Source organism: Desulfogranum aggregans, assembly GCF_055398265.1.
In genome coordinates, this window is record NZ_AP042447.1 from 702,060 (window position 1) to 759,136 (window position 57,077).

Annotated in this window: 52 protein-coding genes and 1 tRNA gene (1 of these 53 only partly in view); 20 read left to right on the forward strand and 33 right to left on the reverse strand. The window is 49.5% G+C overall.

The window, feature by feature from the left end; all coding sequences use genetic code 11:
• Window positions 1-35: 35 nt before the first annotated feature.
• Window positions 36-836: a hypothetical protein gene (locus tag ACZ52Z_RS03325; RefSeq protein WP_464269341.1), complete on the forward strand. Its 801-nt coding sequence runs from the start codon at window positions 36-38 to the stop codon at window positions 834-836.
• Window positions 837-1,039: 203 nt separating this feature from the next.
• Here ACZ52Z_RS03325 and ACZ52Z_RS03330 read toward each other — a convergent pair whose 3' ends face one another.
• From ACZ52Z_RS03330 to ACZ52Z_RS03350, 5 genes are all read right to left on the reverse strand, one after another.
• Entirely contained in the window at window positions 1,040-1,639 is a 600-nt protein-coding gene (locus ACZ52Z_RS03330) for a hypothetical protein (RefSeq protein WP_464269342.1), read from the reverse strand.
• Window positions 1,640-1,926: 287 nt separating this feature from the next.
• Window positions 1,927-3,618, reverse strand: coding sequence for a sulfite exporter TauE/SafE family protein (locus ACZ52Z_RS03335; protein ID WP_464269343.1), 1,692 nt, complete (start codon window positions 3,616-3,618; stop codon window positions 1,927-1,929).
• 817 nt (window positions 3,619-4,435) lie between these two features.
• Window positions 4,436-4,846 (reverse strand): hypothetical protein, encoded by a 411-nt coding sequence (locus ACZ52Z_RS03340; protein ID WP_464269344.1) that lies wholly within the window; start codon window positions 4,844-4,846, stop codon window positions 4,436-4,438.
• 132 nt (window positions 4,847-4,978) lie between these two features.
• Complete coding sequence (locus ACZ52Z_RS03345) at window positions 4,979-5,662, reverse strand: hypothetical protein (protein ID WP_464269345.1); 684 nt, start codon at window positions 5,660-5,662, stop codon at window positions 4,979-4,981.
• A 189-nt stretch (window positions 5,663-5,851) separates the two neighbouring features.
• Window positions 5,852-6,640, reverse strand: coding sequence for a TIGR00266 family protein (locus tag ACZ52Z_RS03350; protein ID WP_464269346.1), 789 nt, complete (start codon window positions 6,638-6,640; stop codon window positions 5,852-5,854).
• 431 nt (window positions 6,641-7,071) lie between these two features.
• Between ACZ52Z_RS03350 and ACZ52Z_RS03355 the strand changes: the two genes are divergently transcribed.
• Window positions 7,072-7,815, forward strand: a complete 744-nt coding sequence (locus ACZ52Z_RS03355; RefSeq protein WP_464269347.1) for a Rossmann-like domain-containing protein — start codon at window positions 7,072-7,074, stop codon at window positions 7,813-7,815.
• Window positions 7,816-7,951: 136 nt separating this feature from the next.
• Here the strand turns inward: ACZ52Z_RS03355 and sbmA are convergent, their stop codons facing one another.
• A complete protein-coding gene (gene sbmA, locus ACZ52Z_RS03360) occupies window positions 7,952-9,196 on the reverse strand; it encodes a peptide antibiotic transporter SbmA (RefSeq protein ID WP_464269348.1) in 1,245 nt (414 codons plus the stop codon).
• 219 nt (window positions 9,197-9,415) lie between these two features.
• Window positions 9,416-10,027, reverse strand: coding sequence for a MarC family protein (locus tag ACZ52Z_RS03365; protein ID WP_464270749.1), 612 nt, complete (start codon window positions 10,025-10,027; stop codon window positions 9,416-9,418).
• Window positions 10,028-11,809: 1,782 nt separating this feature from the next.
• On the opposite strand from ACZ52Z_RS03365, the gene ACZ52Z_RS03370 reads away from it, so the two are divergent.
• The 5 genes from ACZ52Z_RS03370 (at window position 11,810) to ACZ52Z_RS03390 (ending at window position 16,881) form a co-directional block, all read left to right on the forward strand.
• Window positions 11,810-12,958 carry an ABC transporter ATP-binding protein gene (locus ACZ52Z_RS03370; RefSeq protein WP_464269349.1) on the forward strand — a complete coding sequence of 383 codons (1,149 nt, stop codon included), beginning with the start codon at window positions 11,810-11,812 and terminating at the stop codon, window positions 12,956-12,958.
• Entirely contained in the window at window positions 12,955-13,623 is a 669-nt protein-coding gene (locus ACZ52Z_RS03375) for an ABC transporter permease (RefSeq protein ID WP_464269350.1), read from the forward strand. Before ACZ52Z_RS03370 ends, ACZ52Z_RS03375 begins: the two co-directional genes overlap by 4 nt.
• Entirely contained in the window at window positions 13,620-14,351 is a 732-nt protein-coding gene (locus ACZ52Z_RS03380; RefSeq protein ID WP_464269351.1) for an ABC transporter permease, read from the forward strand. Before ACZ52Z_RS03375 ends, ACZ52Z_RS03380 begins: the two co-directional genes overlap by 4 nt.
• A gap of 146 nt (window positions 14,352-14,497) precedes the next feature.
• The gene (locus ACZ52Z_RS03385; protein ID WP_464269352.1) at window positions 14,498-15,415 is read left to right on the forward strand and encodes an ABC transporter substrate-binding protein; all 918 of its coding nucleotides are present in this window, start codon (window positions 14,498-14,500) and stop codon (window positions 15,413-15,415) included.
• Between the two features lie 353 nt (window positions 15,416-15,768).
• Window positions 15,769-16,881 carry an alcohol dehydrogenase family protein gene (locus ACZ52Z_RS03390; protein ID WP_464270750.1) on the forward strand — a complete coding sequence of 371 codons (1,113 nt, stop codon included), beginning with the start codon at window positions 15,769-15,771 and terminating at the stop codon, window positions 16,879-16,881.
• A gap of 720 nt (window positions 16,882-17,601) precedes the next feature.
• Here ACZ52Z_RS03390 and ACZ52Z_RS03395 read toward each other — a convergent pair.
• Together ACZ52Z_RS03395 and ACZ52Z_RS03400 are read right to left on the reverse strand one after the other, a co-directional pair.
• Entirely contained in the window at window positions 17,602-18,417 is an 816-nt protein-coding gene (locus ACZ52Z_RS03395; protein ID WP_464269353.1) for a thermonuclease family protein, read from the reverse strand.
• A gap of 444 nt (window positions 18,418-18,861) precedes the next feature.
• The gene (locus tag ACZ52Z_RS03400) at window positions 18,862-19,146 is read right to left on the reverse strand and encodes a hypothetical protein (RefSeq protein ID WP_464269354.1); all 285 of its coding nucleotides are present in this window, start codon (window positions 19,144-19,146) and stop codon (window positions 18,862-18,864) included.
• A 459-nt stretch (window positions 19,147-19,605) separates the two neighbouring features.
• On the opposite strand from ACZ52Z_RS03400, the gene ACZ52Z_RS03405 reads away from it, so the two are divergent.
• Entirely contained in the window at window positions 19,606-20,610 is a 1,005-nt protein-coding gene (locus ACZ52Z_RS03405) for a PEP-CTERM sorting domain-containing protein (protein ID WP_464269355.1), read from the forward strand.
• A 243-nt stretch (window positions 20,611-20,853) separates the two neighbouring features.
• On the opposite strand, the gene ACZ52Z_RS03410 is transcribed toward ACZ52Z_RS03405, so the two are convergent.
• From ACZ52Z_RS03410 to ACZ52Z_RS03450, 9 genes are all read right to left on the reverse strand, one after another.
• Complete coding sequence (locus ACZ52Z_RS03410; RefSeq protein WP_464269356.1) at window positions 20,854-21,483, reverse strand: hypothetical protein; 630 nt, start codon at window positions 21,481-21,483, stop codon at window positions 20,854-20,856.
• A gap of 284 nt (window positions 21,484-21,767) precedes the next feature.
• The gene (locus ACZ52Z_RS03415) at window positions 21,768-23,837 is read right to left on the reverse strand and encodes a toprim domain-containing protein (protein WP_464269357.1); all 2,070 of its coding nucleotides are present in this window, start codon (window positions 23,835-23,837) and stop codon (window positions 21,768-21,770) included.
• Window position 23,838: 1 nt separating this feature from the next.
• A complete protein-coding gene (locus tag ACZ52Z_RS03420) occupies window positions 23,839-24,249 on the reverse strand; it encodes a helix-turn-helix domain-containing protein (protein WP_464269358.1) in 411 nt (136 codons plus the stop codon).
• A 3-nt stretch (window positions 24,250-24,252) separates the two neighbouring features.
• The gene (locus tag ACZ52Z_RS03425) at window positions 24,253-24,459 is read right to left on the reverse strand and encodes a helix-turn-helix transcriptional regulator (RefSeq protein WP_464269359.1); all 207 of its coding nucleotides are present in this window, start codon (window positions 24,457-24,459) and stop codon (window positions 24,253-24,255) included.
• Between the two features lie 290 nt (window positions 24,460-24,749).
• The gene (locus ACZ52Z_RS03430; RefSeq protein WP_464269360.1) at window positions 24,750-25,958 is read right to left on the reverse strand and encodes a tyrosine-type recombinase/integrase; all 1,209 of its coding nucleotides are present in this window, start codon (window positions 25,956-25,958) and stop codon (window positions 24,750-24,752) included.
• A 182-nt stretch (window positions 25,959-26,140) separates the two neighbouring features.
• Window positions 26,141-26,217: transfer RNA gene (locus tag ACZ52Z_RS03435), tRNA-Arg, on the reverse strand.
• A gap of 113 nt (window positions 26,218-26,330) precedes the next feature.
• Window positions 26,331-26,630: an HNH endonuclease gene (locus ACZ52Z_RS03440; protein ID WP_464269361.1), complete on the reverse strand. Its 300-nt coding sequence runs from the start codon at window positions 26,628-26,630 to the stop codon at window positions 26,331-26,333.
• Entirely contained in the window at window positions 26,617-27,933 is a 1,317-nt protein-coding gene (locus ACZ52Z_RS03445) for a bifunctional folylpolyglutamate synthase/dihydrofolate synthase (RefSeq protein ID WP_464269362.1), read from the reverse strand. The genes ACZ52Z_RS03440 and ACZ52Z_RS03445 overlap by 14 nt, the downstream gene beginning before the upstream one ends.
• A gap of 63 nt (window positions 27,934-27,996) precedes the next feature.
• Entirely contained in the window at window positions 27,997-30,186 is a 2,190-nt protein-coding gene (locus tag ACZ52Z_RS03450; protein ID WP_464269363.1) for an ATP-dependent helicase, read from the reverse strand.
• 163 nt (window positions 30,187-30,349) lie between these two features.
• Between ACZ52Z_RS03450 and ACZ52Z_RS03455 the strand changes: the two genes are divergently transcribed.
• Window positions 30,350-30,751: a pancreas/duodenum homeobox protein 1 gene (locus tag ACZ52Z_RS03455; protein ID WP_464269364.1), complete on the forward strand. Its 402-nt coding sequence runs from the start codon at window positions 30,350-30,352 to the stop codon at window positions 30,749-30,751.
• A gap of 98 nt (window positions 30,752-30,849) precedes the next feature.
• Here the strand turns inward: ACZ52Z_RS03455 and ACZ52Z_RS03460 are convergent, their stop codons facing one another.
• A complete protein-coding gene (locus ACZ52Z_RS03460) occupies window positions 30,850-31,851 on the reverse strand; it encodes a GGDEF domain-containing protein (RefSeq protein WP_464269365.1) in 1,002 nt (333 codons plus the stop codon).
• Between the two features lie 241 nt (window positions 31,852-32,092).
• Between ACZ52Z_RS03460 and ACZ52Z_RS03465 the strand changes: the two genes are divergently transcribed.
• Together ACZ52Z_RS03465 and ACZ52Z_RS03470 are read left to right on the forward strand one after the other, a co-directional pair.
• A complete protein-coding gene (locus tag ACZ52Z_RS03465; RefSeq protein ID WP_464269366.1) occupies window positions 32,093-33,154 on the forward strand; it encodes a glycoside hydrolase family 3 protein in 1,062 nt (353 codons plus the stop codon).
• Complete coding sequence (locus ACZ52Z_RS03470; RefSeq protein ID WP_464269367.1) at window positions 33,124-33,549, forward strand: NINE protein; 426 nt, start codon at window positions 33,124-33,126, stop codon at window positions 33,547-33,549. The genes ACZ52Z_RS03465 and ACZ52Z_RS03470 overlap by 31 nt, the downstream gene beginning before the upstream one ends.
• A 9-nt stretch (window positions 33,550-33,558) precedes the next feature.
• Here ACZ52Z_RS03470 and yaaA read toward each other — a convergent pair whose 3' ends face one another.
• A complete protein-coding gene (yaaA, locus tag ACZ52Z_RS03475; protein ID WP_464269368.1) occupies window positions 33,559-34,329 on the reverse strand; it encodes a peroxide stress protein YaaA in 771 nt (256 codons plus the stop codon).
• 144 nt (window positions 34,330-34,473) lie between these two features.
• Here yaaA and ACZ52Z_RS03480 point away from each other — a divergent pair, with 144 nt between their 5' ends.
• On the forward strand, window positions 34,474-34,755 hold the full coding sequence (locus tag ACZ52Z_RS03480) for an HP0495 family protein (RefSeq protein WP_464269369.1): 282 nt from the start codon (window positions 34,474-34,476) through the stop codon (window positions 34,753-34,755).
• The gene (locus tag ACZ52Z_RS03485) at window positions 34,752-35,270 is read left to right on the forward strand and encodes a hypothetical protein (protein WP_464269370.1); all 519 of its coding nucleotides are present in this window, start codon (window positions 34,752-34,754) and stop codon (window positions 35,268-35,270) included. The genes ACZ52Z_RS03480 and ACZ52Z_RS03485 overlap by 4 nt, the downstream gene beginning before the upstream one ends.
• On the opposite strand, the gene ACZ52Z_RS03490 is transcribed toward ACZ52Z_RS03485, so the two are convergent.
• The 8 genes from ACZ52Z_RS03490 to ACZ52Z_RS03525 form a co-directional block, all read right to left on the reverse strand.
• Window positions 35,230-35,562 carry a Smr/MutS family protein gene (locus ACZ52Z_RS03490; protein WP_464269371.1) on the reverse strand — a complete coding sequence of 111 codons (333 nt, stop codon included), beginning with the start codon at window positions 35,560-35,562 and terminating at the stop codon, window positions 35,230-35,232. The genes ACZ52Z_RS03485 and ACZ52Z_RS03490 overlap by 41 nt on opposite strands.
• Window positions 35,549-36,727 (reverse strand): lipid-A-disaccharide synthase, encoded by a 1,179-nt coding sequence (gene lpxB / locus ACZ52Z_RS03495; RefSeq protein WP_464269372.1) that lies wholly within the window; start codon window positions 36,725-36,727, stop codon window positions 35,549-35,551. The genes ACZ52Z_RS03490 and lpxB overlap by 14 nt, the downstream gene beginning before the upstream one ends.
• A 47-nt stretch (window positions 36,728-36,774) precedes the next feature.
• Complete coding sequence (locus ACZ52Z_RS03500; protein ID WP_464269373.1) at window positions 36,775-37,758, reverse strand: Gfo/Idh/MocA family oxidoreductase; 984 nt, start codon at window positions 37,756-37,758, stop codon at window positions 36,775-36,777.
• Window positions 37,759-37,849: 91 nt separating this feature from the next.
• The gene (locus ACZ52Z_RS03505; RefSeq protein ID WP_464269374.1) at window positions 37,850-38,557 is read right to left on the reverse strand and encodes an ABC transporter ATP-binding protein; all 708 of its coding nucleotides are present in this window, start codon (window positions 38,555-38,557) and stop codon (window positions 37,850-37,852) included.
• Window positions 38,550-39,338: an ABC transporter ATP-binding protein gene (locus ACZ52Z_RS03510; RefSeq protein WP_464269375.1), complete on the reverse strand. Its 789-nt coding sequence runs from the start codon at window positions 39,336-39,338 to the stop codon at window positions 38,550-38,552. The genes ACZ52Z_RS03505 and ACZ52Z_RS03510 overlap by 8 nt, the downstream gene beginning before the upstream one ends.
• A gap of 17 nt (window positions 39,339-39,355) precedes the next feature.
• Window positions 39,356-40,564: an ABC transporter permease subunit gene (locus ACZ52Z_RS03515; protein WP_464269376.1), complete on the reverse strand. Its 1,209-nt coding sequence runs from the start codon at window positions 40,562-40,564 to the stop codon at window positions 39,356-39,358.
• A gap of 41 nt (window positions 40,565-40,605) precedes the next feature.
• Complete coding sequence (locus tag ACZ52Z_RS03520; protein WP_464269377.1) at window positions 40,606-41,508, reverse strand: branched-chain amino acid ABC transporter permease; 903 nt, start codon at window positions 41,506-41,508, stop codon at window positions 40,606-40,608.
• 128 nt (window positions 41,509-41,636) lie between these two features.
• Window positions 41,637-42,740 carry a branched-chain amino acid ABC transporter substrate-binding protein gene (locus tag ACZ52Z_RS03525; RefSeq protein ID WP_464270751.1) on the reverse strand — a complete coding sequence of 368 codons (1,104 nt, stop codon included), beginning with the start codon at window positions 42,738-42,740 and terminating at the stop codon, window positions 41,637-41,639.
• A gap of 332 nt (window positions 42,741-43,072) precedes the next feature.
• Here ACZ52Z_RS03525 and lpxK point away from each other — a divergent pair, with 332 nt between their 5' ends.
• From lpxK to ACZ52Z_RS03545, 4 genes are all read left to right on the forward strand, one after another.
• Entirely contained in the window at window positions 43,073-44,125 is a 1,053-nt protein-coding gene (gene lpxK, locus ACZ52Z_RS03530) for a tetraacyldisaccharide 4'-kinase (protein ID WP_464269378.1), read from the forward strand.
• 269 nt (window positions 44,126-44,394) lie between these two features.
• Window positions 44,395-45,393, forward strand: a complete 999-nt coding sequence (lpxC, locus tag ACZ52Z_RS03535; protein WP_464269379.1) for a UDP-3-O-acyl-N-acetylglucosamine deacetylase — start codon at window positions 44,395-44,397, stop codon at window positions 45,391-45,393.
• Window positions 45,394-45,558: 165 nt separating this feature from the next.
• Complete coding sequence (gene proC, locus ACZ52Z_RS03540) at window positions 45,559-46,374, forward strand: pyrroline-5-carboxylate reductase (protein ID WP_464269380.1); 816 nt, start codon at window positions 45,559-45,561, stop codon at window positions 46,372-46,374.
• Window positions 46,371-47,234: an NAD(+)/NADH kinase gene (locus tag ACZ52Z_RS03545; RefSeq protein WP_464269381.1), complete on the forward strand. Its 864-nt coding sequence runs from the start codon at window positions 46,371-46,373 to the stop codon at window positions 47,232-47,234. Before proC ends, ACZ52Z_RS03545 begins: the two co-directional genes overlap by 4 nt.
• A gap of 65 nt (window positions 47,235-47,299) precedes the next feature.
• Here the strand turns inward: ACZ52Z_RS03545 and ACZ52Z_RS03550 are convergent, their stop codons facing one another.
• On the reverse strand, window positions 47,300-48,688 hold the full coding sequence (locus ACZ52Z_RS03550) for a sigma-54-dependent transcriptional regulator (RefSeq protein WP_464269382.1): 1,389 nt from the start codon (window positions 48,686-48,688) through the stop codon (window positions 47,300-47,302).
• 17 nt (window positions 48,689-48,705) lie between these two features.
• Window positions 48,706-49,563: a PHP domain-containing protein gene (locus tag ACZ52Z_RS03555; protein ID WP_464269383.1), complete on the reverse strand. Its 858-nt coding sequence runs from the start codon at window positions 49,561-49,563 to the stop codon at window positions 48,706-48,708.
• A gap of 170 nt (window positions 49,564-49,733) precedes the next feature.
• Between ACZ52Z_RS03555 and ACZ52Z_RS03560 the strand changes: the two genes are divergently transcribed.
• Genes ACZ52Z_RS03560 through ACZ52Z_RS03570 form a run of 3 tightly spaced genes read left to right on the forward strand, consistent with a single transcriptional unit; the run spans window position 49,734 to window position 53,683 of the window.
• Complete coding sequence (locus tag ACZ52Z_RS03560) at window positions 49,734-50,546, forward strand: AAA family ATPase (protein WP_464269384.1); 813 nt, start codon at window positions 49,734-49,736, stop codon at window positions 50,544-50,546.
• Window positions 50,547-50,549: 3 nt separating this feature from the next.
• A complete protein-coding gene (locus ACZ52Z_RS03565) occupies window positions 50,550-52,835 on the forward strand; it encodes a nitric oxide reductase activation protein NorD (RefSeq protein WP_464269385.1) in 2,286 nt (761 codons plus the stop codon).
• Window positions 52,832-53,683 (forward strand): tetratricopeptide repeat protein, encoded by an 852-nt coding sequence (locus ACZ52Z_RS03570; protein WP_464269386.1) that lies wholly within the window; start codon window positions 52,832-52,834, stop codon window positions 53,681-53,683. Before ACZ52Z_RS03565 ends, ACZ52Z_RS03570 begins: the two co-directional genes overlap by 4 nt.
• Window positions 53,684-53,744: 61 nt before the next feature.
• Here ACZ52Z_RS03570 and dusB read toward each other — a convergent pair whose 3' ends face one another.
• The 3 genes from dusB to leuS form a co-directional block, all read right to left on the reverse strand.
• A complete protein-coding gene (dusB, locus tag ACZ52Z_RS03575) occupies window positions 53,745-54,692 on the reverse strand; it encodes a tRNA dihydrouridine synthase DusB (protein ID WP_464269387.1) in 948 nt (315 codons plus the stop codon).
• A 78-nt stretch (window positions 54,693-54,770) separates the two neighbouring features.
• Window positions 54,771-55,316 carry an LPS assembly lipoprotein LptE gene (gene lptE / locus ACZ52Z_RS03580; RefSeq protein ID WP_464269388.1) on the reverse strand — a complete coding sequence of 182 codons (546 nt, stop codon included), beginning with the start codon at window positions 55,314-55,316 and terminating at the stop codon, window positions 54,771-54,773.
• Window positions 55,317-55,457: 141 nt separating this feature from the next.
• A protein-coding gene (gene leuS / locus ACZ52Z_RS03585) for a leucine--tRNA ligase (RefSeq protein WP_464269389.1) crosses the window boundary here: on the reverse strand, window positions 55,458-57,077 show its 3' portion. It continues 852 nt past the right edge of the window; the window shows 1,620 of its 2,472 coding nt (coding positions 853-2,472); its start codon lies beyond the right edge, outside the window; it ends in the stop codon at window positions 55,458-55,460.

Consider the following 57,077-nt stretch of genomic DNA (forward strand, 5'->3'; position numbering starts at 1 on the left):
CTTTGAGTATAAATGATAAGCAAAAGGAGGGAGAAATGAAGATGAAGGTAGGAGTGTTAAGAAATGCGATTATGTGCCTGATAGCTGTATTGCCAGGTAGTGCCTTTGCCAGTGCAGCGACAACACCAGAGATATTACACGACGGTGCAGACGCAAAACACATGGTTGTTAAGAACATGCACCAGACCCGTTATATTGAAATGTTCCTTGCATTTAAAGATCCGGCCACGCAAAAATTGGTCGCAGCCTGTTACAACCCGATGTTCACGTCTGAAGGAATTCCCGCAACCAGAGATACCGCTCCGCAGGCCCTGGTGGAGGGACTGGATTTTGAAAAGATCAAAAAAGAGTACGGTGTCCTCAATGCTTCATTGAATGGCCCTAAATTATGGTTGCCTGACTGGACAGAAATAGAGGCTGGAGTAGTCAGGGAGTTCAATGGGATAGCAGCCCCATGGGTAGGTCAACTGGACATGGGAGGCAATACCGGCGGCGTAGCAGAAAGTAAACCGTATAAGCCTAAAAAAATTGCTCGAAAAAGCGGCATTGGCTGGAACAAGGGAACAACGGTCTTGCTTCTTGATGATCAAGAAGGCAATACCTGGGTCATGAAAGGGTTTCAATTGGGGCTGACTCCACCATACACCTACCAAGAGTTTGTTGCTGCGGGAATGGACCAGTTTAAAAATTTACCTGACGGCTGGACGTTCAGGGTCAAAACCCTTGAGAAGGACCTCATCGAAAGACCTGAGAATGGTATAGCGACCATCATGCCGGATGAGTTTTTCAACGTATATGATTTGACCGGACCGGGCATGACCAACTACACGCCATAATTCATAGATACAGCCAGGAAAGTTAAAAAATAGTCTTTCCCCATTTTGTAAAACAGCGACGCACGCTGTAACCACCTGGCACTGACTAAAACAACCACCAACCATAAGCGCCTTCTATCCCTTTGTGGGGCGCCTGTGCAGCATCCTGTTCTGCCCTGACTTGGTCAGAACAGGATGTTTTCTTTTCAATCCCGTTTTCGTGCTCAGTCTTTTCTTTCTGGTGCGTGATCCAGCGTTTCTTTCCGGGGGAAGTATCTGGCGAGAACCGTGGAAAAAAGGAGCAGCCCCATGAGATAGACCGTAAGGAACAGCAGTTGGATGGAAATGCCGTCTAATCCAAAGGGCCTGGAGGGCAGCGGTATCACAAAAGGGGAACCCGGGAGAATGACGTGAGTCCAGTGGAGCATGAGAAAGACCGGCAGCAGGTAAATGGCCACATAGGCCACATACCTGCCGGCAAGATAGGTGTTGAAGTCCTCATCGATTTCCTTATCTGTCACTCTGTACAGCGCTTCTCTGCTTTTCCAGTCTGAAAGGAGTTCAAGCTGACGCTGCTGTTCTTTTTTTTCTGTAAACACCTGTTTGAAGTGCCTTTCCTTGTCTGTCACCCTGAAACGTCTGCGAAGATTGATGGAGATCAGGCTCGTCAGCACTGCAGCCGCCGCAACTTTGCATGCCGGTGGAGCGTGAATGCTGTCCAGCGGCACCACAATGAAAAGCTCAAGACATTTTCCAAGCAAGCGGAAAAAAGGATCAACCACAGAAAAATACAGTATATCAAGCCAATGGGAAATAATGTCCATAGAGGCCCCCATCATGTGATCCCTTTATGCATCTGCCTTTGCGCCTCTCCCCCTGATGTCTGCTGAGCATTTGATCATTTTTCGGAGAAATGCGTGAGTTCATGATGAGTGCCATCAAGCCAACCGGGTCGTAAATACAAGGCATGCTCATCAATGCTCAGTCCATGCGGTGCGATTGTACTCTGTATTCTGGCTGTCTACGATACGCGCAGACCCCGCGTTAGTCCACGAGGTTGAATGCCAGAACCGTTGAGCCAGGAATCGTCTGAACCGATGCTAAATCCCGGCTAGCGCATGAACCAGAGCAGGTCGGTATATTTAGCAAAAATAATGATCAGGGCAAGGGCTAGCATACGCTTGAGAAAAATTTCCGGTAAGCGTTTTTGGATTTTGGGGCCCACCACACCGCCACACATGGCGCCGGCAGCAATCAGGGCCGCCATGATCCAGTCCGGTTGATAACCCATGGTGACGAACTTGGCAATGCCGCCGATGGAGGTGCCAAAACCGCCCGTCAGGGCAATAGGGACAGCCAGGTACATGGGATACCCCACCAGGGTAGTCATAAAGGGCATGAACATGAATCCGCCTCCAACACCAAAGGCAGAGGCGATAACTCCCATCACGATGCCGCCGAACAACATCAGCAGGGGGCGGGCCACAAAGTTCTCTCCCCAGAATTTCATGTCGAATTGAATAAAGTTGAATTTTTCAAATTCGACCTTGCCTAGCTCCATGGCTTTGCCGGATTCCTTGGCCTCCTTGACCGCTCGGTTGAATTTATCAACAATCGCCTTCATGCTTTTTTTCTTTTCAATGGAACTGGGCAGGGATTCCATAAAGAGTTTAATACCGATGACCAGACAGATAATGCCCAGGTAAAATTTGAAGGCAGCCAGGTTGAGGTATTTTGCTGACAATGGAGGGCCAATAAAAAAGGCGCCGGTGATAATGCCGGTGGCAAAACAGAGGGCAACCGGCCAGGCAAACCGTTTTTCCCTGAAATAACTGATCAGGCCGGTGATAGGAGAGCAGAGTGTCAGAAACAGGTTGGTCGGCTTGATCGTGTTGCCGGCATTGATGCCGATGGGTCCCTTTGTTCCGATAACCGTAATCTGGTAGGCGGCCGTGAAAAGCCCGCCAGCAGCTCCCATGATCACAAAAAGCACGCCAATGACAAAGGCCCCGCCGAAAACAACCAAGGGATTCATGTACACATTGGCGGTCTTGAAATAGAATCCAGATGATTCTACCTGGAAGGCACCGATTTTCTGGCCATTGACATAAACAGCCATCATCGTTTCCGGTGCGATGTGCTTGTAGGGGCGCATGCTTGCGGAGAATTTACCCGTTGTTTTGTCCAATGTCAGGCTCACCCCTTCATTCCATGCTTCCTGCTGCCGGTCGAAATCGGTCAGTACCATTCTTGCGTTGCCGCCGCCAATGGCGGCTTCTTTAGCAATGGTGTTGATACCAAACTTATTTTCGTGGGTGAAAATAATATAGTCCCACTGGGTTTCGGTGGTAATAGGGCCAAGCATGGCGCGGCTTTCAGGGGCAAGGGTCTCCCATGTATTAATTTTGTTGACCTTTACTTTGTATTTGAAGGGCGGGAAGGCAAAAGGTCCGCTGGTCTGCCCTTTATTCACGGTTTCGATGGACGCATAGGTGTCGGGATTGCTGGCCACCACATAATAGGTGGCCGGGATCTGGGTATCGCCAAAAGCGTTTGTACCGTTTTTCCCCTCGCTCAACCGCGTCCGTTCTTTTGCACCGGTGGAATCCGATGCCTTGAAGAGCTTTTCGGAACAGATAACGACGGTCAGGTCGCTGTCAGGGGCAATCTGTCCTTCAATGGTGATCGGATCGCCTGCCTTAACTGCGCTGGCAGATATCTTTGCCTCAATGGCAAAAGCATCTGAAAACGAAAATACAATGACCACGCTTAAAAAGAGGGTGATCAGCCTGGTGTGATGCATTGTTCTCTCCTGAAATAGTTTGGGTTGAATGAGGTCGTCAATATTTCACGCACGTCAAGAGAAAGCGGAATCTCATGGCTGCCTGCGTTTTCATCAAAGTATACAAGGAGGTATTGTTCGAGCTCGGCTCATTTTCCAAGTGGTTGTGCAGAACCATCAGGCAACTGCCGAGGCAATTAGGCGTAGCAGGGCGGCATTGTTTATTTGCCTTCAGGACCTTTTTCAGAGATGGGGGCATGCTGGGCCAATCCGGCGTCCTTTATAGGATATACCTGTTTGACATTCGGTTGATTTCTTGTCGTCGAGTTTTTGTTTGCCTGTAAAACAGCCACGGTACATTTTTCGTGACTGACCCTCCCATAAAACATGCAGAATCGGTTTGCCAGTATACGTCAATCTCTGGAAATAAAAAGAGCAAACTCTCTAATTTTACATACATAATTTGCCTCCACGCTGTGCATTTCCTACGGTGTGGTTGCTGCTTTTTTCCTGAGGTGTAAAAAGCAATGTGTTTTCAGGTGTCCTGGCTTTCCGGGTGAACAATGGTGATGAACTTTTCGGTTATTACCTGTACTGAGCCTTTTTTCGTGATACCCCTACAGCGGAGCAGTATTTTGGTAAACGATCTATCGTTGTGAGTGGTGGAAATTAGTTGGTGAACAAAGGTGTTGCGCCTCGGGGAGTATGGGAGGAGCTGGCGAATTGGAGGCGGGAGGTGGTCAAGCAGGAAAGGAGGGAGCCAGGCTATGACAATCTCTTTATTTTCAGGGCAAACTGTGGCGCTGGGGTGGCCGGCACGCCTGGCGTTTCCAGGAAGCTAGGACCCCCTGGCATGCGATGGCTTGTTCCTGGCAACGACAAGAATAAAATAGGCAACTATGAGGTCCGCTATGATGTGTGGACCGATATGCAGCCACCAATCACCAGTTGAGAGCCTTTGCAGTGCGGCATTGAATACTGCTGGGGTAAGTGCGCCTTGTATCACGTACCCCTCCGCCTGCATGGAGGCAACGATGTCGAATAAACTGCTTGTGGTGCGAAAAAGGCCGGAAATATTGAAAATGTTAAAGACAAGCACTGCTAAGCCTACGCCGAGTCTTTTCTGCCTTGACCATGCCGCTTCTCTGGAGAACACCCATCCAACAACACCAGCATTCCATCCGACATAGAACTGCCAGAATGAAATCACTTGATCGTTAAGTTTAAATGCTATGGAGAGATCATCCATTTTTTTCTGGTAACATCTATGCCTAGCTCCGTCTGGAAAGGGTAAAGATTCTGGCAAATAAAGGGTGACAGTACCAGACGACAGCCGCAGCCTATTGTTGGGTCTCGAAAGCCGGCCGACAGTTTGGCCGTGCTACAATACTTGATCTGCAGCACCACCAAAATCCGACGGCTCTGGCAACCCTTTTCCCTTGGCCTTCTCTCGAGCTTTTTGATGGTTCATATCAGCGGGAAGAAAAATGACGTCTTTTCCCAGACGATCGGCAGCTAGGAGTTCATCTCGAGCAACTTCACCGCCGCCGATTCCAACTACAACAGTACTGTTTTCCACCATCGCTGTCGAGGTTGAAGACAGCCTGTCGCTTTCGTCAATGAATCCACCCCACGTAGCATCTTCCACATAGAATACGTAATCAACACAGGTAGACAGTTTCGCATCATATTTTTTGGCCTGGGTCGATACAATGCCGGTAGTCATGAACCCTTTCTCTTTGGCCAATTCATAGATCGCGCCTATACCTTCCGGGGTTGCGCCTATATTGACTATGGTTTGAGATGCGTCATATTCATCAAGGATACGTCCCGCTTTTTCAAGCATCGCCTGTTTATCTTCATATTCCGCACCGGAATAGCCGACAAAGGTAATGACCACTTTATTTTTATTCACAAAGAACGTTTTGATTTCATCAAGCGTAACATCCTTTACCGTCGTGGCCACCTCACAGGCAATAGCTTTGCTTTGCGGAAAAATACTGAAGAGGCAGATTTCAAGCGCCACAATCCAGACTTGAAGAAATTGATCTGATTGAGCCTTCATTTCTTTCTCCTGGGTTGACTTGAATACAGTTTCGACGGACAAGGGCTTCGCAAAATTTCTGTGATAAGGTGAAGGTAACTGCACAGGAAAGGGACAGACAGCACTCATCCCAAAGTGCAGCAGGCTAACCATGCCCCATTTTCTTCCTGCAGCCGGGAAAAAACAGGGCAATGGCGGATAGGCACCGCATTATTTCTCAAACAGTGTCCCCAGGTTGCCCAGCATTGACCCTTCCCCCTTGTTGTCACCGCCAGCTGATGGGGCGTTGGCAAGAATACGGTCCGCCAATCTGGAAAAGGGCAGGCCTTGCAGCCACACGGTTCCATGACCCTGCAGAGTGGCAAGGAATAACCCTTCACCGCCAAAGAACATGGATTTCAGGTTGCCGGAGCGCTCTATACTGTACTCAATACCAGTTGAAAAACCGACCAGGCAACCGGTATCCACGAGTAATTTTTCGCCTTGGAGTTCTTTTTTCACCACGGTGCCACCGGCATGAACAAAGGCCATACCGTCGCCTACCAGCTTTTGCAGTATAAAGCCTTCACCACCAAAGAACCCGGCCCCCAGCTTCTGGTTGAAAGCAATGCTGATTTCGGTGCCGAGGGCTGCGCATAAAAAGGCGTCTTTTTGGCATAAGAGTTCCCCTCCCGCAATGCTGCCCAGGTCAATGGGAATAATTTTTCCTGGGTAGGGCGCTGCAAAGGCTACCCGTTTCTTACCGCCACCATTATTGGTAAAATGGGTCATGAAAATGGATTCACCGGTGAGGACGCGCTTGCCGACCCCTTTCAGCAGACCCATAATTCCGTTTTCCGATTCCGACCCATCGCCCATTTTTGCCGCAAAACCGATACCCTCTTCCATGTAGTTCATGGCACCGGCTTCTGCGATGACTGTTTCCCCTGGATCGAGTTCCACCTCAATTATCTGGATATCATTGCCAATGATTTCATAGTCTATTTCATGACTCCGCATGGTATTTCCCTTTGCTTGAGTTTACAGTAATTGTTCGTGCTTTCATAGATATACAAGTGTGTACCCCTTGTCAATCGCTCAGCTGGCAGGGGAGGGCCATTGGAACCTACACCGTTCAGGTCATTTAGCCTGTTGAACGGATGGTTACTGCTATCAACGGAAGGAGAGATGTTCAGGCATTTCCATGAAATGCGTTGTGCTTTATCACATCACTTCAGATTCTGCAGAAGGTAGAATGTTAAAGTATTGATTTAAAATTAATGGTATGCGCTGCAAAGTGAATGTGTTGTGGAGGTCAAGGGCGGCTATGGCGTTGTATTTGGTTGGCTGGAGATGTATAAGAATGGGTGCAGGGGGGAGAGTGGGGGTGATTCTCGAAAAAAGAAGCGGCAGGGCGCGTAAGCTGTAAATACATTTGTTGAGGCGTTGAAATGTTGGTTAGTGAAAGGTTGAAGATCTCTGGAGAGCAGCAGTGCCAAGACGCATTCCTTGCCGATGTCCGTATCGGCTTAGGGTATACCTACGTGGAGCTGCACGATGGAAAAGCCGGAATCGCCTGGACACCCGGCAGGGACGGGTCGACAAGCTGTACCCATCTACCCAAAGCAGGGCAGTTGCACGAGTGCTCTGAGGCTGAAGCGCTCCAGCTGTTGACAGGGGAAGGGCATCTCGAACGGGCGATAGGGCTTGCCACCTTCAATGCGCTCAATTCGCGGGTCAAGCGGGAAGTTGATCAGATGGAAGCCATTGCCCGGCTGGAGCTTTCGGCGGATGACCGGGTGGTGATGGTTGGTCATTTTGCACCGCTCATTCCGCGAATAAAAAAGAGCGGTTGTCAGCTCGATGTCCTGGAGCTGAACACCAGCAGGCCTGCTCAGGTCGATCTGCGCACTGATCACGAGATACTGACCGCATGCGATGTAGCGATAATCACTTCAACGAGCATCATCAATAATACCATCGACAGGCTGCTTGGTCTTCTGCGCCAGAGCCGGGCAGCTGTTATGCTCGGGCCTTCCACTCCGGTCTGTCCGGAAGCATTTGCAGGCACTGGCATTACCCAGCTCAGCGGCTCCATGGTCAGTGAAGCTGCCCAGGTGAAGCAGGTGATCTCACAGGGCGGAGGTACCATGCTCATGAAAAAACACCTGCAGTTTGTCAATATTGGGGTCTGACAGGGGCTGGTGAGGTTCTCTTCCGGCTTTTTTGCTGGCACGACTTGGGCATATCGCACCTGAAAGCCCGTTTTTGCTGACATCCTGTAGCCTCCGATACAGGTATCTATTCAGGACTTTTCCGAGCAGTGCACCCTCAGGCATCGCTTGTGCCCTCCTCGTATTCTGCATCAATATGTGGAAGCGGTTTGCCGCTGATAGCGGCTTCAAAGGACGCCAGTCGTTTATATACGGAAAGCATCTCGACAATGGTTGTCCAGGAGTTGACCAGATATTGAAAAGAGTTACTCACCTGATTAAAGGCGGTTAATATCTGCTGAAGGATACCAAAGGTAATTGTCCCCGCGGCAATGGTTGGAACGAGAATCAGGTAGACAAATATATTGTCTGCCTGGAGATACATGCTGCGGGCGATATTGAAATACATATAATGAAAGTACAGGCGAAAATAGTTTCGCCGGACATTGGCAAACAATTCCTTCAGGCTCAGCGGCTGGGCTCTGTCAAGATCATCCTCACCATATACCAGCTCTTTTCTGTATGCCGCCTCAACGCGCTGGTTCTTGAACTCCAGGCCGGGTAATTTGATACCCACCGCCGCCAGTAATCCTGTTCCCAATATGGACCATGCAATCGACGCAATAAAAAGTGGGTGTGGGACAGCGCCGACAACGGGTAATTCATCGACATAGGTTGAAAGCGACCATAACACAGGCAGAAACGCAAAGAGGGTCATTACCGCATCAACCATTGCAACACCCAGCCCTTCCATTATCGAGGCAAATCGCATGGTATCTTCCTGTATACGTTGCGAGGCACCTTCTATAAGTCGCAGTTCATGCCAGTGACTCGTATAGTATTCGTTCATTGCCGTACGCCAGCGGAAGATATAATGACTGATAAAAAACCTGGTAAGGACAAATACCGCGATTGCGAGAAAGGCGATTTCTGCAAACAGGCGCATCAGGTCATACAGTTCCAGCGCCGTGACTGAGGATTCCGGTGAGAGGGCCTTCTGCACCGCATCGAAAAAGGGGCGTCGCCAGTTATTTATCGCTACTGAAACCTGCACCGAGAAGTAGGTGGAAAAAAGGATGCCTGCTGAACCGAAAATAGACCATGACTGCCATGGGTGTGGTGAGAAGAGCGCCCAGATCCCGCCAAATAACAACACGCATACGGTATAGTAAACATAGAGCAGCAGAAAAGAGTCAGTAAAAAAATGGCCGAGACCGATCACCGGCGAATCCTCCTCCAGCGTCAGGCCAAGAGCCTGGGCGATATCTGCGCTGTACAGGTACCAGATTGCGATGGCAAAACTGGTCCATAGGAAGACGGTCAGAAAGAACACTCGGGGTTTGGGAAAAAAGGATCTAAACATGGTGAATGGGCAGATGGATAGGGCTAAGACGTAGGTTGAAGTCGAAGATCAATAAATAGCCTGGGGAAAAGGATAGCTCAACGGCAAGCTGAATTAATACCATGAAGTGACAGGCGTATGGCTTCAGAGACATGGAATTTTTCAAGCTGAAAATAATGCCCCTTCATGAACCATAGTACGCTTTAGTTGGATGAACCAATTTTTCTCGTAGAGGATCACTTATAAAAGCGAAAAATAATCTTTCAATCCATCGAGTATATTTTTCACAGCTACGGCTGAAAGTATTAATCCCATGACCCTGCTGATAATGCTTGCGCCACTGTTACCTATGAAGCGGTGAATAGATCCGGCGAGTAGTAAAAAAATCAGAACAATTGCAAGTACCACGAGAATGGCAACGCCTGTTTGAACCTGCTCCAGTATTGTATGAGTGTCGTTTTGGGTCAATAAAACAGCTGCAAGCATTGGACCCGGACCGGCTATGGAAGGAACAGCCAAAGGGAAAACAGCTGTTTCATGAGCCTTGTCAACCATTTTTATTTCTTCATCTGGCTTTGATTCGCCAAAAATCATAGTTAAAGCAAAAAGAAAAAGAACTATTCCGCCTGCTATTTGAAATGCTGAAAGTGGAATGTCTATTGCCTCTAAGATGATTTCTCCTACACAAACGAAAAATAATAAAAGCAGTGCAGAGATAAAGGTAGCCTTGAAGGCTATTTGTCTTTTTAAGGCCACGTCAAAGGCGCTGGTCACCGCTATAAACACAGGTATTGTTCCAATAGGATCAATAACGGCGAAAAAAAAGATAAAATCTGCGACAAAGGAATCAATGCTTATCATCGTTTCCTCCCTATTTTTTTCGGAATTTCTGAGGGGAAAAGTTGGTCCATTTATAGCCAATTCTTTAATAGGGTGGAGGGGCGGGAGGGAATAAATAAGCACTTAGCATTGATTGCCTAAGTGCTTGATATTCATAGTGGGCGAGGCGGCTGCAATGTTAATCATGTAACTGCAAGGAATAACAGGTTAAAAATAATGAGAGTTTTATTTGTACCGTCAGAATATGACCTTTGAGTTTTTCTAATCCTTTTGCTTGCCTCGACAGGTAATTATTCTTTTTTCTTTTGCAAAGCAACTGGTATTTGGCAATGAAGTAGGGTGCTAGCTGGGGCTGCCAATTATCTGACAAGGATTAATGACCAGGTAGGCTTTTGGGTAACTAATTATTTTTACCAGGTTTTCGCGAATCACTGAGGGAATAATTTTCCTTATCACCTTGCCCTGTATTTAATGCAGGGTATTTCCCTCATCTGTTCCCGTGAGGAGAAGCCTCCCAACCAATTGCCCTGACTTAGGGTAATATCGTTGTTATAGGGAATACCTTGATATCAAAAGGAGATTATGCCTTTTTTTACTCGGTTCCCCAGGTTGGAGCGGGAACCAATACGGTAAAATCCCGTATTATTCTCAAAGGGAAGATTCTGCCCTTGCCTCACCGCTTCATTTTAAGCCACCAACCGTTATGGAATACCCAACCACCGTTTCATTCACCATCGGTGTAAGAACCATCATTCGATTTAATTTTACATGTAAAAGGTAAGCTGCCGTTCCCGGGTTGGGTAGTGAGCAAAACAGACCAACCCTGGGGTGTTAATTCAACGAGCACCGATTTGCGTTCATTAGGTGGGCCCAAATCTGGACCCAGTGAACGGTGCCATCATTCCTGGGAGCATTTTAAGGCTACCAGTTGAACAAAACCAGATCTGACCAAGATAGGGTGAACGTTCACAATTTCGCCTTGCAGCCCATTACAGAAACTACTGGCTCAGGGATGTACAGGAAGTATACGTAAACTTGAATCGTTGTTAAAATTATCAAAGCTTTGGGAGGACAATACTAAAAATTCTTATCTAGGGAAAATGTTGTTTGCAGAATCGAGATCAGTTTCTACTATTCTGTGGTACAGCTCGGATAACACTCGCTTGTACGAATACCTCTGTAAGAATGGAGTTGAGTACGGCATTTATCTTCTCTATACACCATGGCCAAAAGAAAAGTGAGTATAAGATATTATTCTATAGTCTCTTTCAGTCTAGCCGCTACCTTGTAATAAATTATAATGTGTGGTAATGCTTTATGGTGAAATCCAATAATAATGGTATCCCATCTAATCTAAATTCTTAATATTTTTTTGCAGTGCATTTTTGTAAAGATTGACACGGAACCAAAGGCATACTTAACAATTATGTGGGAATAACGGACTGACTATTTAAAAAATTGCCCTGTTGTCGGTTTGGTCGATGCTGAAGTATCAGCTTCCGGGATTGAGGGCTACGGTGAGTGACGGAAAGATGATTAGGGGTAACATTCCTTAAGGTAATCTATAAAGAACCCCATCAGGAACCAACATGCATAACCAACCGGCTTACCTAACTTTATTTAACCAACAGTTAGAGCTCGACCATTCAGGTCGTGCCGACTCTTACGTTTTTTGCCTGAAAACGTCTGGAAAGCCCATTCCCTGAGCAATGATGCGAAAAGGCAGGATAGTGATAGCAGGTCCATCAATACTCTGAATAAAGCTAAGCAGTTAAAATTACAAAGAGACCTCTAATGATAACGTATGAATCCGTAACTAAAATATACGGTAAGGGAATTGATGCCGTTACTGCACTTGACAATGTCAGCTTCACCCTTCCAAAAGGGGAAGTGGTGGTGTTTCTCGGCCCCTCAGGATGCGGTAAAACCACAACGCTGAGGCTTACGAACAGACTAGAGACATTGACACGGGGCAGCATCACCATCGAAGGTGAAAATATTAAAGATATAGATGTCGTCAAGCTCAGACAACGCTTGGGGTATGTCATTCAGGCCATTGGGCTTTTCCCTAATAAAACCATTGCTGAAAACATTGCCGTTGTACCCAGACTTCTGCGATGGGATGAAGAGCGTATCAGCAAACGCATAGATGAGCTGCTTGAAATGACGAATCTGGATCCCGAGCTCTACAGAGACCGCTACCCTGCAGAACTCTCAGGGGGCCAGCAGCAGCGAGTAGGGGTTGCCCGAGGACTGGCCGCAGACCCCAATATACTTCTTATGGATGAACCCTTCGGCGCGATAGACCCCATCAACAGGGAAGAAATTCAAGATGAATTCCTCAAGCTTCAAGCAAAGCTACAAAAAACTGTAGCATTTGTCTCTCACGACATACACGAAGCAATTAAGATGGGTGATCGTATTGCAATTTTCAACCAGGGACACCTGATACAGTTCGATACCCCTGAGATGATTCTGACCCAGCCGAAAAACAAATTTGTCTCCGATTTCGTCGGTGCGGATAGGGCATTAAAAGTGCTTGGACTTTTGCGGGTAAGCGATGTCATAAATCGAAAGCCGAAAAATGTTATCCAGGCATCGGATCGTTCCCAGGATGTATTACAGAGACTGAAAGAAAAAGGCTCCCGCTACGGCATAGTGATTGAAAATAATAAACCCATAGGCTCGGTCACCCAAAAAATTCTCCACTACGAAGATGGGGCGGTTGGAGAGGCAGTAGAGCCGTTTCCCATTTTCCTGAGAGAAAGAATCCCGGTGAGAGACGCCCTCTCCTCCATGCTTATGTACAACACTGCAACATTATGCGTTGTTGACGGAGATAAAAACTTTGTTGGAACTGTAACCTACAACGACATACAGAAAGCGGTAAAAGCAAGTTACGCCGATGATACAGAAATTGATGAGACCGAGGTACCATTATGAGCACATTGCAATTCATAATGAATAACTTAAACGAGGTTACGTATCTCTGCTGGGAGCACGTGTGGATTGTGGGACTGGCGCTCCTTATAGCTACCCCAATCGGTGTAACTTTGGGGGTCGTCATTACCAAGCATGAGGAAGTTGCTTCCAAGGTGCTGAACGGTGCAAATATACTTATGACTATACCATCCCTCGCCTTGTTTGGGATCATGCTCCCGATCCTTTCGATATTCAATATGGGACTGGGAAAAGTTCCAGCCGTCATAGCCTTGGTTCTGTACAGCCAGCTCCCCATCATCAGAAATACCTACACAGCTATAAAAAATGTTCCACCTGCTCTGGTAGACGCGGGAAGAGGAATGGGGATGAGCAAATGGAAACTTTTGCGAGAACTGGAAATCCCCTTAGCCACACCGGTTATTATTGCCGGTTTGAGGACGGCTGCCGTTATGAATATAGGAATCGCTGCCATTGCCACATATATAGGCGCAGGCGGGTTAGGGGTATATATTCAGCAGGGTATTGCCCGGGTATATCCGGAGATGATACTGAGCGGTGCCATACTTGTCTCTCTTCTGGCTATAATCGTAGACGGCGCGATGGCGTTTTTGGAAAGGATTGCGACGCCTGAAGGTATCAAGGTGCAGAGGAAACTTGCAAGATGAGAAGATTATTAACAAAATTGTATAGGCTTCTCGTGGCGATTATAATATTGATTGCGGGTATTTCCTTTGAACGAACCGGCCTTATAGCATTACTCTCCGATCCATTTGAATATCCAGAGATAATGGCATTGTTCTTTCAGCACCTTTACATAGTGGCCTTGAGCATGAGCTTTGCCACGTTAACAGGAGTAACAGCTGGAATTGTACTTACCAGGAAGAGGTTTCGCAAATTTAGCGGGGTCTGTATGTATGTTATCGGGCTGGGCCAAACCATTCCCTCTCTGGCAGTTTTAGCTCTGGCCATGAGTTTCCTGGGTATCGGGGTAAAGCCGGCGGTATTCGCACTCACCATCTATTCCATACTTCCCATTGCCAGAAATACTCTTGCAGGAATAACCGCGGTGCCTCCGGAACTCATAGATGCCGGCAAGGGCATGGGGATGCCCCCGATGCGGATTCTTATGGAAGTGGAGATACCAAATGCCATGGAGGTGATTCTCACCGGCTTCAGAGTGGCCCTGATCATAAACATCGGCACTGCTGCGCTTGCCTATGTTATCGGTGCCGGCGGATTAGGAGATCTTATTTTTACAGGTATAAGCCTTATGCAGACGGATAAATTGCTGGCCGGAGCTATTCCGGTGACACTTCTGGCGCTTTTTGCTGATTTTATGACTGAGCTGCTGGGATTGGTCCTGATTTCTAAGGGGCTGCGTCTTTCCAAATAAGCAAGGTATGAACACACGAAAGCAGTGACCACAAAATATACTTAATCGGGGTGTAGAGCTGGAACAGGCAAACTTTTTTTGCTTGGGCCCTGAAACCGGGAAAAACTAAGGCATTCAGCACACGATGCCTAACCAGGAGGTGTGAGATGAAAACGCTTTGTAAGTTTGTTCTTCCGTCAATCTTAATGTTAATGTTGGGCGTACTTTTACCAGGCAGTGCCCTTGCCAAAGACAAAAGCTTGGTCGTGGGAGGTAAAAATTATACCGAACAGCTCCTGCTTCCGGAACTTGCCGGTATCCTCCTCAAGCAGGCGGGATTTGATGTAACCCTGAAAACAGGAGTAGGGTCGGTGATAGCAAGAAAATCACTGGAGAATGCCCAGTTCGATCTTTACTATGAGTACACAGGCACAGCATACACGCTGTATTACAAGCAGAATGATACCGCAATAATGACGGTTCCAGAGAAGGTTTATAACTGGGTCAAAGATAAAGACACTGAAAAAGACCTTGTCTGGCTCGAACCCGTCAAGTTCAACAACACCTATACCCTGATGATGAACAAGGCGGAAGCAGAGAAACTCGGAATTAAAAGCATATCCGATCTAGCAGTCTACGTCGGCAAAAACCCGGACAAACTGATATTCGCTTTGGATTCTGAATTTTGGGAACGCCCTGACGGTTTTAAAGGAATCATGAAATTGTATGATTTCCGACTTTCAGTCAAACAGGTAAAAAAAATGAGTATAGGACTAACCTATCAAGCGTTGAAAGAAGGGCATGTTAATTCTGCAATGGGTTTTTCGACGGATGGTCGAATCGCTGCCTTTGGTTTTGTTAACCTTGAAGACGACAAGTCTTTCTTCCCCGTTTATAATCCCGCACCGGTTGTCAGGAAGGAAATCCTGGATAAGTATCCGGAGATCAGCACCATTTTGAAGCCGCTTTCGGAGAACCTGACCACAGAAGAGATGCAGCAACTCAATATGGCCGTAGACGTAGACCACAAACCAGTTCATGATGTGGCTATGGATTGGCTCAAAAGTAAAAATCTGATTAAATAGTACTCCCTCGTAGACCCCTGATGGTAAAGGCCTGCCTTTCTCCGGTATGGGATCTTGGAGACAGTGTATAGTTCTCACATTTGCAGCCACTTATTTGGTAGTAGTGGCAGTGCCATATTGTTTGTGATTACTTGCTAAATCGGCTCATTGCTTTCTCCTTCTCCAACGTTGTGGGGCAACTCTGTTGGAGATTGAGCAATGAGTCGTATAGGGTAAAAGTCCATCAACTCTGACCTGGGTCTGAGGCCAAGGGTTTCTATATTCGACTAATCCAATAAAGGTACGGCGTGACCAAACAACAGAAAACGACAGCACAAAAGGATCGATTCGATATAACCGGTATCAAAAATACCATGAAAGCGGTTGTTACAAACGGTAACGGAGGATATGAAAAACTTGAATATAGGGATGTACCGGTTCCTGAACTTGCTCCAGGTGAAGTGCTACTCCATGTTCTTGCCGCAGGAGTGAACAATACCGAAATAAACACCCGACTTGGTTGGTATTCAAGCAAAGTTACTACAGGTACTGAAAACCTCACGGATACCGAAAAAGAAAATGCAAAAGAAAAGGCGGACGGAGGCTGGAACGAGGCGACCCCGTTCCCGTTTATCCAAGGTACTGATTGTTGCGGCCGCATCGTTGCCGTCGGTCCAGGGGGAGATGAGAGCGCAATCGGGTCTCGAGTACTTGTCCGCGCCTGCATGCGCACCTCCGGGTGGGACTCGCTTGAAAACGTCTGGATGGCCTCTGATTTTGATGGGGCGTTTGCCCAATTCGTAAAAGTGAAGGCTGAGGAGGTGTTTCCCGTAGACTGTAATTGGACAGATTCAGAGCTTGGCACGATCCCGTGTGCTTATGGTACTGCAGAAAACATGATTCACAGGGCGAAAATAGCTGCCGGTAGCTATGTACTTATCTCTGGTGCGTCGGGCGGGGTCGGATCGGCGGCCGTTCAGTTGGCGAAGCGACGCGGGGCTACAGTCACGGCAATAGCTGGAAAGAAAAAGATGGAACAGGTTCTGAAAATCGGGGCAGATCGCGTCATCCCTCGCGGCGACGATATCGTTGCCTCTCTTGGCGAAAAATCTGTTGATGTCGTCGTCGACAATGTTGGCGGACCGTCATTTGGCCAAATGATGGATGTATTGAAAAGAGGCGGCAGATATGTTTCTTCCGGCGCTATCGGCGGGCCGATGGTCACACTGGATATGCGTACCTTTTACCTAAAAGATATAACCCTGATAGGATGTACCGCCTGGGATGAACCAGTATTCCCGAATCTTGTCTCTTATATAGAAAAAGGCGAAATACAACCACTTCTTGCCAAAACTTTCCCGCTCGAAAATATCGTTGATGCACAACGTGAATTCACAGAGAAAGAACACGTTGGCAAATTCGTTTTAATTCCACCACCGCTGGAAGAGGAGCAGCGACTCAGGTATTATCCGGGAATTTCCCGCTGACGACGACATGAGACTATAAAATACTATTTTTGAAAAAAGTTGCCGCCTGGAGACGATACGCTTTAACCTTCCGGAAGTGACACCGAAAAACTGGTGTGAGCAACAACTAATATGTGAGAATAACTCTGTTTTCGCTTGATATCAAAGTGAATCATCCTTTATTAAAGTTTTATGTTCGTCTGTTTTCACAGACTGTGCGGGGCATAAAAGCCTAGTTGTTTTAGATCGTTATTTTTAGTGCGATTAATGAAAGATAGCACGGCACTGTCATGATATATCGGTTTGAGGATTATCACAGGCAATGACATTTTTCTCACCGATTTGGTAAATATATTTCCTATTATTTTTTAATGCCTTGTCAAATAGAATCGAAGTCTGGTTTGCTGATGTTCAGGATGAGGAGAGAAGCGGCTATTGCTGCCGGTTATAACCCCTGTGGAGGGTGAAAACCTTGAGGCCCCATTGAAATTAATTCCCGAGAAGGGTGGGAGATGTGTTGGGGGAAATAAAAAAACACCTAGCATTGATTACGCTAAGTGCTTGATATTACTGGTGGGCGAGGCGGCTGTATAAAATGTAGCATAAATATATGTTATCAATAGTTTTATTTTTTCGATTTTTGTTTTATACCGTCAAAAATACCGACATTTTTTTTCCTTGTCTTGATCGGGTAGGGTTATATTTTTTAGTTCACTTTTATTTGAATCTCCAATTTAATTTTCACGGCTTACACCCTCCACAGGGGTGATACCCTGCCGCAATCGCCGCATCCCTGCTATCAAATCCCGCCGTACAGTTTTTGCAGTTGAAGTGCTTGCATGATTCCCGGTGAAACGATTTGCTTTTCACGTTTCCATGGTATGGGCCGGGTACATTGCTTGCGTTTGACCTGTTGCCGCTGCGTTTCTGCTTCCTCCATTCCCACGGGGGAATAATGTGCGGATCGTTCCACATTCCTCTATCTTGCAACCGCGCAAAGGTTTCAATACCCTTCCAGGTGGTGCAGAAGCTCTTTTTGCAATACTTCGTGTACACCCAAGCATAACCTTCCTGAACAAGATGTTTGTTCAAGCTCTGGCCGTTTACATAGACAAGCGCAACGGTACGCCCATATCTATCTGTGGTTACAGGCTTAACTTCAACCTGTCGGCCGCGTACAAGCGCGTTGGTGGCCTTTTTTGCCTTGTTCCCGTACGCTTGCCCTTTCTCTTCCGGTCTATTATGGGAATTTCCCATAATAGATTTACCCTCATCCGGTTTTTCTGGTTCTTGTTCTGGTTCTGGTTTTTCGGCTGTGTTAAAAGGAGAATTTCTCCTTTTAATTTTTCCTTCATCCGGTTTTTCTGGTTTTGGTTCTGGTTTTTCGGTCGGGTTAAGATTGGAATTTCCAATCTTAACTTTTCCCTCATTGTTAAGTTCGGAATTTCCGAACTTATCTTTCCCTTCATTATACCGAACACGGCTCTGGTGTATCAATGCCATAGAGGCGAATTTTAACCTTCTCGGTTCCCCTTGAAACAGAGATGGTATCACCATCTGCAACGCCGGTTACCTTTCCGGTCCAGGCAAATACGATGGAGTACTGAAAAAAGGCAAATAGTACGGCAAGGATAAGGAGTGTTATTCTGATGTTTGGCATCCCGCTTTTTCCCATACCGCTACGGAGGCAGCGAGGTATGGTAGTGTAATGTGATTATGCATTGTTTCTCAAGTACTCAGTATGGTTATTCACATGTTCTCCAGCATGAAGGCTCTGTCGAATATGTCTGTTATTAAATATCCTTGTATATTCGTGTAGTACCGCTTAACTGTATATGCCTGAATTTTATTATTCTTCCAGTAAACCTCATGAATGTCAGGGTGTTCATGTCCTGGTTTTTTGGGATCGTATTGAGGGTGAACTTTTGCAAAAAATCTCATGTCCATTAATTCCCATATTTTATCATAACTGACTTTTAACTTCTTCTTGTTACCTGTCGATTATATGCCACTGACAACTTCAAGAGTCAAGTTACCTTCAGCCTTAACACCACTGGACGGGTATCTTGGATGTTGATCAGAGAATATAAAATTAGTTGAATTTAATAGTTTGTTAATTTCTTCTGTTTCATTGTTTTTATTTTCAGCATTCTGTGGAGCGGCAATAGGTATAACTGCACTGATGTTTAGTGTTAACGTTAAAAATAGAATTAATGAAAACGTTTTTTTCTTTTTTGTATGCTTCGTGCAATCACCGTTGTGGTTTGAAAAATTTACTTGATTCATTTCGATTATTATCCTCTCTAATTCTGGCTGATATATATTATGTCAATCCTGTTCTAATGGTTCACTTTTGATGATAAGAAAAATTATCTATATGTGGTGGGGTATATTGTGCGGGAAGTTTTTTTATGTACACAATGCCGCGCTGGCTCTGCCTATGAATCCTCATGCTTGCCCACACTGCGAGGAACAGCATCCGACACTCACGACGAATTGTATTTCAACAAGAATAGACCGTTTTACAGTGCGGTCTATTTCACCGTTACTATTTTGATAGGATGCACGTTACCTTGACAACGGGGCCGCGTCAAGAATGGTAGCAGTACCATTGTGTGGTCTGTCACATTGTAGTTCAGCGAATTTACCTACATATTTATGGGTATTTGTGACAATTGCGGACACTGGGTTGTGGTGGTAACACTCTTTGTGAGTGTTATTAAATCAACCACTAGGGAGGAAAGGATGAAAAATGTGAGCAAAGTAAGTCTGTTTTCAGCGGTCTTCTGTTTATTTGCAAATGTATCGTTCGCTTCCACGCTGCTTTTAGGCAGCACGTATGAAGAGATTTTCACAGTGGATGTTACCACTGGTGATGTTGACGTTATTGCCGCATTTGACTCAAGCTACTGGGATAAAAAAGGCTGGGATGGGGGTGGGAAAATAACCGGAGTCGCTCAACTCCCTAATGGAAAATTATATGTCAACGGACATGCAACTAAAAGTGGCCATGTAGCAGATGATTTAAATTATACAGTTGTGAATTTTTTGGCCAGGGTTAATGGGGGGGGAAACTTGGTCATGCTTGAAGATTATAGGCCAGAAGATGATGATCCTGTAAGCAATATTCTCGATAGAGGGATTGGCTTGGAAGCAGTGAGTAATGAGCTGCTCTATACAACCACCAATGAAGGTGGCACTATATATGAGATTAGACTAGGGAAAAATGGCCGTTTTCAAGACTCAGCACGTACCGGTAGGGTTTCTTACACAGGGGATGGTGGAGAGCACGGTAATGTCGAAAGAGACCCAAAAACAGGTGATTGGTATGCCATCACTCGTACGGCGGATTATTCAAACCCTGGTCCTAATATGGCTGAGCGACCGTACTTGATTAAAAATCAAGGAGTATCTCCCTCTTTCTCTTTAGGAGAATACGATATAGTATCAAACGTATCTTCTTGGTCACTTCGCGGTGAATCCAATATTACATTTGCTCAAGATGGCACCCTTTGGGGTGTAAACCGGGAATGCTATGAGGAACAAGGAACATGCCACAATTTATACGGCATTGATCTGAATACAGGAGAAGCCTGGATAACGTGGGATCTCAGCTCCCAGCTTCAAGGTTCTTTTATAACTGACCTGCATAGCTATAGCATAGATCCCGTGCCCGAACCAACAACCATGCTCCTCTTTGGAGTTGGCCTAGCTGGACTTGCTGCTACAGGCAGAAAAAGACGCAACTGAAACATTGTCAAATGTATTAAATCACTCAAGGCAGGGCTCCGGCTCTGCCTTTTTTATTGGCTCTGTAAATTCTCTTTCCTGATTCCCTGCCGAGGGTGGGGCACGTGATTCTTTACGATCTGAGCCTATAGACCGGAGCGCGCCCAAATTTCTCTCGCTCCGCAATTTTTAGATTTTTTTATGGTAATCGAAGGAAAAGTAAAGAAACACTGATAAAAGGGGCATGTTTCAGCCCCTTTTGTGCTACTGGTCGAGCTGCGAAAGAACTACTCCAGCACCCTTTGCACGCTCGTAGAGGCCAGAAATGAGGCCTTCCAGCTTTTCCTCGTCCAGCACTGGGTCAAATTGCATTGACCGAAGTTCTTCAATACCGCGCTGAGAAAAAAGAACGCCCTCCGCCAGCCTGTCGTAATTGGTGTCAATCTTGAAGTCGTAACTTAAAGTCGTAAAATTTAGCTGCTTGTTATAGGCGACTGCGTAGATCTCCTTACCCCGGAATGCAGTTATACCTTTCCGAAATAGGCTGATCGCATCATCAATTCGACTGTGGGCGGTTTCCCTCAAGAACCGTTCAACTCTTGCCTTCTCGCGGCGCACAAGTGCTTCAGGGACGTTGTAAAAATCATGCTCGAGTGCGTTGAACTCACGCTGAAGTTCGCGTTTGCGCTGTTCTGCTGCTCGGAGTTCCTTACGTTTCACTTCCACCCTTTTTTCAAGTTCGCGGTGAGCCTTGGCAGAAGCCTTTTCCGCAGTCTTGAGCGACGCAACTGCCTCCTTGCGCTCCTGTGTAATACGATCAACTTCCTCTTTCTCGAGTGACTTGAAGAAGTCGGTTTTAGCAATTTTTTCAATAATTTGTTCTCGTGTTAGCATTCGATTTTCCTCTCTGTTTTATTAGTCTTTCGTGGTTCAATAAATTTCCAACGTGATGATTTTGCTCTCTGCCTGTTCAGTTTCTCGGTTGCAGGGGGGGGTGTGGCTGGGAAACTGAGAAACTGGATTGACCCATGAAAAAATGTAACTGTAAGTAATCACATAGCTTCTCAGTTTCTCAGTATCTCAGTTATATTAATAACTCAGCTAACCCCCCCGCCCTTTATTGAGAAACTGAAGTTGGGTAGTGCGGCCCGAGAAGCTCATTTTTTTCATGGACAACATTAGACAGCCTCCCCGAATACTGGTTGCTGCTTTGGCGGTTCGGGTGGTAGTTCGAAAAGTCGCTTGTTCCGTTCCCCCGCCGTAAAGACAAACCTCGCGCCAAGAGGCACTTCTTCTTTCGATGTGAATTTGTCCTTTAGCATTGCTCGCTTGACAATTAGTTTCCGCACCCGCTCTTTACCGGCTGTGCCCTCGACAGCATCACAGGCATAATCGACAAGCTCGCTCTGTATAATAGGCTCTCCCCGGTCCTTGAGGTACTGCTCAGCAACGGTCAATATTTCCTCATCGGTTGCCTTTGGTGTACCAGTTTGGCTGAAGTCTATAAGTTGAAGTGGAGTATCATAAAAAGTGATTTCTCTTTCAGGGGAGATATTGAAAGAGAATGGTTTGAAGAGGCCGCGAACCTTTGCGCCTTTATTGGGATCGCATATTGTGGTTACGTCGATGGAGTCGTCATGCTTTTTTTCCTTTTCAAAGATGATCATATCGTCACAATCTGACCGGACATCACCAACACCTTCAAACACTAGGTTTCCGTTGCTGTCCCTGTGCTTGTTTGCGTGTCCGGGTAAAACAATGGTTGCACCCAACTTGGTAAGCTTGCGCATCAAAACAAAGAAATCCTTTGCTGATTGCTTACTCATCAGGTCGATAAACTTTTTCAAGGTGTCGAAAATCAGCACATACCCACTGAGGTCTGCTTGATCACCGGCCATTGCCTCAAGGTCTGCAACAAGACCGGCAACACTGGTGCCCTGGTTAAGGTCAGGTATCAGGTGTTGGAATCCATGTTCATCAGCATGTTTTTTCATTCGCGGGTGGTCAGAAGGGGGAGAGTCTGCATCGAAGTACAGGACGGTATAGCCCTGTTCGGCAATGCGTGGCGCAACGTAAAAAAACAGGAATGTCGTTTTGCCCCCGCCTGACTCGGCGATGATCACCAGAATATGGTTTTTGATAATCAGGTTTAGGTAGAGGAACACCTCTTTGCCTATACCGTCGATATAGTCATCAGAGACAGCATACTTGCTGAATATATCCTGCGGTGACTTGGGCTTACTGTTCTGTTTGACCTGGATTTCCTGTTTGTTGGTCGGTTGCCATTCAAGGTCCTGGAAGGCTGTCGCAACTCTCACCCTCTCTCGGATGGTGTCGCCTTGAGGGTCAGCTTTTAGCAGGTCGTTAAAATCAAGCTTTACCGGCTTTGCCGTGAAGCATGTATCGTCAGGGGTAACTAGGTATGCAGTCCTGTTCTCCCTGCTGCCATCAAACTTTTTGGCCAACTCATACGCAGCATGTTGACCGGCCATGCCTTTTTGCGCGGGATCGCTATCTACCAGCACAAAGAGATTTTCAGTCTCATCAGGAACAACTATCAACGGCATGTTGGTTGCGCTAAGAGCAGCCACCCCATTTATAAACGTTGTCTGTACCGCTGAGAGGGTTGTTTCCACCCCTTCACCAACGAGGAGTGAACGCATATCTCCTTTATGGTCAAACCAGACACCTCGGCTACTACAAGGACCTAGCATTTTTTGCCCCTTCTTGGTCCATTGCTCGGTATGAATGAACAGCCTTTGAACGGCAGGGGGGGAGGGGTCACCCGGCTTACTGACAGCACAAACAATCTGGTTTATTTGTTCGCCGGTCTTTTTATCGGTGTAGCTGCCCCACTTTAAGCATTTGGGGACCTGATCGAGGGTTATTGACCGGTTGGAGAAATACCGCTTTATGTTGGTGTCATCAGGTTTAGCCATCTTCCAGACAAATGATTCCTGTTCATTTTCATGGGGCTTTGCTTCGGTATATTGGCCATAGTCCTTCCCGCTGCCCTGATTTGGTTGCCACTCTGGTAACAACCCTCTTGCCCGTAACGCATCTTTAATAGCAAGGGCATCACAACCGGCATGACAATGGAGTATTACGCCCCCGCTGTTGTCATCCTTGATGGATAAAGAAGGGTTGGTGTCCTCATGGCAACAGCAAATGGTGGACCACCCGTCGCCGTTTTGCCGCTCTTTGCCTTGGCCTAAGGCATGGGCAATGTGCTCTGCAAGGGTAGACATTTTACACCCCCCCAGGGCAGCACGTATTAATGCTGCCCTTATCTTCTAAATCGAAGCCTGGAAGGGGAAGTTGCTTGCTCGGGAGAAGAATGTATTGGCCAACACGGTGAAGGTTTCCTTCTGGGGTTATATCCTCGGTCCACACTGTTTCAATTGGATGTCCAATTTGACGGAGTTCAAATACCCTCATGCCCGGATGCATTATGTCGAGAATGTGTCGTGCTTGGAGTGTTGTGAGCGGTCCTGTATTTTTCAAATAATGAAGTATTTTGGCCCGTTGTGAAGTGCTGGAATTGTCGCTAACATGTTGATTAAATGAATTTTTACTGCTATAATCATAGTGTTTGGTTGAGGTGGTTTCTCCCGAGGTGGCAGCCTTTACAGGGGAAACCGCTTTTCTTTTGTTGGTCATTCTTCACACCTCCCCCTGGATTACAACACGTTCCCGATTAGCCATCCAAGAGTAGACCTCACTAGCAAGGTGGCCAACAGACCGTTTACCCAGTTTAATACGCTGGGGAAAGTCGCCCGCCTTCTCGTATCGACGAATTGTCGACCAAGACAGACCCGTTACCCTTACGGTTTGTTCTTTTCTCCAGATTTCATTGTTTGCAGGATTCATAGGAATATCACCTCTTTGCCGGTGTCCGGCATTGTACGAGGCAACAAAAAAAGGGAGCCTCGCAATTCTGTATGAATCACGGGGGCTCCCTTTAGGAGGCGCGGTGATGTGCGTTCCGGTTTAGTGTAAAACGCGAGCGCGACCTGATATTAGGCGGGGCTCATTGGTTTCCCGGAAAATGATATTTGCTACGACAATTCATAAATTGTCATAATGTTTCATTATACACTACCAGGTGTATAGTTGCAATCGTAAGTAGCACTATTTGTAAAAAACATCTCAGTTGGAAGTTATCTTGGCATATTTTTCAAACTGTCCAGATAGTCTGCCCAGTGCTGCATCATTTCTATGCGTTCAGGTAGATGCTCGGCGTGGTTATAAGCAGCACGTACGGAATTTTTATCATTATGTGCAAGTTGTTTTTCTTTAACCTCAGAACGCCATCCTTTTTCGTGTAAATTGGTTGAAGCCATTGCGCGAAAACCATGCCCTACGATTTCATCACTGGTGTACCCTAGCCGACGCAATGCAGCGTTAATCGTGTTGTCAGACATTGGCCTGTCATTGGAGCGGATCGAGGGGAATACGTATTTTTTTGAGCCGGGAAGGAATTTTGTTACAGGTTCAATCTCATGTAGTATAGCGATAGCCTGTTTTGGTAAAGGTACGACATGGTCCACTCGCATTTTCATTTTGTGACCGGGTATTTTCCATACAGCATTGTCGAGGTCTAATTCATTCCACTGCATGTGCCTTAACTCACCGGGGCGAACGAAAAGTATTGGTGCAAGTCTTAAAGCACACAATGTTGTAAAATTTCCTGAATATCCATCAATTGCACGTAAAAGTTCACCTATTTTATAAGGTTCTTTGATGGTCGGCATGTGGCTAGGTTTTACGGTAGTCAGTAGCCCTTTGATGTCTTCTGCCGGGTTGCGGTCGACGCACTCTGCCGCAATGCCATATTGAAATATTTTAGAGCAAATCTGCCGTACACGTCGTGTAGTGTCGTGTACCCCTCTCGCTTCCATTCGTTGCAATACATTAAGCAGGATAGCTGGTGAAATGTCATTGGGTGCCATTGTCCCAATATAGGGGAAAACGTTCAACTCCAGCCTTTGCATTATTGTCCTGGAATAGCGGTCTACCCACTTGGCCTTTTTTTTGTCAAACCATTCCCTAGCTAGAGCTTCAAACGTTTCAACACTGGATGTTTTTTTTGCTAGTTTTGTTTGTTTTTTATGTAGGCAAGGGTCGACACCGCTGGATAGCAACTTCCGTGCTTCTTTGTGAAGTTCTCGGGCTTTAGCGAGTGGAGTTTTAGAATAGGGTCCTATGGCAAGGGTTTTCCGCTTTTCATTGAATCGGTAATCATACCGAAAATATTTTCCTGATTTATTTACAAGTAGGTATAGTCCGCCACCATCTGATAGTTTGTAAGGCCGTCCTTCATACTTAGCATTTTTTACCTGGATCGCTGTTAATTTTTCGCTAGCCATATTCTTATCGCTCCATCGTTGACGGTATAAAACCATGCGCTAGGTTTAAAGTACCGTCAAAAATACCGACAAAAAAATGGTATGTCAATACCGCTTATGAACCGTTATGAATGATGGGTGCCCCTTAAGACTCTGTATTCTGGCGCTAAAGGGATGTTTTGGAACTGCTTGGAGTATAATTGTGGTGGGCGAGGCGGGATTCGAACCCGCGGCCTTCGGCTTCGGAGGCCGACACTCTATCCAGCTGAGCTACCCGCCCATGATGATTTGTTATTGTGCAGCGGGAGGGAACCCGCTTTCAGCGCAACAAGAAAGTGTCTGCTATATACACCGGTTGCGGCAGCATGTAAACGAAAGAATAGGGCGGCGGGATCACTTCTTTTGCAGTTGATCCATATACTCCTCCCATTCCACCGGCAGGGAGGATTGTTTTTTTGTGTTGCAATCCTTGCAGCAGGGCACAAGGTTGTCCTTGGTGGATCTTCCGCCTCGTGCAAGCGGGATGACATGGTCCATGGTCAGGTTGGCGTAGCCAACTTTTTGCCCGCAATAGTAACAGGTTCCGGATGCGGTCTTTTGCTGCCACCACCTGGTGCGACGCAGCTTCCTGGCCTTGTTTTTCTCTGCTTTGATAATTGATTCATCAATGCTGTCCAGGCTAAAGTACTCCATCTTCAGCTCCTTGTGCAGTGTGGTCAACCAGAAGACAATGCCTGGCTGCGCCTACCAGGTAGAGTGAACCGGCGATGAGGATAAGGTTTTCGGGCTGAGTGGTTTCTCTGGCCAGTTGCAGTGCCTGGGAGACATCCCCTGTACAGGTGACCTTGTGGCGGAGGCGAGGCGGTACCAGGGGGAGCAGGCGGTTTGCGGTGGACGATCTGCGTTGTTCGGCCTGGGTCAGGATAATTCGTTTTGCTAGGATGAGGAGTGCATGCCAGTTGGGGCCAAACTGTTTGTCGGCCATGCTGCCCCAGATGAGGCAGAGACCGGTATGTTGCTTCTGCAGTTCAAGAGCGGCCAAAAGGGCTTCGATTCCGGCTTCGTTATGGGCGCCGTCCAGCAGGTAGGTCCGTTTGTTTGCACCGTGGCCATGGTGAATGGTTTCCAAGCGGCCGGGCCAGCGGGCCTGCTTTATCGCTTGGGGGATCACCGCATTGTCCAGCGGTAGCCCAGCATCATGCACCACTTCGGCAGCAGCGAGAGCCAGGCAGGTGTTGTCTTGTTGATGGCTGCCCGCGAGAGAAGGGTGCAGGTTGCTGATGCTTTTTCCGTGGATGCCGGTGTAGGTGAAACAGGCTTTGTTTTGGGCTGTACAGGTGAAATCCTGCTGCAGGGTGTAACACCTGGAGTGGAGGCGATCGCATGTTTGCTGAATGATGCCTTGGGCCGGCTGTTCCTTTGCTCCACAGATCACGGGAGTATCTGACTTGATGATCCCTGCTTTTTCCGCGGCAATTTGCTCGAGGCTCTCGCCGAGATGTTCCTGGTGATCAAGGCTGATGGTGGTAATGACTGAAACCAGGGGGTGGAGAACGTTGGTGGCATCCAGTCGACCGCCAAGACCGGTTTCGATGACGGCAAGATCAACCTGTTGCTGCTGAAACCAGAGGAAGGCCAAGGCCGTGGTGAATTCGAAATAGGTTACCTGTTGAGGTTCCAGCTCTTGACGAATAACAGCAGTTAAGGCGGCGAATTCCTTGCGGGAGATGCAGGCGGTGTTGATGGTGAACCGTTCGCGAACACTCTGCAGGTGGGGTGAGGAATAAAAGCCAACCTTGTACCCGCTGTGGGAGAACAGGCTGACAAGCGTCGCGCCAACCGAACCCTTGCCGTTGGTACCAGCCAGATGGATGGTAGGGTAGGCTTCCTGCGGGCGACCAAATCGGTCGAGCAGGGCATTGACCGATTCCAGTCCGAGTTTGATCTTGAACAGTTGCAGGTCGTCGAGGTAGGCAATAGCTTGCTGGTAATTCATGGACAACGGCGCGGAAAGTGTACGGGAGAAATGATGTGTTGCGGAGGGGGAGCAGTGATGCTTTCAGGAGCAAATGTCAAGTTTGGCATAGTCAAGGTGGAGAATCTTGGTTCCGTGGCGATCAAAGGCGACTTCCACCCTTCGCGGTCCGGGAATGGCAACGACTTTTCCCAGCCCGAAGTAATTGTGGCGCACCCGCATACCGGGAGTGAACGTCTGTCGCGCTGATTGTTTCTTGGGACTGCCCCCGGGAAGAGAGGACGACGAAGAGGACACCCCCGCTCCGGAAAGGGCATCCGTTTGTTCTTTCCCATAAAGTCCCTGCGGTATTTCTCTAAGATAGGGAGACATCCCGGTCCTGCGGAATTGACGGTCAGGCATGGTCATTTCGCACGGATAGGTGAGAAATAGCCGCTTTCTTGCCCTGGTTGCCGCTACGTACAGTAGGCGTCGCTCTTCCTCCCATTGTCCTCCCGGGATGGCATTCTGATGAGGAAAGCGTCCTTCAGCAAGGCCTATAACAAAGACCACGTCCCACTCGAGTCCTTTTGCTGAGTGTATGGTGGATAAAATCAATTTGCCCTCTTCCCCCTGCTGTTCTCCTGCCGAGATATTTTCCGGTGGATCAAGGGCCGTGTCGTCCACAAAGGACTGCAGGTCGCCATAGCCGCTGATGAGTGCGCTGATCTGGTCAAGTTCCTTGCGGCGTTTGGGATAGTCGTCGTAGTAGATTTTTTCGAATATCGGCAGGTAGTATTCGATCACCCGGTCATAGATGACAGAGGGCGTAAGTCCTGGCTGGTCGATGGCCTGCAGGGTGGTCAGCAGCTCGTCAAACCCACTTTTCCAGGTTTTCCCCGGTTTGTACCCCGCAAGCGCGGCAGTGGGGGAATCGTGGGTTTTAATGAAGTTGATGATCTTATGCGCAGTCTTAGGGCCAACCTTGTCCAACTGCAGCAGGATTCTGTTCCAGGACAGGGTGTCCCATGGGTTGACCAGTATCCGGAAGAAGGAGAGTATATCCTTGATGTGGGCAGACTCGGTTAACTTCATGCCGCCCCGTTTTTCAAAATGGTGATAATTACTTGTCAGCTCCATTTCCAGTTTATAGGAATGGAATCCCGAACGAAAAAGGACCGCGATCTCCCTGACCGGTACCCCCTCGTCCTTGAGCATCTGGATCTGTTTGACGATATACCGTGCCTCTTCGGCTTCGTTTCTGGCAGCATACACCGTTGGCCGGGCGCCACCGGTGATGGAAGTAAACAGCGATTTGGTAAATTTTTCTTCCGCGTTGCGGATAACCGCATTGGTCAGTTCCAGGATGGGCTGGGTTGAGCGGTAGTTTTCCTCGAGCTTGATGATTTCGGTACCGGGGAACTGTTCGGAAAACCGCATAATGTTGTAAAAATCCGCCCCCCGAAAGCTGTAAATCGACTGGGCATCGTCCCCGACCACCATAACGTTGTCGTGATGCGAGGCCAATGACCGGACGATTCGCGCCTGGATAAGGTTGGTGTCCTGGTATTCGTCGACAAGGATATGTTGAAAGCGCGAGCTGACAGCAGCCTTGGCATCTTCGGATTCAGTGAGCAGACGCTGCCAGTTGACCAGCAGGTCATCGTAGTCCATGAGGCCGTGATCTGCCTTGAACTGGTTGTAATGCTGGTTGATAGTATGAAAATCCTCTATGAATTCAGAAAGATGCACATGCCCGTCATGGACAAGGTCGTCAATGGTACTGGACTTGTTGATCGCACCGGAGATCAGATTCATGATGATCCGTTTACTGGGAAATCGTTTTCCGGCGCCAGCCAATCCGAGTGACGATTTTATCAGGTTGATAATTCCTTCGGCATCACCGCGGTCAATAATGGTAAAGCGTGGATGAATATCCAGGTAGTGGCCGTAGCGGCGAAGAAGGATGTTGGCAGTAGCGTGGAAGGTGCCGCCGATTATTCGCTGAGAGGCCTGGTCGGTGAGTTGTCCGGCCCGCCACAGCATTTCCTGCGCTGCTTTTCGGGTAAAGGTCAGCAGCAGGATGGATTCCGGGTCCACCCCCTGCTCGATCAGGTAGGCCATACGGTACACCAGGGTTCTGGTTTTACCGCTGCCTGCTCCTGCGATTACCAGTACCGGTCCGTCAGGGGAGGTGACAGCCGCACGTTGGGCAGGGTTGAGGTCCTCGGTCAGTGACAGGGGGGAAGGGGACACTGCGGATATGGCTCGTTCATCAAAGAGGTTTTTTTGCATGGTCCATTACCTACCACAGCAGACAAAGAGAAGCAATGGCTGTTGACACTCCTGCAAGGACAGATTAGAAGTAACTTTTTTTATCAGTTCCTCCACCATAATAAGTGACCGCCAGGTTGTGCATGGCTGGTTGCCGAGTACGCGAACAGAGGTTAGAGAAAATATGGATCGATTTGCCGAACTTTTCACCACAGACAAGCTCGACGAACTGTTTCCGGTCGTGCGCAGTAACGATTTTTTTGATGCTCTTTTTGGAGATGCCCAGGAGGGCTCCTTTGATATTCGGCTGGCATATGACCGATATGACAGCGCAGACCAAACCTTGCATCTGAGCTTGAACCTTCATGAGCGTCCGGGGAAATGTCTGGCGTGCAATCTGACCTATGGCTTGCCCGATGTCTTTACTCGTCACCCGATTATCAATCTGACGGGGTTGGTCAAGGAAATCGATGGACTGCTGGGGGATGAGTATTCATGCGAGGAGTGGAAACTGGGAACCACTCAACAACGGCAGAGTGATCTCCACTCGATTCCTCTGGTCATAGCGGTCGCCCAGGCAACGTAAAGATACAGGGCGTTGACCGGTTGGAGGGAAGCTGCGTCCCCCAGGGGGAAATCATACGGTTTTTTTCCCTTTTTAGGGGGAGGCTTTTACAACCCCGATCAGTTGATAACCACTTGCGCCTTTCCCCGGGCTTTCGCTCGATAAAGGGTATCGTCGGCTGTTTCGAGCCACTGTTCCTTGCTCATATCCTGGCGCCACTGACACAAGCCGATACTTATACCGAGCTTGCCGGTGGCAGTGGATACATGCATTCGGTCGATAGCCCTACACAACCGTTCAGCGAGGCATTGCGCCATCTGCAGGTTGGTATCGGGAAGGACCAGTAAAAACTCATCTCCGCCCATTCGAACCAGCAGGTCGGGCACCCGTATCTGCTGCTGCAGCTCGCTGGCAACGCGTTGCAGGATGCGGTCTCCCTCAAAGTGTCCCAGGGTGTCATTGATCGACTTGAAATGGTCGAGATCGAGGGCAGCCAGGGTGAGGGGACGGTTGTACCGTTTTGCCTGTTCCATCATGCCAGTAATCCGTTCTTCCAAGACAAAACGGTTGGGCAGATCGGTGAGGGGATCTTTTCTGGCCTGGCTGAAAATCTCTTCAAACGCCAGCGCCCTTTTCAGCGGCGCATCGATGACTGCCAGTGACTGTTCCAGAAAAGCTACCTCTTCTTCGGTAAATTTATCGACTCTTCGCACAATCACAAAGTTGCTGGTGCTTTCTGAGGACGTCGAATGCCATCGGTAACACCACATGTCGCCCTGGGGTTCGAGTCCGTTAAACGAGCTGTCTTCCCGCAGAAGTCCTTCGACCACTGTGATCGCATAGCGTCGTTGCGGCCCATGACTGGAACAGTACATGTGCATCTTGTCGTGCGTTGAGTTGAAATAGCCGACCAGGTCGTGCCCGATATGTTCCGCCATCCATATGGAGTAGGTTTCCAGCATGGTCGGCAAGTCGAGGATGCCGGCCAGACGGTGGTGGAGTGTGTTCACCTTTTGCAGGAGTTCGGATTGCCTGCGATAGTGCTCAAGCTCTGAAAGAAGCGAGGTCACTGAGCGCTTTACCTCTGTGTCGAAATGACTGGCGGCAACAGTTGCATGCATGGCGGTTTCCTTATTGTGTTCGTAAAAAATAATAACCTGAAAGACTTAATGTGAGTTTTGCGAAATCAATGCCACCGGTTTAATAAATTTATATAATGAATTTCGGCTGCTTATACGATATACATTCCTGCTGAAGATAAGGGTTTGTTGGTTGAGTCAGATTTCTGACACCAATGGTACAGCTCTATGACACCTTGCTTCCAGGCCTTGCGTTCTCAATCATAAAAGGTATGCATTAACAATGAGTAACCATATTCAGATAGGACAGCTCTTTCTGGTCGGCTTTCAGGGAACGAGTCTGCAGCCAGGCTGTTGGGTTGATCGGGCCATCCATCGTCATGGCCTGGGAGGGGTTATTCTATTTGACCGGAATGTCTCCGGTGCAACCCAGAATTTTAACTCCCCGGAGGGCCTCAGGAAGATAGTAGGCTCCCTCAAGGACTTTGCTGAAAACCTGCTTATCGGTGTTGACCAGGAAGGGGGCAAGGTATGCCGACTTCGAGAGCAGGATGGCTTTGCCCCCTGCCTGGGGGCGGCTTCCTTGGCAGACCTGGGGAGGGATCGGGCCCGCCGACAGGCTGCGGAGATGGCGGAAATGCTTGCCCACTATGGCATAAACCTCAACTTTGCGCCGGTAATTGATCTCAACCTCTATCCCGAGAACCCGGCTATCGGCAGTTTTGGCCGCAGCTATGGTAGCTCAGCTCAAGAGGTGGCGGCCTTTGCAGAGCTCTTTGTCCGCGAGCATCACCGGTTTCATGTGGGGTGCTGCATCAAGCATTTTCCCGGGCATGGAAGTTCCAGGAAAGATTCCCACCTGGGCTTTGTCGATATTACCGACTACTGGAACCAGGCCGAACTCGAACCGTACCGCCTCCTGATTGCAAACGGCTACTGTGACGGAGTGATGAGTGGACACCTGGTGCACCGGGGACTGGATCCAACAGGTTTACCGGCCACGCTTTCCACGGCCATGATGGATGATCTGTTGCGCCGCCAACTGCATTTTTCCGGCGTCGTATTCAGCGATGATCTCCAGATGGCCGCCATAACACGGGGGTGGTCATATCGGGAAGCGGTGCAAAGGGCATTCGTTGCAGGTGTTGACATGCTGGTTGTTGGGAATAATCTTGATAACCAGGAAGATGCGGTCGAGGAAGGGGTAAAGGCGATAACAGCCTTGCTGCATAGCGGGAAGATAACTGAAGAGCGCCTGCACCAATCAATCGATCGGGTGCAGCTCTTTAAGAAAAAAATTGCAGGAGAGGTTTCATGGCAGAACAGCGGTCATCACACAACCTGATCATCGGCTACATTATCTGGATATTCGGATTTCTTGGAGCCCATCGTTTCTATTATGGTAAGCCGATATCAGGCACCATCTATTTTTTTACTTTAGGCTTACTGTTTATAGGCTGGATCGTGGACCTGTTTCTTATTCCCAAGATGGAGAGGGAAGCTGATATCCGATTTGAAGTCGGTCCCATCGACTACACTCTTGCCTGGCTGCTCCTTGTTTTTCTCGGTCTGTTTGGTGTTCACCGCATGTACATGGGCAAGTGGATAACCGGTATAGTGTACCTCCTGACCGCCGGTCTGTTCGGACTGGGCTATATCTTCGATATGTGGACCCTGAACGACCAGATCACCCTCATTAACGGAGAGGAGAAACGCACTTCCTCCATGCCGGTGGCATAAAAGTATAGCTCAGGGCTGCGGGCGGGTGAAGACAAAGCGCTGTTCAGTGGAAAGCTGCGGAGCAAATGAGTAGCCCTCCCTGTTGAATGCTTTGACCTCTTCCGGCTGCGTTGCCCGGTTGCGGATCATGTGATCGGCCATTAGGCCGCGCGCACGTTTGGCGAAAACGGCAATGGTACGCAGTTGGTCGTCTTTTTGTTCCTGGAAAAGGATATCAATGACCGGCACCTCAAGTACCTTCCGATCAACTGCCTTGGCATATTCGGTAGAGGCCAGATTAAAGAGGAAGGGTGAGTCGGCATGTGCTGCACTCTTGTTGATTGCTTGGGCAAGGGTCGTCCCCCAGAAGGCGTAGAGGTTTGTTCCTTGGGGGGTGGCTAACCTGGTTTTCATTTCCAGGCGGTAAGGCTGAATCAGGTCAAGCGGCCGCAGGCAGCCATACAGGCCGGAAAGGATGCGTAGGTGCTCCTGGGCAAAGTCCAGCTCTTCCTGCGAATACCGGTCAAAGGCGATGCCCCTGTACACATCTCCGGTAAAGGCAAAGAGCGCTGGTTTGGCATTGACGGTGGTAAAGGGCTGAGAAAATGAGCGGTAACGGTCAACGTTGAGCCTGGCAATTTTTTCACTTACCTGCATCAGGTCCTGTAGCTCTTGGACCGTGTACTTCTTCAACAGATCTATAAGCTGCTGCGATTGATCGAGAAATTGAGGGATCGTTACACCTTTCTCGGAAAAGGGTGAGTCAAAATCCTGTCCTTTGGAGGGGGAAAGTATAAACATGGCAGTTGTTGATAGAAGATAATTCGTAGGCTGATGGGCATCCGCCGTTTTTCTCCTGCTCTGTGCGGAGCGCTCGGCGCGGTTGACGTTCTTTTCTTGTTTTTTGATATTGTCTTGCGCTGTGGGCTACAGTATAAGGCAGGGATGAAGAAAAAGATACCCCCAGTTGTCACCAAGGGCTGTACACCTGAAATCGCCTATCCCTGTCCATGGCAGTATAAACTTATTGCCACCAGTCGCGAAGAGGTGGTCACAGCGGTTGCTGCCATTATCAAGGAAAGCGCCTATATCCTGACGGATTCACACACCAGTTCCGGTGGACGCTACGTGAGCATGAACCTGGAACTGATTGTACACTCAGAACAGGAGCGGCTGTCGCTCTATCAGCAACTTGTTGACATTTCAGCTGTAAAGATTGTTTTATGACCACACCGACCCATTCCTCCCCAATAGATCAATCCATTGACAACAAAGTGATCCCGGTAATGCGGGAGGCTATTGTTATGGTTCAGATGGTGCTTTTTAAACACCTGCATCAGGATATTGTCTCCCGTCAGGCTGAACTGGCTGATGCGGATCAGCGGAAGCTCGCCGGAGCAGTGGTCAATAACCTTTTCGGCACCGAACCGGAAGACCCTGCTGTAAGCGCCTTTGCCCGGGAAAACCGGGAAGAGGTCGAGGCCCAGCTACGCTCACTCGACCAACGTTTTCCAACCTTGTGTCCCTTTCTTACCGATGCTTTGCGGATGAAAACCATCTGCGACAATCAGGAAGGAATCCATTCCATACCCTCGTTGCTCATGGCCAAAGCCCTTGGCATTCTTCAGGAGGAGCGGCCCCTGCCCATGCCATCCACCTTTATGCTCTCGGTTCGCAACCTGGCTTCTGCCAATGGGCTGGTCAATCCCCTGCAGGCGACTCCACCTGCCGACGAAGCGTAACGATCGTCGCTCCCCAGGAACCACCGGTTTCATCGGCAAGTTGGAATCGGCTCACAGAGGGAAGCCGTTCGAGGATAGCGTGTACGCTGCGGCGTAAGTTGCCTTTTCCTTTTCCGTGAATGATTCGCACTGAAAGTATTTCGCGGGCCAGGCATTCCTCAAGATAATCGGGGATGAGGTGACCGAGTTCCCGTGGGCTGAAAGTGTGCAGATCCAGGGTGCCGTCGATGGGAAGTTCTACCGGGGCGGTCTCGTCCTCGTCGTATTCCGGATGGTCCTCATTGGCTGTCATGCATTATTTCCAAGGCTATGGCGGCCGCCTTCCCAGAAGCCCCGGCTCCTCCGAGAACTTGCTTTAAATGGCGCAGATTGTCTATGACCGGCTGCCTGTCCGCGAGCAGGTCCCGCAGCTCCCGGGCAAGACGTTCGGGGGTTACCTGTTCCTGGAGCAGTTCGGGAAAGATCAGGCTATCACCGATAAGGTTAACCAGGCAGAAGTAGTCGACATGTCGAACCAGCAGCTTGCCGATAAGGTAGGTTTTTGGGGAGAGACGGTAGGCAACCACTGTGGGAACTTCCAGGATGGCAAGTTCAAGAGTGACTGTTCCAGAAGCGGCTATTGCGCCCTCGCAGGCGGCCATAACGTCGTAACGTTGCTCGTCAATAACCCTGATATCGAGATGAGGGGGTGCCTCCTCCATGCCGTACGCCTTGAGCTGCGCATGGGAAATTGTTGGTGCGCGAGGCAGAAGGAAGGTGCAGGAGCCTGCATGCTGCTGCTGAAAATGAGCGGCCGCCTGCAGAAAATCGGGAAGTAAGGTGCGGATTTCCTTGGAGCGGCTGCCCGGAAGGATGCAGATGCAGGTGGTCTCCGGAGGTATATTGTGTTTGCGGAGAAAATCCTCTTTGGGCTGGGACCGATGGACGGTATCAAGCAGCGGATGCCCGACATAATCGACCGTGTACCCGTGTTGCTGGTAGAATTTTTGTTCAAAGGGCAGAATGGTGGCGACCCGCTGCGATAACCTCCCAATCTTGTGCACCCGCGATGAGCGCCAGGCCCATACCTGGGGACTGATATAGTAGAAGACCGGTATGCCAAGTTTCTTGGCCTGTGCAGCAAGCAGCAGGTTGAAGTCAGGGAAATCGATCAGGATGAGCAGTGATGGCTTACGGGTGCGCATCTCCTCGAGCAGGATTCTGCGGGCCTGAAAAATATCCTGCAGGTGACTGAGTACCTCAACGATACCGACCACCGCAATTCGAGAGGCATCAAAAAGGACCTTTACCCCGGCAGCAGCTAATTCATCACCACCCATGCCACTGAAGGTGATCTCAGGACAGGCAGCGTGCATGGCCCTAACCAGGTTGGCACCGTGCATGTCACCGGACGCTTCGCCGGCAACTATCAAAATATGCGGGGGAGTCGCCTCAGATGATGGGGAAAGCTTGTCCATGGGTTTGCTCGTTTACTACAGTTACCGCCCAGGGGGCAGACAGGTGATCAGGCCAAACCATGTGGCGCCTTACCAAGCAGTTGCTCGATTTCAGCACGGTTGGTAGTGATTTGATCCACCACCTGTAACGCAACATCAAGCGCTCTGCGCCCCTCCAGGCCCGAGACAGCCGGTCGACGGCGTTGGCGGATATTCTCGACAAAGTCAGTCAGCTCCAGTTCAAGCGCATCCTGTTCGCGAAAGCCATATTTTTTTATATCCGGCATGGGGGGTGAGGTTGTTCCAGTTTTCTTCAGCTGGATGGACATCACTTCCTTTTTCCCGAAATCGACTGACAGGTAGCGGCCGGGCTGAAAGATGCGCATGCGGCGCATGTTGTCCATGGAGATACGGCTCACCGTTACATTGGCTGTACAGCCATTTTCAAAAATAAGGCGGGCGTTGGCAATATCAGTGAATTCGGTAACCACCGGAGTGCCTACCGTGTGGATGGTTTTGATCGGCGCATTGACGATGGAGAGAATAATGTCAATGTCGTGGATCATCAGGTCCAGGACGACGTCCACATCTGTCCCTCTGTCCTTGAATACGGCAATACGGTGGGCTTCGATGAACAACGGATAATCAAGGAGCGGTTGCATGGCTATCACCGCGGGGTTGAATCGTTCCAGGTGTCCGACCTGGAGCACGGCCTTGTGCTGCTCAGCCAAGGCAATCAGTTCATCCGCTTCTTCAAGGGTGGTGGTAAAGGGTTTTTCCACCATGACATCCACTCCCTGCCGTAGACAGGTACTGGTTACCTCGTGATGGAGACTGGTCGGGACTACCACGGAAACGGCATCCACTTGGTCCAACAACTGGTTATAGTCTGCAAAGGCTCGGCATGCGCACTCACGGGCCACGCTTTCGGCCTGGGAATGATTGATATCAGCCACTCCGACGAGCTCCACATCGTTCATGGCAGCGTATTTCTGGGCGTGAAAGCGTCCCAGGTATCCAACACCAATGACACCTACTTTTTTATTGCTCACGGCTAGTTACTCTTTAATCGGCAAAAGAAAACAGCAACACCAGGACGTTGCTGCGGAAAAATGGTTTGTAGTGGAAACAGACAGAGCCGTTTTATATCCCAAGATAGGCTTTCTGCACGTCTTTGTTCACCAGCAATTTATCTGCCTGGTCATGAAGCGTTATCTTCCCGTTTTCAACTACATACCCACGGTCAGCAATTTTCAGTGCAAGATTGGCGTTTTGCTCAACCAGGAAAATGGTCGTATTTTGTTCTTGGTTTATTTTTTCGATGATCTCGAAGATCTGCTTGGTCACCAGGGGCGCAAGGCCCATGGATGGTTCGTCCAGCAGCAGCAACTGGGGATGAGCCATCAATGCACGGGAGATGGCGAGCATCTGTTGTTCACCTCCGGAAAGGTTCCCGCCGGGTTGGTTGCGGCGCTCCTTAAGGATGGGGAACAGGCTGTAGAGGTAGTCGCGGTCATTTTCGATGCCCTTTTTATCTTTACGCAGAAAAGCACCCATATCAAGGTTTTCCGCAACCGTGAGCTCGGGGAAGATGTGACGCCCTTCAGGTACCTGGCAGATGCCAAGGGTGACGATTTTGTCGGCTGGCAGTTCGTGGATGGGTTTTCCCTTGAAAAGGATTTCACCTCGACGGGGAGGGACGATACCACTGATGGACATCAATGTCGTCGATTTTCCAGCGCCGTTGGCGCCGATCAAGGTGATGATTTCTCCCTCTTCAACGGAAAGCTCGATCTGATGCAGGGCCTGTATTTTTCCGTAATAGGTATCAATCTTGCGGAGTTCAAGCATTTTCCAGATCCTCCCCGAGATAGGCTTTGATCACATCGGCATTCTGTGCCACCTGTTCAGGTGTGCCTTCGGCAATTTTCTTTCCATAGTCGACCACAAAGATATGATCGGAGATGTTCATGACGAGTTTCATATCATGTTCAATTAATAATATGGCCAGCCCATCGTCTCTGATCTGCGTGATCAGTTCATCGAGTTCCAATGTTTCCTGGGGATTCATTCCTGCTGCAGGCTCATCGAGTAACAGGACCAGCGGTTCAGTCGCCAGGGCCCTGGCTATTTCCAGCCGTCGTTGTGCACCATAAGGCAGGTTTTTGGCATATTCGTTGGCAAAACCATCAAGATTAACTTTTCGCAGGATGGAAAGGCTCTGATCAACGATCCCTTTTTCTTCCTTTCGAGTTCGCGGACCTCGGAAAATTGCACCGAATATCTTGGAGGTGGTTCGGCAGTGACGGCCGATCATTACATTTTCGAGTACCGTCATATTGGGAAATAAACGAATGTTCTGAAAGGTGCGAGCCAGTCCCTGCTGGGTCACCTTGTTCGGTTTCATCCCGTTGAGGTTTTTGGTCTTTTTTCCCGGAGGGGTCAATAAAAGCTCACCCTTTGTTGGTTTGTAAATACCGGTAATGCAGTTGAAAAATGTCGTCTTGCCGGCACCGTTTGGACCGATGAGGGCTACGATTTCACCGGGTTTGATCTGCAGGCTCAAGTTATCGAGTGCACGTATCCCACCGAAATCCATGGTGAGACCTTTTACGTTGAGAATTGGTTCCATAGCAGAGCGAGGAGAAGTTATTCTTTGATGGTATAGGTGCGGCGTATGGTGGAAATAAGCCCCTGTGGTCGGAAAACCATCATGACAACCAGGATGGCACCAAAGACAAGCATGCGATAGTCAGAAAAGGCGCGCAGGTATTCCGGTAAGAGAATGAGGACCAAGGCGCCGACGATTACCCCAGGTATAGAGCCCATGCCCCCGAGAACAACGACACATAGAATAATAGCTGACTCGAGAAAGGTAAAGCTCGCCGGGTTGACGAAAGTGGTTTTCGCTGCAAACATGACTCCTGCCATCCCGGCCCAGGTAGCGCCCAAGGCGAAGGCGGTTAGTTTGGTCTTCATCCGGTCGATCCCCATTGCCTGGCAGGCTATTTCATCCTCACGCAAAGCAAACCAAGCTCGGCCAATACGGGAGTCTTGTAGCCGGTTAACAACGAAAATGGTAAAAATGACCATCAGGATGGTGAGGTAATAGATATAGTTAATGGACATTTCCAGGGAGAGGTCCATGCCGAAGAATCCAGGGCGATCAATGTTGGAGATACCGCTTGGACCTTGAGAGAATTCTCCCCAGTTTTCCAACACAAGGCGAATGATTTCACCAAACCCGAGGGTGACAATGGCGAGGTAATCTCCGCGCAGTCGGAGAACAGGAAAGCCAAGCAGTATGCCGAACAACGCACCAAGCAATCCGCCAATGGGCAGGACCGTCCAGAAACCGAGCCCGTAGTGCATGTTGAGCAGCGCATAGGAATATGCCCCTACGGCGTAAAATGCGACATATCCCAGGTCCAGCAGACCAGCCACTCCGACCACGATATTCAACCCAAGCCCCAGTACGATGTACATCAGGGCGGTGATCATGATATTTACCTGGTAGGTAGAGAACAGAGCGGGAAAGACCAGGAGGAAGATGGTACAGACCGCGGCGATGGGAATGTAGAACCGTGGCTGGGAAAAAATTCTGGCCGTGAAGGCAATTTTTTCCTCATCCTCGGAAAGCTGGTTGATTTTTTTTTGGCTGGCTTTTTTTCTGGCGAGAAAAAAACGGGACACCAAGTAGACAACTAGGGCGACCACGCCGACATAGAGCATGTTGTGCCAGCGCCAGATAACCGTTTTTTCAATGGGGTTGATCTTGACCACGAGCAGGGGAAAGGTCAGGAAGATAAACCAGAGAGCGACCGTTAATCCGTTTTTAAAGTCCTTGAGAGAGAGCATTGGTCTTCGTCATGTGCGAGGCTGTGGTGAGTGAAAGGCGATTATACTTTTTCCACGGTGGATTTACCCAAAAGGCCTGCAGGCTTGAAGATGAGTATCAGTACGAGCAGGCTGAAGGCAAACACATCCTCATAGTCGCTGGATACATATCCGGTGGCAAAAGATTCGGTCAGGCCGAGGATGAAACTCCCCAGTACAGCTCCCGGGATGGAACCGATACCTCCCAGTACGGCTGCTGTAAAGGCTTTGATACCGGCAATGAAACCAATATAGAAGTTTATCTGACCTATGTGCGATGCAATGAGCAATCCGCCGATGGCAGCCAATGCCGACCCGGTAATAAAGGTTATAGAAATAACATTGTCGACATTGATACCAACCAGCAGTGCCATCTTTCGGTCCTGGGCGGTAGCGCGCATGGCTTTCCCTGTACGGGTAAATTTTATCATCAGGGTGAGCAGGACCATGACCAGGGCCGAGACAACCAGGATTGCAAGATCGGATGAACCTACTATGTGGGCATAGGGCTCCATAAAAGCAAACTCAGGTATGAGTGCAGGGAAAGGTTGAAAATCCGATGTCTGGGCAAGCAGTACATAGTTCTGCAGGAAGATGGACATGCCAATAGCCGATATGAGTGGCGACAGACGGGGGGCGTTGCGCAGTGGTTTGTATGCCAAACGTTCGATGGTGTATCCGTAGGCCGAGGCCCAGATAATCGCGGCCAGGGCGGTAAGAATGACAATGGCAAGCAGGGGAAAACCATATATACTGAGCACCGTGGAAGCAATAAGGGCGGTGAATGCACCAATCATATAAATTTCTCCGTGAGCAAAATTTATAAGCCCGATGATTCCGTACACCATGGTATATCCCAGGGCGATAAGGGCATATATGGAGCCCCGAGTCAAGCCACTGAAAAGTAGTTCGATAAAATAATCCATAAGATTACCCGTATCAGGAGGGACGGTTTCCTGCTGATATATTGATAATGACCGGAAAGAAAGATAAAAGCACAAATGCCTGGAACCGATGAATCGGTTCCAGGCATGTGCTCTTTAGAGGAATAGTCTTATTGAATCTGAACGTACTTGCCGTCCTTGACTTCGTAGACGACAAAGCCGATGCCAATAGGTTCTCCAATTTTGTCAAACTTTACCGCTCCGAAAGGTGTTTCGGTGGTCTCGTTGTGGAGGAAAGCGGCAATTTTATCGGAATCAGTGCCGGCTTTTGCCAGGGCATTGGTCAGGACCAGAGCTGCTGAAACCGCATTGTCAAAGAACGCTCCGGGATCAGCACCTTCAGCGGCTTTGAACATTTCACGATATTTTTGGGTCAAAGGGTTGCTGGAAACGTCTGCCGGACCGGATGCATAGACACCTTCCGCGTTTTTGCCTGCAACATTGATGAAGGTATCGTCCTTAACCCCATCAGGACCAAGAAATTTGGTGGTCATGCGTTTTTTCCGCATTTGGCTGACGATTTTGGAAGCTTCGGGATGGTAGCCACCGTAGATGACTGCTTCGGCTTCACTCCGCCTGATCTTTTGCACAACGGCTGAGTAATCAACGGCTCCGGGAGTAACGCCTTCAAAGAGCACCACTTCTGCTTTACCGCCATCCGTGATGAATGTCTGGACGAACTCGGCCAGGCCTTTACCGTAATCGCCCTTGTCATGGATAACCGCTATCTTCTTCACTTTCAATGTGTCAACGGCAAAGTCGACTAGCGTCCGCGCCTGGGCATCATCAGAAGCGATAGTACGATAAAAATTCGGATATTCTCCGCTCTGGGTCAGATCAGGATTGGTAGCGGAAGGGGACATGACCACGATATTGGCATCCCGGTAAATCGGCAACGCGGCCTTGGTGGCGCCGGAGCAGATATGGCCGATGACCACGTTGACCTTTTCGGAGACCAGCTTGGTGGCTGTATTGGTTGCCACTTCGGGTTTACATACGTCGTCTTCAGCGAGGACTTCGACCTTGGCGCCGTTAATCCCGCCTTGCTCATTGAGGACCTGAGCTACCAGCTCGGTTGCCTTTACTGTGGGAATCCCGTATGATGCCAGGTCTCCACTGTGCGCGCCGGCAACACCGATTTTAATGGTGTCTGCTGCTACTGCAGCAGTAGAAAAACCTGCTGCAAGAGCAAATGCTGCAAGGGCGGATAACATTCGTTTCGATGAAATCACGTGACGTACCTCCTCATGGTTGATTATTGGGGAATTGCGTACTACTGTCGTTAACGCTCCTTTCATACCCTATTCAGCAGAAAAATTGCACTAAAAATCAATGGAACTGTTCCGAGGAAAGGAGAAAGAGGACGCCGGGTGAGCTCACACACCGTGGGAGAAAAGAGCCTCCCCCCTAGAGAGCGCCTGTAATGCGCTCTTATTGTTACTGAAACGTAGGTTGATTTTTCTTTGAGCACTCAAAATGAGTTTGCGCTGCAAGGCTTTTGCTGCGTTGTCCATTCATGAGGAGCCCTACTTTTTTGGCAGGACCTATGAAGTCAAGAGAACTGTATTTTCACCTGGGCCGACCTTTCTCACCTGTTTATAGTTTGCTGATGCGCGTGCGGGAGCATTTCTTCCGCAAGGGCTATTTTGCCACTCATCGGCTTTCCGTACCGGTGATCAGTGTCGGTAACCTGACCATGGGAGGAACCGGGAAGACGCCGGTGGTTCAATATATTGCGAGACTGCTGCATGAAAACGGTCATGCGCCGGCTATTATCAGCAGGGGATATGGCGGCGCGTCTCGAGAACCGGTCAATATTGTGTCAGATGGCTCCTCCGTTCTGCTTGATCCCAAATCGGCTGGCGATGAGCCCTTTTTACTGGCTAAAAGTTTACCAGGGGTTCCGGTGCTGACCGGCGTTGTTCGTAAGCTCCCTGCGCAAAAGGCCATTTCCATGGGGGCCGATGTACTGGTCCTTGATGATGGTTTCCAGCATATGCAACTTGCCCGGGATATCGATCTGGTCCTGTTTAACACAGACAGCCTGGCGGGCAACTCCCGGGTTTTTCCCGGTGGAGATCTTCGCGAACCAATCAAGGCGCTTGCCAGAGCCAGCGACTTCTTGATGACCGGGGTTACTCCAGAAAACAGGGAGCGCGCCCAGCGGTTTGCCGAGCTTCTGGCCTCCAAGTTTTCCGATATACCAACCACATTCGCTGAATATGCCGTAGCAGGGTATGTGCAGATGACCTCAGAAGGGAACAGCCATCCCACTGCGCTGGCCCAACTCCCGTCAAAAAAATACCTCGCCATGTGCGGTATCGCCAAACCGGAATCCTTCAGACGGACGCTCGCCGGAGAAGGTGTCGAGGTGGTTGCAATGCAGGCTTTGCCCGACCATGCAGCCTACACCCTGAAACAGGTTGCTGCCGTATCTGCAGCGGTGAAGCGTAATGGCGCGGAGGCGATCCTCACCACGGAAAAAGACCTGGTAAAACTCAGTGGGGCAACTTTTTCCGTACCAGTATACGGGCTGCGTATGGAAACGCGATGCAGTCAACCCTTTGATAGCCGGATTCTCGGTGTCGTGCAGCGCTAACCTTCTGATTTCGCTTCTTGTCCACACCCTGTGTCGAAATTTCAACATTCTCGGTATATTCAGAGGATTGTGTTGAATTTGACACAGGTGTCCATATGGCCAGCTATCGGTTCTCGGGGGGTTTGCTTTGATGTAACATGCTGAAATAGTATGTTTATTTTACGACTTTTTCTTTTTTGTGAGCAATAGATGTAATTTGGATTGCTTATTGCAAAGTGAAAGTAATCAATACGATACTTCCCTTTTCAATACTTGATAGGATCGAATATATGGCATCACTCATTGAGCCTCACCAATATACGCTGAAACGTACCGTCAGTTGTTGCGGGGTAGGGTTGCATACCGGCCGTACGGTAAACCTTACCATTCGTCCGGCAGCAGCCAACAGCGGAATCCGTTTTCGCCGTTCAGACGTTGCCGGTAGACCGCACATCGAAGCTCGTGCAGAAAATGTGGTTGACACCACCCTTGCCACCACCATCGGCCAGGGGGCCAATCGGGTTTCCACCACCGAGCACCTGATGGCTGCACTTCGCGGCTCTGGGATTGATAATGCGGAAGTTGATATCGATTCCCATGAAGTCCCGATTATGGATGGCAGCGCCAAGCCTTTTATTCAACTCTTGAACAGAGGGGGAAAAATCCGTCAGCGCGCTCTGCGAAAAATTCTGCGTATCACCCGTCCCATTGAGTTCAAGGAAGGGGACAAACAGATCAGAATCGAACCCTATGATGGATTCAAGATTACCGGCAGAATCCAATTTGATGATGAACTCATCAACGAGCAAACATACAGCCTTGACGTCAGTCAGGAACGATTTTGCCGGGAGATTGCCTCAGCGCGTACCTTCGGTTTTGTAGAGCAGGTGGAGTACCTGTGGCAGAACGGACTGGCTTTAGGCGGATCGCTTGCCAATACCATTGCCATCCATTGGGATCGTCGCTCTATTCTCAACGAAGATGGCCTGCGCTTTGATGACGAATTCATTCGGCATAAAGTGCTTGATATTATTGGCGACCTCGCCCTTCTTGGCTCCCCTGTGCTCGGACACGTTATCGCCAACCGATCCGGACACGGTCTGCATTTAGGGCTGATGAAGACCATTGCCGAACACCCTGAGTGCTGGGAATACGTGAAATTCAGAAAAAATGGGGACGCCCTCCTTCGCCAGGTCGTCAGAAGTACCAGGTCGGCTGGTAATCGCCTCACGCCTTTCTTTTTACCGAGCGGCGATTCCAGAGCCCATCAGCCTGCATGTGCCTCTTGAGTAAAGCCAAATTTTCTCTCCGGCAGCTGTCACCCTGATTGACAGGCAGTAAGGATTCGTAGTAGAGAAAAAAACACTATTCGGTTACAGTATCGCTATTCAGCCGTCGGTTATTTTCACCGGCGGCTTTTTTTATCTTTATTCTTCAAGATCAACGGGTGCGTTATGGTGCAGTGCGACAATGGCATAGGGCTGATCGGCGGCGGGCAAATGGCTGAGGCGCTTATTCGTGGAATGATAACCGCAGAGGTCCTGCCTGCAGAAAGGATAGTGGTTATCGATCCTGATGCGGCCCGGAGACAATACCTGACAGATACCTATGGTGTGCTCTCCACTGATGATGCTCAACAGGTGTGCCGGGAATGTACTGCCCTGATTGTTGCCGTTAAACCGCAGGTTTGCGGTTCTGCCCTCACCCAATATGCCCCATTTATTTCTCCTCAGCACCTTATTCTTTCCATTGTTGCCGGCATTCCTCTCAGGGGGCTTGAAGCCATGTTGCCTGATGGCTGCAGAATCATCAGGGTGATGCCCAATACTCCTGCGTTGGTGCTGGCAGGCGCCTCAGCCATTAGCTTGAACCAAGCGGCCAGCGATTCTGACCGTGATCTGGCCCTGAAGATTTTTTCTGCTGTTGGGCTTTGCCTCGAGGTGGATGAAAGTCAACTTGACGCCGTTACCGGATTAAGCGGAAGCGGACCAGGATATATGTTTACGCTCATTGATGCACTTGTCGACGGAGGAGTGCTTGCCGGATTACCTCGACCCATTGCTCAGCAATTGGCCATACAAACCGTCTTTGGTTCTGCCAAATTGGCCTTGGAAAGCGAGGAAAACGTCTCGGCCTTGAAGGCCATGGTCACTTCCCCCGGCGGTACCACCATACATGGTATTCAGGTACTGGAAGAGCGAGCTGTTCGTTCGGCAATAATGGATGCCGTTTACGCCGCTGCTCAAAGGTCAGAGGAATTGGGAAAGTGAAGGTGAAAAACGTCGGCATCGTCACTCGTCTTGAAAGTCCGGATGTCGAAAAAATCGGTCGAAAACTGGTAAACTGGTTCTCGGAACGGGATATCGTTGCCGTGCTCAATCAGGAACTTTCATCCAGCATGGACATGTTGGTTGTCCTGGGTGGTGACGGTACCTTGCTGCATGTTGCCAAGCAGGCCAGTAATCTCGATATCCCCATCCTCGGTATCAACCTGGGAAATTTAGGTTTTTTAACCGAAGTTTCTGCAGATGAGATGTATTACTCGCTGGAAACAGTGCTTGCCGGAGATTTTCGTGTGGAAAAAAGAACCATGTTGTCCGCATCGGTCGTACATGGCAAAGATGGTGATAAAAGCGAACCGGTTTTTGCCCTGAATGAAGTGGTCATCGTCAAAGGCAGCACAGAGCACATGGTCAGGCTACGCTGCTGGGCGAATAAGGAATATATATCCACCTACAGGGCAGACGGACTCATTCTCTCCACTCCCACCGGTTCAACCGCATACAACCTCTCTGCCGGTGGACCAATCGCCCACGCTGAGCTGGATACGATTCTAGTTACCCCCATTTGTCCGTTTATGCTCGAGTCCCGTCCGGTGCTTTTGGCTGCCAACACCAAGATAACCAGTCAACTGCTTGCGCCGGCAGGCGAGGTGCAGGTAATAATTGACGGTGCAGTGAAATGGAGAATAACCGAAGATGATTACCTGCTTGTTCAGAAAGCCAGCAAGCCGCTGCTCCTCATCAGCTCACCATTGAAGAGTTATTTTACTATTTTACGAAATAAGCTCAATTGGGGCGGCTCCACCATTGACCTGCCGTTGCCGGAGCTCGTATGTAAGCACTGTTGATTCGCCACAGCATGGCGTGGGGCTGGGGTCAATTCGCTTTCCGTAGGCGAGCCATCTGGCGGTTGCTACTTTTTCTTTCGCTTAATTTTGTATTTTTTCATCTTATACTGGAGCAGACTTTTGGTTATACCTAATTGCTCTGCAGCCCTGGCCTGAATATTGCCGGAATCCTCAAGGGCTTTGCGGACCAGTTTTTCTTCGATCCCATTCAGAATTTCTGCCAGGCTCAGGTTTTCAGGAATAAACTGTTGCAGGTCCAGCCCCGTGCTCCATTCCTGCGCATCGTGCAGCTGACTGGAGTCCGGCTGAACATCTTCCGGCTCTATCCTGTCCCCGGTGCAGAGTATTGCCGCGCGTTCAATGGTGTTTTCCAGCTCCCGGACATTCCCCTCCCAGGGAAGGCTGACCAGCAAACGCATGGCCTCAGGGGAGATGTCCAACGTCTTTTGTAGGGTTTGGCTATTTTTTTCCAGGAAATGGGCGACCAGGGCGGGAATATCATCCACTCGTTCACGCAGCGGGACAAGATGGATATGGATTACGTTTAAGCGATAGTAGAGATCTTCCCGAAAATCACTTTTTTCCACTTCATCCTTAAGGTCTTTGTTTGTTGCCGCCAGAATGCGAACATCCACCTTTTGCGTAACGCTGCCACCCACCCGTTCAAACGTTTTTTCCTGGAGTACACGGAGAAGTTTGGCCTGCAACTGGGGTGCCATTTCTCCGATTTCATCAAGAAAAAGGGTCCCTGTGTCTGCCAGCTCAAAGCGTCCCTTGCGCATGCTGACAGCATCGGTAAAAGCCCCTTTTTCATGGCCGAACAGTTCACTTTCCAGCAGGTGTTCAGACAGGGCTGCACAGTTGACTGATATGAATGGTGCTTCCTTGCGCGGGGAAAGGTTGTGAATTGCTCGCGCGACCAGTTCTTTTCCTGTCCCTGATTCGCCGGTAATCAAAACAGAAGAGGGAGTGGGGGCGACTTTTTCTATCAGCTGATAGACAGAACGCATAGCGGGATTCTTGCCGATCATTCCGCCAAAACCGGAGCGGGGAATCGCCTCATCCCGGAGTCTGCGTATTTCCCGAATCAGGTTATAGTGTTCAATCGCCTTGCTTACAGCGGCAAGCAGCTGGTCATTGGAAAACGGTTTTGCCAGATAGGTAAAGGCACCGAGTTTCATGGCCTCTACCGCTTTTTCCACCTCAGCAAAGGCAGTGATAAGTATGACCGGCAGTTCGCGATTATACTCCTTGATTGTGGCCAGGAATTCAATCCCGTCCATTTTTGGCATTTTCATATCAGAAATCACCAGATCCAGGTCTGTCTCGCGTACGATGGGCATCCCGGTAGTGCCGCTGTCTGCGGTAAATACCTCGTACCCTTCATCACGGAGCAGCTCAGATAAAACGATCTGATAATTCGGTTCGTCGTCGACGACAAGGATGGTATACATTACAATGGCCTATATAGTTATGCGTGCTGTTGGTACCTGCGTATTCTTTCTCTGATCGGCTCAAGGAGGGAATCCGGTGGGCAAAAGTTACCTTGACCACCGGCCAGGTCATTGGCCGGACGGGTCGCTCCATGGTAATCGCTTCCCCCTGTTTTGATTAAACCCAGTGTTGATGCCAGAGCCCCCAGCTGTTTTTTTGTTTTTTTTGAGTGAGACGGGTAATATACTTCAATGCCGTCTAGTCCATAGAGTGCAAGTTCCCGAACCAGTGCCGGCTGTTTTTTCATTTCCGGGTCAATCTGGCCGGGATGTGCCAGGACGGCAATGCCGCCTGCCCGGTGTATGGCTGTGATCGCTTCAGCAGCGGTATAACAGAATCGACGATGCCAGGCTGTGCGGCCTTTTCCCAGATACAGGCGAAAGGCCTCATTGAAGTTGCCGACAATACCTTTATTTATCAGTAGGTGGGCAAAATGGGGTCTGCCTACCAGGCCCTGGCTGGAGATCCGCTGCAGTTCTTCTTGAGTAATATCCACTCCCAGTTGCTGCAGGGAGTTGAGAATCTTGTCGTTGCGCTCTGCGCGGCCTTCCTGCAGCCTGCCAAGCCAGGTATGAAAATCCGAATCAGCCGGGTCAATGCCATAACCGAGCAGGTGAACACTCAGATCGAAATACTGGGCGCTGATTTCCACGCCTGAAAGAACGGTCATGCCCTGATCATGTCCAATCCGCATGATTTCCTCCACTCCGTCCATTGTATCATGATCGGTAAGTGCAAGCGCAGTAATCCTTCGCTCCATGGCCAGCTCAACCAATTGTAATGGGGTTGAGCTGCCGTCAGAGAAGAGGGAATGGGTATGGAGGTCGATGCACATGCGCTGGCTGAAGAGTGGAAGAGGTAAGTGGTTTGTTTAAATATGGGTCCAGAGTACCCGTACCAAACTGTTTGCGCAACCGTCAAATATCAGTCCTTGGCGGCGAGCAGGTTGTCTTTCTGTTCTGAATTCTTACATTTTTAATACTCAACAAAAAGGAGCGATCCATCATGAGGCAGACACCTACCAAGATTGAAGAGCACATCATCACCCAGGAACCCTTTTACCTGGCCACCGCAGATGAGGTGGAGGTCGCCTTGGCAGCATACGCCATTGGCGTTCCCCTATTACTCAAAGGTCCCACCGGCTGCGGAAAAACACGGTTTATGCAGTACCTTGCGTGGAAGCTGCAGAGACCGCTGATCACCGTTTCCTGTCACGACGATCTCTCCACCAGCGATCTGGTCGGCCGGTATCTTATCAGGGCAGGGGAGGCGGTATGGGTTGATGGCCCCCTTACGCTTGCCGTCAGGAGGGGCGCGATCTGTTATCTTGACGAGGTTGTTGAGGCGAGAAAAGACACCACGGTCGTGATTCACCCTTTGGCTGACGATCGCAGGGAATTGCCGGTGGAAAAGAAAGGTGAGTTGATCACAGCGCCGCCTGAATTTATGCTGGCGGTCTCTTATAATCCCGGATATCAAAGCGTGCTCAAGGACTTGAAGACATCAACCAGGCAACGGTTTATCGCACTTACCTTTGATTACCCTGAAGAGCAGATGGAGGCAGAAATCGTCCGACAGGAAGGCGGCACGGATGCTGCGCTTGCCCGGTCACTGGTCAAGCTCGCCCGCATGACTCGTGGATTAAAAGACTCCGGATTAGTGGAGGGGGCGTCGACCAGGTTGTTGATTCAGGCCGGCAAATTGATCGGCAAAGGGATTCCGATTACCACGGCCTGTCGGGTAGCGATCACCGAGACCTTGACCGATGATCAGGAGTTAATGAGTGCCATGGACGAGATGGTAAGCTCACTTTGGTAAGTTATGACTATTGAGCAGCTGAAACAACGATTTTACGCTCTGGTTGCCCCTGGACTGCCCAATGACTGGGATGTAGAGGATGCAGTTGAATCACTTGTCGACCAGGAACAAGGGATTGTTGACTTACTTTTTCTACAGGTTCCGGTCATCTGGCCCATATCGCACGCGTTGTGTTTTACCTTTCTCTCCCAGAGCCAGGTTTTTCGTCCAGTTGTAAAGGCGGGAGTGCTTGATACCTGGGTCAAGGAGTTGCTGGATCATTATGAGCGTGGCGGTCTGCAGGCAGCACAAGCCTGTATTGCCCAGGCAAAACATTTTCCCGCGCGATTGTCCGGTAAGAAGGGCATGCGCCTGGAAGATGCGGCAGGTAGACTCCAACCGTACGTCAACGGATTGGCTGGCAGGGAATTACCGCTTGAATCATCTACCAGGACCTTTACAGACACACAGACCATCTATTTGCCAGCCGAACTTCAGTTGGTCAATGACAGCTCTCAGGCATTTCTGCTCTACAAATTCATCGCCTCTTTTCAGTGGGCCGCCATACGGCTGGGTACCCATGCTATCCTTGAACAGGGGTGGGAAAGGGAAAACGGTCATCCTTTAACGGTCATTTTTTCGCGGTATTCTGATCCGGTTCTTGCTAAACGGCTGTATTATTATTTCGAGACCGTACGTATTCTGCATTTTCTTGAAGTGGAACTGCCGGGGCTGATGCGTCAAACTGGAAAGCTTTTGCCGTTGCTGTACCCATCGGTAACAACCAATAACCGGAAAGGATCACCATTTCTGCAGCTGTTGGAAGAGCTATTGGTCCAATTACCTGGGGCATCCCTTTCCACTCGTTGGCAACAACAGCTGCGAGGATGGGTCAACCGTTGCTGGTCAGCCGACGTTGATCGGCAAATGAGCCTGCAGGCCACAGCAGATTGTTATCCTGCTTTTGATGAAGAGTCCATGGGAGTCTTCCTGGCTAATCCTCTGATTTTTCAAGGAGAGCTGGACCTTGAGGCGGTTATGGCGGCGGTGGAACGGAGAAGAGAACAGCAACGTAAGGTGTTTATCGAGGCACTTACCAGCCAGCTGATGCAGTTACCTGAACAGGGTGAGCAACGATGGGCCAATGAAGAGCAACGTGAGCATGCGGCCACGCCGGCACCTGTCAATGCCGATCAGGCACGGGTCATCGTAGGGGGAGAAAACGAGTCGAACGAGCCAGACCCGTCTACCGCGCCCGTCTATGTGCAGATCGATAACCAGCAGATCAAGTTGACCGATGAGCTGGCAGCCTTGACAAGGGACATTATCGATGATCTCGGCTGCCTGCCGACCCATTATGTAAGCAGTGCGGCAGGCCAGGCTGGTCGAAGCTCGGGCGCACCTGATCTGCATCCTGGAGAGGAAGGTGGACAGGCAAGTGCGCCGGTCGTTTACGACGAGTGGGATTATCGACGAAAAGGATTTCGAAAAAATTGGTGTGTGGTAGTTGAAAAGCAGCTTCTGCCGGTGAAATCCACCTTTATTGCCGATACGCTCCAGGCGTACCGCGGTCAGATAATGAAGCTACGCCGGCAATTTGAAATAATGCGGACTAGCGAACACTTTGCTCGGCGTCAGCGTGATGGTGATGACATTGACTTTGATGCGCTTGTCGAATCCTTAACCGATACTGCGGCCGGGTACCCGCCCTCTGATCGGCTGTTTATCAAATTGCTGCGAGATCAAAGGGATATAGCCGTTCTTTTCCTGGTGGATATGTCCAACTCCACCGAAGGGTGGGTCGGCAAGGCTATCAAAGAGTCCTTAGTACTGCTGACCGAGGCCATGGAAATCCTTGATGACCGCTACGGGATTTATGGCTTTTCGGGTATGCGTCGCCTTCGCTGTGAAATATTTCCCATAAAAGGGGTGGAAGAGCGACTCTCTGCTGCGGTGCGCCAGCGGATTGCGGCAATACATCCTAAAGAATACACCCGTATGGCGCCTGCGATTCGGCACATGAATGCTCTGTTTGCCGACATTGAAGCAAAACTCAAACTGCTCATCATGCTCTCTGACGGAAAACCTGAAGATTACGATGACTATAAAGGAACCTATGCCATAGAGGATACCCGGCATGCCCTTTTTGAGGCAAAGGCGCAAGGGGTGCATCCTTTCTGTATAACTATTGATCGACATGCCCAATCATATATGGCACATATGTATGGTCCGGCGAATTACATTTTTATTAACGAAGTTGAACGGTTGCCATCGTTGGTTCCTGAAATCTACAAAGTGCTGACAACATGATCTCTCCTCGCCTGTCCGCCAGACGTCCGCCATGGTACGCCAAGTCACGAAAAGTTCAGCGCCTTTTGCTTTGCGGGCCGTTGTTGCTGGTGCTGCTGGCACTCATCAGCGTCGACAGCCTATCAGCAGCAGTTACTCAGCTGTCGGAAGAGGAAAAACGCACCGTACGCTACAAAGTGGAGGCCTATAAACACTACAATGGCGTCGGCCGTCCGGTTAACTATGCGCGAGCACAGGGACTGTACCTCATGGCGGCCAAAAGGGGAGATGCTGAAGCCCAGTTTATTGTCGGTGGTATGCTCTATCGGGGACAGGGGACCGATCCCGACCGGCGGCGAGCGTTTAAATGGCTGGTGCAGGCGGCCAAACAGGGCAAATATTCCCCTGAATCCCTGCAGATTATTGGCAGTATGTATCTGCGCGGCGACGGCGTGCCGCAAAGCTACGAGGAAGCGAAAAAGTGGCTTGTGCCCGCTGCAGCAGCCAACAATCTTGCGGCGATTAATGACCTTGCCTTCGTTTATTATCATGGTCTTGACGGTAAAAAGGATCCGGTGAAGGCGCTGGAGCTCTATACACGAGCAGCCATGCAGAACGATAGCCTGGCTCAGGCCAATACCGGCCTTATGCATGCCGCCGGTATAGGGACAGCAAAAGATCTGGCCCGTGGATATGCCTGGTATTCGCTGGCGGCCTCCAAGGGGAATACCACCGCAAGGGTAAACCGCAACAGTCTCATGGCAGAGATGAGTTGGGAAGATCTCCAGCGGGCACAGGCTATTTCAGTAGAGTTGTATCAGGAAATAGAACGAATAACCGCTGGCAAAGAAACGCCTGGGCTCCGGTGAACAGGACCTGGCGAAAAACAGGAGCCTCTCGCGGGCTTTTACAGCAGGCAGGGAGCTGGGCCTATTGTTCTCGGATAAAGAGATCAAGCAGGCCTGTCATATCAGTGCAATCGTAAATGCTCTTACGGATTCTGGCGGCGCCTGGCAGGCCGGTGCAGTAGCGACCTGCATGGTTTTTTATGCGAAACAGCATTTTCTGGCTCGGAAGGTGTTGCGCTGCCAGTTCCAGGTGGCGAGCCAGTACCGGCAACCTGCCGGCAATGGATTCGGGCGTTCCAGATGAGGAAAAGACCCAGGGGTTGCCAAGGGCACCTCTGCCGATCATGATGCCGTCGCAAGCCGTTTCTTCCATCCGCTGTTTTCCCTCGGCATAAGACAATACGTCACCGTTGCCGATCACCGGAATATTGACTGCCTGCTTTACTCGCCTGATAACCTCCCAGTCGGCTTTTCCACCAAAGGCCTGCGCCCAGGTCCTGGCGTGAACGGTGATTGCCGATGCTCCTGCCTGTTCGGCCATTTGTCCGAATTCGACTGCGGTGATCTGTTCATGGGTCCAGCCGCTCCGAAACTTTACGGTTACCGGCAGGGTTGTATTAGCACATACTGCGCGGATGATATCCTCGGCGCGTTCAGGAGTTTTCATTAGGGCAGAGCCTGCCCCCTTTTTAATCACTTTTCTTACCGGGCACCCCATATTGATGTCGATAAGGTCCACGGGAAAGGTACTCACGACGGCTGCTGCTTTTCCCATCACCTCCGGCTCACTGCCAAAGAGTTGTACGCCCCACGGGCGTTCTGCATCAACTGTGTGGAGCAGTGCGAGGGTATTGCGCTGTCCGTAAACCAGGCCGTAACAGCTCACCATCTCGGAAAAACAGAGCCCGGCCCCAAGTTCCTTGCAAAGAAGACGAAAGGCCAGGTCTGTATATCCGGCGAGCGGAGCCAGCATAAAAGGAGAGGGAAGGGTGAGAGGGCCAATCCGCAGCGGCTGTACGATATGATCCATAGGTAAACGGCACAAAAAAAGACGCTGCGAAGCGGTAGCCCCGAAGCGCCTTTCGGTGGTTCATGCAACAAGCTGAGGTTAGGAGGTGGCGTTCTGGTTTTGTTCGTTCTGTCGCCTGATACGTTTTAGGGTTCCGAGGTAAATTGCCTCGGACAGGTCATCGACAATGGATTCCAGTGTCTCCTCCTCAATGGTGGCATTGAGTGTTTGCGAGGGATAGTCCTCTGTCCACAGTTGATTTGGAACTTCCCAGATAATTTCCCCTGATTCTAAATCTTTCAATACGTATCGAACACCAAGTCGTACTTTGATATCAGTGGCATTGGACTGCCCATCCCAGGAAATACTCGGCAGGGAAATGGAGACGACCTCTCCGGCGAGGATGAGGTCCGCTTTTGTTTTGTCTTTGGTCAGTGTAATGGCGTCAGACTTGAGAAACCAGCGAGACAGGGACTGGTATATCTCGGAATCCAGGCCGAGCCGATTTGTGCGGTTCGGCCATGTGGGAGCATAGATCACCCGCTCGGGACCGTCATAGACATGGGGGAAATAGTAAGCGCTGCAGCCTGTGAGGCAGAGCAAAAAAAGCAAGATAACAGCCAGACCCCGGTTTACATTTTTCACAGTCTCTCTCCTTTGCAACACAACCCTGCTGCTGAAGGGAACGGACGTTGGCAACAACTGAACGTTGCAGCAACGCCATATCCTCTGCTCTGTCGGTCGAAGCGCGCCGAAAACGGCAGAGCCCTTTTCTTTTTTGGTAAATCAGATGACAATATTAACAAGTTTCCTTTTTACCACAATAACTTTCTTCGGTTCTTTATTATCAAGAAATTTCTGCACTTTTTCGTGGGCAAGCGCTTGGTTTTCCACCTCTTTGTCACTGATATCGGCAGCGACCTGCAGCTTGGCTCTGACTTTACCATTCACCTGGACAACGATGGTCAGTTCCTCCTCTTTGGCGGCCTCGGCATCAAACGCAGGCCAGGCAGCATGATCCAGGGAATGATCGTGCCCGGTTAGCGCCCACAGCTCCTCGCAGAAATGCGGCACCATGGGAAAGAGGAGGACAATGGTGGTTTCCAGTGCCTGCTTCAGTACCGAATTATCCACGTGTTCTGCCTCTCCCTGAGCAGTGGTCATGGCATTGACCAGTTCCATTACCCCGGAAATAGCGGTATTAAAATGAAAATTTGCCTCGATACTGTCGGTTACCCGCCTGATCGTTTGATGGGTCTTGCGGTGGAGCTGCCTCGAGGTTGGGTTGAGATGGGAATAATCGATGGAGCTTTCGGCTGTGAAAGTCGTCTGGTTGTTTACAACCATCCTGTACACGCGGTTGAGAAATCGGGAGGCCCCCTCCACGCCCTGAGCGTTCCACTCCAGGTCCCTTTCCGGAGGGGCGGCAAAAAGTGAAAATAGGCGAACCGTATCTGCACCGAACTGTTCGATAAGTTCATTGGGGTCCACCACATTGCCTTTGGATTTGGACATCTTGGCTCCGTCCTTGATGACCATGCCCTGAGTGAGCAGGTTGGAAAACGGCTCATCGATGGAGACGTAGCCGAGATCCCGGAGGACCTTGGTGAAAAATCGAGAGTAGAGCAGGTGGAGAATAGCGTGTTCTACTCCTCCAATATATTGATCCACTGCCAGCCAGTAGCGGGCGGCATCAGGGTCGATAGGCCCTTTGACGTATCCTGGATTGGTGTAACGGATAAAATACCAGGAGGACTCAACAAAGGTGTCCATGGTGTCGGTTTCTCGACGTGCTGTTTTTCCGCAGGTCGGACAGGTTGTGGTATAGAAATCTTCCTGCTGGTGCAGTGGACTGTGTTGTCCGCCTTCCTTATCTGCACCGGGAAGAAGTACCGGAAGGTCTTCCCGCGGTACAGGTACAATACCACACGTATCGCAATGGATTACAGGAATGGGAGCCCCCCAGTATCGCTGCCGGGAAATGCCCCAGTCCCTGAGTCGATAGGTGATGTGCGCTTTTCCGATACCCTCTTGCTCGGCATAGGCGATAATCGCGGACTGGGCTTCCTTCCAGTCCAGGCCGGTAAACTGGCCGGACTCAATCAGCTGACCGGAAAGGTCATAGGCCGCTTCCATGGTATCGTTGCTGAGCGACATGTCTTCCGGCTGGATAACGATTCGAATGGGCAGGTCGTAGGCCTTGGCAAATTCAAAATCACGTTGATCATGGGCGGGAACAGCCATTACCGCACCTGTTCCGTATTCCATGAGCACGAAGTTGGCGACAAAGATGGGTACTCGTTCTCCGTTAAAGGGGTTGATGCAATACTTGCCGGTAAAGATCCCCTTTTTTTCAGGCTCCTGGTCAGCCGCAGCCCGCTGCTTTTCAATGATGGTGGCCTCAAC

What these genes read in the sequence shown, in the direction of transcription:
- ACZ52Z_RS03470 (WP_464269367.1), top strand. Translation starts at nt 33,124, where the DNA reads ATGGCAGAACAGCGGTCATCACACAACCTGATCATCGGCTACATTATC.
- ACZ52Z_RS03555 (WP_464269383.1), bottom strand. Translation starts at nt 49,563, where the DNA reads ATGTGCATCGACCTCCATACCCATTCCCTCTTCTCTGACGGCAGCTCA.
- ACZ52Z_RS03335 (WP_464269343.1), bottom strand. Translation starts at nt 3,618, where the DNA reads ATGCATCACACCAGGCTGATCACCCTCTTTTTAAGCGTGGTCATTGTA.
- lpxK (WP_464269378.1), top strand. Translation starts at nt 43,073, where the DNA reads ATGAAGTCAAGAGAACTGTATTTTCACCTGGGCCGACCTTTCTCACCT.
- ACZ52Z_RS03460 (WP_464269365.1), bottom strand. Translation starts at nt 31,851, where the DNA reads ATGCATGCAACTGTTGCCGCCAGTCATTTCGACACAGAGGTAAAGCGC.
- ACZ52Z_RS03415 (WP_464269357.1), bottom strand. Translation starts at nt 23,837, where the DNA reads ATGTCTACCCTTGCAGAGCACATTGCCCATGCCTTAGGCCAAGGCAAA.
- ACZ52Z_RS03450 (WP_464269363.1), bottom strand. Translation starts at nt 30,186, where the DNA reads ATGCAAAAAAACCTCTTTGATGAACGAGCCATATCCGCAGTGTCCCCT.
- ACZ52Z_RS03400 (WP_464269354.1), bottom strand. Translation starts at nt 19,146, where the DNA reads ATGAATCAAGTAAATTTTTCAAACCACAACGGTGATTGCACGAAGCAT.
- sbmA (WP_464269348.1), bottom strand. Translation starts at nt 9,196, where the DNA reads ATGTTTAGATCCTTTTTTCCCAAACCCCGAGTGTTCTTTCTGACCGTC.
- ACZ52Z_RS03355 (WP_464269347.1), top strand. Translation starts at nt 7,072, where the DNA reads ATGTTGGTTAGTGAAAGGTTGAAGATCTCTGGAGAGCAGCAGTGCCAA.
- ACZ52Z_RS03430 (WP_464269360.1), bottom strand. Translation starts at nt 25,958, where the DNA reads ATGGCTAGCGAAAAATTAACAGCGATCCAGGTAAAAAATGCTAAGTAT.
- ACZ52Z_RS03445 (WP_464269362.1), bottom strand. Translation starts at nt 27,933, where the DNA reads ATGAATTACCAGCAAGCTATTGCCTACCTCGACGACCTGCAACTGTTC.
- ACZ52Z_RS03370 (WP_464269349.1), top strand. Translation starts at nt 11,810, where the DNA reads ATGATAACGTATGAATCCGTAACTAAAATATACGGTAAGGGAATTGAT.
- ACZ52Z_RS03480 (WP_464269369.1), top strand. Translation starts at nt 34,474, where the DNA reads ATGAAGAAAAAGATACCCCCAGTTGTCACCAAGGGCTGTACACCTGAA.
- lpxB (WP_464269372.1), bottom strand. Translation starts at nt 36,727, where the DNA reads ATGGACAAGCTTTCCCCATCATCTGAGGCGACTCCCCCGCATATTTTG.
- dusB (WP_464269387.1), bottom strand. Translation starts at nt 54,692, where the DNA reads ATGGATCATATCGTACAGCCGCTGCGGATTGGCCCTCTCACCCTTCCC.
- ACZ52Z_RS03395 (WP_464269353.1), bottom strand. Translation starts at nt 18,417, where the DNA reads ATGGTGATACCATCTCTGTTTCAAGGGGAACCGAGAAGGTTAAAATTC.
- ACZ52Z_RS03485 (WP_464269370.1), top strand. Translation starts at nt 34,752, where the DNA reads ATGACCACACCGACCCATTCCTCCCCAATAGATCAATCCATTGACAAC.
- ACZ52Z_RS03410 (WP_464269356.1), bottom strand. Translation starts at nt 21,483, where the DNA reads ATGCTAACACGAGAACAAATTATTGAAAAAATTGCTAAAACCGACTTC.
- ACZ52Z_RS03405 (WP_464269355.1), top strand. Translation starts at nt 19,606, where the DNA reads ATGAAAAATGTGAGCAAAGTAAGTCTGTTTTCAGCGGTCTTCTGTTTA.
- ACZ52Z_RS03330 (WP_464269342.1), bottom strand. Translation starts at nt 1,639, where the DNA reads ATGGACATTATTTCCCATTGGCTTGATATACTGTATTTTTCTGTGGTT.
- ACZ52Z_RS03420 (WP_464269358.1), bottom strand. Translation starts at nt 24,249, where the DNA reads ATGACCAACAAAAGAAAAGCGGTTTCCCCTGTAAAGGCTGCCACCTCG.
- ACZ52Z_RS03390 (WP_464270750.1), top strand. Translation starts at nt 15,769, where the DNA reads ATGAAAGCGGTTGTTACAAACGGTAACGGAGGATATGAAAAACTTGAA.
- ACZ52Z_RS03380 (WP_464269351.1), top strand. Translation starts at nt 13,620, where the DNA reads ATGAGAAGATTATTAACAAAATTGTATAGGCTTCTCGTGGCGATTATA.
- ACZ52Z_RS03510 (WP_464269375.1), bottom strand. Translation starts at nt 39,338, where the DNA reads ATGGAACCAATTCTCAACGTAAAAGGTCTCACCATGGATTTCGGTGGG.
- yaaA (WP_464269368.1), bottom strand. Translation starts at nt 34,329, where the DNA reads ATGTTTATACTTTCCCCCTCCAAAGGACAGGATTTTGACTCACCCTTT.
- ACZ52Z_RS03385 (WP_464269352.1), top strand. Translation starts at nt 14,498, where the DNA reads ATGAAAACGCTTTGTAAGTTTGTTCTTCCGTCAATCTTAATGTTAATG.
- ACZ52Z_RS03325 (WP_464269341.1), top strand. Translation starts at nt 36, where the DNA reads ATGAAGATGAAGGTAGGAGTGTTAAGAAATGCGATTATGTGCCTGATA.
- ACZ52Z_RS03455 (WP_464269364.1), top strand. Translation starts at nt 30,350, where the DNA reads ATGGATCGATTTGCCGAACTTTTCACCACAGACAAGCTCGACGAACTG.
- ACZ52Z_RS03490 (WP_464269371.1), bottom strand. Translation starts at nt 35,562, where the DNA reads ATGACAGCCAATGAGGACCATCCGGAATACGACGAGGACGAGACCGCC.
- proC (WP_464269380.1), top strand. Translation starts at nt 45,559, where the DNA reads ATGGTGCAGTGCGACAATGGCATAGGGCTGATCGGCGGCGGGCAAATG.
- ACZ52Z_RS03525 (WP_464270751.1), bottom strand. Translation starts at nt 42,740, where the DNA reads ATGTTATCCGCCCTTGCAGCATTTGCTCTTGCAGCAGGTTTTTCTACT.
- lpxC (WP_464269379.1), top strand. Translation starts at nt 44,395, where the DNA reads ATGGCATCACTCATTGAGCCTCACCAATATACGCTGAAACGTACCGTC.
- ACZ52Z_RS03375 (WP_464269350.1), top strand. Translation starts at nt 12,955, where the DNA reads ATGAGCACATTGCAATTCATAATGAATAACTTAAACGAGGTTACGTAT.
- ACZ52Z_RS03565 (WP_464269385.1), top strand. Translation starts at nt 50,550, where the DNA reads ATGACTATTGAGCAGCTGAAACAACGATTTTACGCTCTGGTTGCCCCT.
- ACZ52Z_RS03425 (WP_464269359.1), bottom strand. Translation starts at nt 24,459, where the DNA reads ATGAATCCTGCAAACAATGAAATCTGGAGAAAAGAACAAACCGTAAGG.
- ACZ52Z_RS03440 (WP_464269361.1), bottom strand. Translation starts at nt 26,630, where the DNA reads ATGGAGTACTTTAGCCTGGACAGCATTGATGAATCAATTATCAAAGCA.
- ACZ52Z_RS03350 (WP_464269346.1), bottom strand. Translation starts at nt 6,640, where the DNA reads ATGCGGAGTCATGAAATAGACTATGAAATCATTGGCAATGATATCCAG.
- ACZ52Z_RS03505 (WP_464269374.1), bottom strand. Translation starts at nt 38,557, where the DNA reads ATGCTTGAACTCCGCAAGATTGATACCTATTACGGAAAAATACAGGCC.
- ACZ52Z_RS03340 (WP_464269344.1), bottom strand. Translation starts at nt 4,846, where the DNA reads ATGGATGATCTCTCCATAGCATTTAAACTTAACGATCAAGTGATTTCA.
- ACZ52Z_RS03550 (WP_464269382.1), bottom strand. Translation starts at nt 48,688, where the DNA reads ATGTATACCATCCTTGTCGTCGACGACGAACCGAATTATCAGATCGTT.
- ACZ52Z_RS03345 (WP_464269345.1), bottom strand. Translation starts at nt 5,662, where the DNA reads ATGAAGGCTCAATCAGATCAATTTCTTCAAGTCTGGATTGTGGCGCTT.
- ACZ52Z_RS03570 (WP_464269386.1), top strand. Translation starts at nt 52,832, where the DNA reads ATGATCTCTCCTCGCCTGTCCGCCAGACGTCCGCCATGGTACGCCAAG.
- ACZ52Z_RS03465 (WP_464269366.1), top strand. Translation starts at nt 32,093, where the DNA reads ATGAGTAACCATATTCAGATAGGACAGCTCTTTCTGGTCGGCTTTCAG.
- ACZ52Z_RS03520 (WP_464269377.1), bottom strand. Translation starts at nt 41,508, where the DNA reads ATGGATTATTTTATCGAACTACTTTTCAGTGGCTTGACTCGGGGCTCC.
- ACZ52Z_RS03560 (WP_464269384.1), top strand. Translation starts at nt 49,734, where the DNA reads ATGAGGCAGACACCTACCAAGATTGAAGAGCACATCATCACCCAGGAA.
- ACZ52Z_RS03515 (WP_464269376.1), bottom strand. Translation starts at nt 40,564, where the DNA reads ATGCTCTCTCTCAAGGACTTTAAAAACGGATTAACGGTCGCTCTCTGG.